The organism is Stygiolobus sp. RP850M, assembly GCF_037389295.1.
Lineage (GTDB): Archaea > Thermoproteota > Thermoprotei_A > Sulfolobales > Sulfolobaceae > Stygiolobus.
Window position 1 is genome coordinate 1 of the sequence record NZ_JBBHKU010000058.1, and the last position, 57,671, is coordinate 57,671.

Sequence of the window (57,671 nt, forward strand, 5' to 3'; positions counted from 1 at the left end):
TCATTATAACGTTCTCGTCGTACTTGTGCCAATCCCTCTTGTACTTACTCTTTCCCATGAGTAATACTCGTAATTATTTTTTATAAATTTTTGTATAATTCTGAAGTAGCCCACAAAGCATATTCATAAGGTCTAAGGTAATGATTGCATACTGAGATGGTAATTTTCAGGCAAAAGGATTTTGATAGCTAGTTTAATTCGTGGAGGTCAAGGGACCTACGGAGTGGACCGGCCGGGATTTGAACCCGGGACCTCTCGGTTGCAAGCCGAGCACTCTTCCAGGCTGAGCTACCGGCCCACTTTAACTTGTAACATTTAGTTAGCGGATTTAAGTTTTTCCTCAGGAAATTGTGATAAAGGTAAACGTAAAGGTGCCTGGCATACCATGTTTATTTAACATATACTTATTTTACCATAATTTGTTCACAGTAATTGTGAAATGGGTTCCTTGAGATATCAGTATGATGTGGACCGGCCGGGATTTGAACCCGGGACCTCTCGGTTGCGAGCCGAGCACTCTTCCAGGCTGAGCTACCGGCCCACTTCTACTTTAAAATTACGCTTTAAGTAATTAAAAAGTCAGCACTCCTAAAATCACAATATATAAGGTTCTGGGCCCGCCGGGACTTGAACCCGGGACCACGGCGACCCGAACGCCGCATCCTAGTCCAAGCTAGACCACGGGCCCAATAAGAATATTTCCTCTTCACTTATAGCTTTTACTATGGATTATCTAATTGAAACACTTGCAAAAAGAATCGCCGGGGATATAAGCTGGAGTGAATCCCCTGGAACGTCCATGAGAAAGTGGAGGGAGGCTTTTAACATCTCTCAAGGGGAACTAGCCAGGTATATGGGGATATCCCAATCAGTTATAGCCGATTATGAAAGAGGAAGAAGGAAGCCAGGTATAGACTTTTTAAGGAAATTTGTTAAGGGACTCATAGATATAGATGCCGAAAGGGGGTACAGAGTAATTAACGAATTGATCAAAGGTTACGCACTTATGTTACCCTTTATAGACGACACGGGCGATTTCCAATCCCCGGTTGGTGTAGATGATATAGCCACAGCCTTAGATGGTATAATACCAAATTCATTTATTCCGGAAACAAAGGTTTACGGCTGGGTTATCACGGACAGTATAAGGGCTATAATGAGCCTTAAAGGTCTCGAGTTTTATCAACTCCTTAATTTCATGCTGGGTAGAGTGGTAGTGTTCACTAACGTGAGTTCAGGGAGGTCCCCCCTTATAGCCTTAAAGATCGCCCCTATAAAACCCTCAATTATTGTATTACATAGACCGGTGAAATTAGATCCCTTAGCTCTTCTCTTAGCTGAGAAAGACGGTATAACTCTAATAATATCTATATTAAAAGATCCTAAAGAAATAAGAGAGAGGTTAAGAAGTATATAACTACTACATATACTAAACTAAAATAGTAATTTTTTGTTGTTGTTATTGTCTTTAATTAAAACGAATAAAAGAAAAAGAAAGAAGGAAGAAAAATAGTTATATAATAATAGTTTTATAATATTTAATTTAAGGAAAAAATCTTTTTATTTTCTTAGAATTACTATTGCAACTACTGCTGCTATCACTATTATTACTACGATTATCAAGATAGGTATAAAGTTGGACGAGGGCGACGTAGTTGAAGGAGATGGGACTGTAACAGATGGACTCGTTGATGTCTTAGTCGAGGTGGTATTAGATTGTGTAGTAGTGCTAGTAGTCGAGGTGGTTGTTGTAGTAGAATGTGAGGTGGTTGTTGTAGTTGAAGACGTAGCAGTCGTTGTAGTTGAAGACGTAGAAGTCGATGGAGTAGGTGAAGACGTAACAATAGGTATAACCTTAATCTCTATTTCCGTAGTGTTTGATGCTCCGTTACTGCTAGCCTCTAACTTTAAGGTATAGGTATTAGTACTTGTGAAGTTGTAAGTTATTGTATACAAACCGTTTTTCATAATAACCGGGATCGTAACATTGTTTAGGGTCGCATTTACAGAAACGTTATACGGACTGTTGGTCGTAATTTTAAAACTTAAGTTTAAAGTAGCCCCCTCGTAGATACTTAGTATAGATGAAGGAGTTATAGGTACGGTAGTTCCGTTATTGAGTTTCTCAGAGAGTTGAGTTATGCTAAAGCTCAAATATATCGGAGTTAGGTATATCTTTACAGTCTCGTTTTGGCTGAAGGTTATTACGGTAGAATTACTGATATAGCGGGGAGCACTTACTGTTGCGTTAATTTTAGTCCCTAGCGGTAAAGTAATAGACACTAAACCTTGCGGACTAGTAGTGTAACTACTAATAGGCTGTTTATTACTAATGTTATACAAGGTCACTTTTGCACCAGGTATAGGAACACCACTTGTCGATAGGACTTCAAGGTTCACGGTAGCTACAGATATAGGAGTGGATGGATATGTTGTTGTCACCGTACCTTGAGGGGACTTTATCTGAATAATTGCTTTATAGAATTGCGGTAACTTCAGAGTTATCGATCCGTTAGAGAAAGCCCAAGGAAGGCTGACACCATACACCTCAGCACTATAACTACCAAAGGGTGCTCCAGGTAAGGAATAACTTCCACCGCTGGTGTTAGTTATTGTATAAGTTTGAGTACCACTCATAGTATATACAGTGATCGTATACATATTCTCTTCGTCGAAGGGATAGTTGATTTGTAAATAAGTATATCCGCTGACATTCTGAACCTCTAATGTTACTCCGTTCTCTGAAAACAAAGAAGGTGTAGATAGTGTTGTGGGAATCCCGTAAGATACGTTGACTATTATGAGCCCGTACACATACGCAGCAGGATAAGAAACGTTATTGGAAAAACCCTCATAACCACGGTACAAATAGATGTAGTAAAGACCTTGGGCTATATCCTGCGGTACTGCGAAGATAACACTACCTGTAGTTCCAGATGGAGAAGCTTGGCAGATAACGTCACCGTACCAGTTATTAGCTAGGTTTGACACAAAGTAGGCATATACTTGAGATAAGGAAGACAAGGAGGAAGTCATACTATAGTATACTTTATAGACATGTCCCGGTTGAGCGTTGAACACATAAACGTTGGCACTTCCGTTTAATGTCATCTCTCCATTAATAGCACTACTTACTTGAGTGACATTTACGTAGAAAGTTTCGCCGTTAGCTTGAATTTCATGAAGGCCAGTATTCAAGTTTAGATTGAGCACCTTGTACGAATAAGGTTGTAATGTTGCAGTGGTATATAGTGAGGAGTCTAAGTATACCGGAACTTGTGCGGGGGAGTCCCTACTGTTTACCAGTATTAGTGAGTAAGTCGCACTTCCGGTCGAAGTAGGCAAAACTATTTGCGGTGGGTTCATCCCTTGTGGGTTAACCTGAGTGCCTGGTAATACAGTTATACCGGCAGTTGAATAGCTAGACGTCGTCTGTGCAATTGAGAGTGATATCTGTGAAAAAAGCATTAAAAGTGTTGGTATTAGTAATATGACGCTCAATAATAATCTTCTATTCATGTCAAATTAGATTAGACTAAAAAAGGTAAATAAGTTCTTTGGCAAAAGGTATTATCATCGATTTATTGTAACAAGGTAATATCATTTAAGTACTTAAATTAAAAACTCACAGCACTATATTTAGTCTAAATTTTAATCTAATTTGGGATTATACTTTATAATATCTAGATTAATAATCTAGGAATAAAGATATATCTAAGTGTATGTGGTGTTTTCCTATGTATTATAACTATTTTAGACTGTAACATGTTTACGTAACTACTCGTTATTTTTAATTACTTCTAAATATCGTTTTGACAAGTTACGTTTATTACGTTTATATAATATTACAAATAGTTTTACTAGTGATCTCCCTGACTGATGACGGTCAAAACTCACAAGGATGGGAGTGGTAAAAGTGGATGGGAGAATAGTGGCGTTTCCCTCGACTAGCCCCAATGAATTAAGGGTGACGGTGTGTTATCCCTTGAGAGGAACGCCCATGGCGGAATTAAAAGTAATTAAAAGTAAGGAAAGTTACACCACAGGTAAATACTTCATATATCAGAAACAAATATCGGATAATATTTAATATATTAGAACTAAAATTAAATTTTTGATAGCATAATACTGGTTTTAAGATAGAATTAAAAGCTGTATTTTACCATCTAATCTATACTGTTAAAACTATAAAATTAGGTCTGAAATACCAAACTGTTAGGTGTATACAATCGTATAAAAGAATTTATAAATAGAGAGAACTTCATTCCCTTAGAAGTGATATGAATAGACTGTTAGGTCTAATCCTATCTACGTTATTTATAGCTTCAATTGTAATTGAGGCAAGTCCATTATTAACAACTATAATACCGCAAGCAGCAACACCTTTACCATCTGCTGGACAATTAGGTGCTGTATTCATATCTAGCCTCCAGAACCAGTCGATACAAGCAATTGCATTCGTAGTAAATGTTTCAAACGTTAACTTGACTAACATAAACTCTAATAAATACGATGCGATAACTAATTTGATATTAGCAATATCTAATAACATACAGATATATTTTGAAGAAACTAATGCTCAGAATGGTCAAGCATATATTTCTCCTCAAGAAGTAACGTTACCTCAGAATCTACAGAGTCCAGCTGGCATTAAATACAGCTACTACGTTTATTACGATGCAGCATCCAAGATAGTGTTCTTCCTAGTGGGTGTAGGGTACGCTGGATTAAATAAAACTATCTCTGTAAAAACTCCTGAGTACATACCCATAAACTACTTACAAGGTGTATTACCAAATGTTAGTCAAGGGTATGAATCCGATATATACTATTACAACGCTAGTACAAACAACGTAACTACGTTATCTTCAGCTAAACTGAAGAATTATATAATCGCCATCCCATACAGTATTCTATATTATCCGTCATCCGGTAAGACCGTAGGTCAATCTGTAGGTACCCCCGCTAATGAAATCTGCCAATACTTATCAAACCAGACTACTCTCCAAATTCTTGCAAAGACACAGTCGGCAGAGTTTATTGCCTATGCCACTTTACCAGCCACTACAATAGGTGGAGTTACATTAGGTCCCTCCACTACTAGCCAAATAATAATATTCGGTCCACTCGTATTCGCTACCTCACCATCACAAGCTGGATTCATTAATCCAACTCAAGCTGACGGTTATCTAGGTTCCGCACTAGCTAGTGAATCAACCGTGAAGCCCGTGATATGGGGTAGAGCATTAATCAACTTCACTTTAGTCGACGGTTTACTAGGAGGTAAAGCTGGTCGGTTTACATTCCAGTTAAACTACTCAGTACCAGGCCCAGTGACATTAAGTTTTGCCAGCATGGCATTTATAGCGTCGATCGATAACTACCCCAGTACTTTCATGTTTAATGCGTATAACTTCTCTAACGGATATAGAGAGTTCTTCGGTGTAATAACGTCCAATAACGATACTACAATAGATGGTAATACAATTAATGCTTCTGGTGTATTCTGGGTAAATAAAACATTGTACTACTTATACTTACTAACATTGACACCAGTTAATACGAATAAGAGTGTAGTAGAATATGTATCTAACTTATACTTCCAAACTGCAGAACCTGGAAGTACAACTCCAAATACCACTTATGTAGAAGCATATGTTAAAGGTAAACCTATTCCCGATAATCACACAATACCGGTATATGCTTGGTACATCCCCTATCCGAATAAGCTAACTCTTAGCGGTACATTTAATGGTAAAACCTATACTGTAAATCTAGTAGAACCTACACAGCCAACTTTAAGCTATTACAGTGCTACAATCCAGTTAAAGGCTACAGCTTATGAAGGACTTTGGGTAAGTAATGTCAGTAGTCCCTACTATCAAAGTGCAATATTATCTACTCCACCATCTAGTATAGCCATAGAAGGAACATCTCAGATATCTGCAGTAGGTCACTTCACATCAACTGCGGCATCCGTAAAGGCAACACTGTTTAGTAACGCCACCTTGACCTTCAATAACGTACCAACTAGAGACTACAGTTTTAATGGCTTAATATTAACTCCTGCATATCCCATTATAAACGGAACCACTGCAATGGGATACATGGTATCTGTATACTATCAAGGACCCGCTCTTGGTGAGTATCCATTATATATAGTAGGAACTCAAGAGCCCTTCACAGTTAATACACTACATCGTTATTTGTACTTAGCTGGAATAACTCAGTTACCATATTTCTACTTATTGTTACAAGCTCCTAACGTTCCCGCTGTAGAAAGTTATCAGGTTCCATTAACTCTCGAGTTTGAAGAACAACCTCAGTATGCATATGTCGCATTTGTAGATTTTGGATTATGGACTAATGAGACCAGCGTAACAGTAACAGCATATGACACTCAGGAAGGAGTACTATCGGCTAACCACGGATATTTCTACGGCATGGTAATACCTCCTAGTATAAGTGTTACTCAACCACCGCCATATACTGACTTTATCTGCAATAACTACGTCACAATGACTATATACGATCCTGATGCAATATTAGATCCAGGCTATGTAGGAGGAAGCTTCACTTATGCTATACCGACTAACGGTCTGAACTTTAGCAATAGAAGTGTCCCTGGCCCAGTGATATTCAATTCTAGCTATATATACAGCGTAACTGGAGAATTCGGAAAGAATAGCACATCAACCCGATTGAACATAAGTTATGTGTCAATCTCACAAGTAGCTCCATTTGATCCAACAACAGTAAATGCTACTGTTAATGGTACTACTACTCCGTTATACAGTATTCCGAATTCAAGGACTGATGCTGAGGCATTGCTCTATCTACAATACTATGGTGATAACAATCCGTTAGTAAACTACTACTTCCTACAGTCCAAGAATGCTACCAGTGGATATGGTGTCTATGCAGTTCCTATATATGGCATAGCCGGTCTCAACGTAACATCCATAATTGGTGGAAAGACAAAGATGTACAACGTACTACCTGGTAATATGGCTACTGTAGGTTACATGGAACTGCTACCACAAGCTGCTCCTCTGGGAACACCATTCCCAGGTGCTGCTGAACCCTATTACACAATTAATTTATATGTAAGGTATCAAATAGACGGGTCTGTATTTGAAGGTGTGACAGTTAATGGAACTTATGCTGGACAAGGCCCAGGTATATACTTAGTAGTGCCTAACGGATCCTTCATAGGTAGTGGCTTTAAGTTTGTGTACGAAACTACAGACTATGCAGTATACCACGCCTTCCAGTACACTGGAACATATAAGGTAATAGCTACAATGCAAGTACCTTCAGTTAACTTAACATTCTATTTCAAGGGTAACGTTATACCACTATATGCGACCTCCGCAACTTTAGTATTGTACGAACCATACTATGGCTCTACATTGCCAACATATTTAGCTCTAGGATCAATTAATACCACTACTGGTACTGTAGTAAGTGCGGAGTGGACATCACAGTTATATGACCTAGTAAACGTATTCGCTACAGAGCAACTACTAGGTGAGATGCTATCAATTAACGTAACATATCATAATGGAAGTGTAGTAAGGATAATTCCATCCTACGGCAACTTAACAACACTGTTCGTATCCTTAGATGGACAAGAGCAGACGTATTGTAACGGTACCTTCTACTTCGAGATAAGTATCCCAGGTTTATTGAAGGTATTGAATACAACGATCACTGCATTAAACGGTAGCAACTTGTCTATATCCTATCACGACTACATAACTGGTCAAACTAAGATAGCTACTGCAAAGATCCTAGCTCTAGTAGGTATTATGCCAGTAGCTCAGGAGCCTGGACTAGTAGAGTTCTTCATGACAGCATATCCATTCTACCCGACTCCAACATTTGCTCCACCATGGTTCATAGCTGAGATGGTATATAAGGAGCCGTTCTTGTCACTCTCTGATAAACAATATGCAAGTAGCGCTGTGTCTTCAGAATTGTCTTTAGGAGTTACTAACTTAACAATTGTCACTAACAATACTGTAGGACCTAAGTACAAGGCCATGATATACTACAACGCCACTAGTGGACAGACTGTAGTAGTTAGCGTATACGGACAGAAGACTATGATATCTGGTGACGTAATGCCGACGATACCTGAGACAGCTCCAGGTACTGGAATATTCAACGGTACATTACCGTTCACGATAGTACCTAATAGTACTGTTCCTGCACCAACAGTGAAGACTACTAGCAACACTACCGTATACACTAACGGAAGCCTTGCAATAGTATTAGGTGGTAAACAATATGTACTAGGACCTGCCGGATACTTCCTATTACCTAGCGTACCATATAAGAACATATCAGTAGGATATAATGCAGTAATATACTACACAGTATCTGACCCAGTAGAGAGCCTTAGCGGAATGACCTATATGACTGCCTTGAACTTCACTCCGATAAGACTTGCACCATTCAACTATCCAAATGGTATTATACCCAGTGCTAACAAGTTCACCTACTACTACAACGGATCACTAACCATAACGCCGACTGACCAAGTGATAAAGATATATGTAACTAGCGTATTACCATATCCGTTAGAGTTCTACATAGAAGCACTAGTGTATCCAGCTGGCGACTTTAATGCCACCACTGGAAAGATAATAAACCCAACAGAGATAGCCTATTACTCCTACTCACAAGTAGTAGCTAAGCCGTATCTATACTATACTGCCACTCCACCAGCTGTAAAGAGCTTACTAGTATATGTGCAATTAAACGGTATATCTTCATTACCTGCAGGTAAGTACGTGATAATATTATTCGCAGTACCTTATGCTGGTGGACCTACCATCTCTGAATATCCAGTATCATTGTACTTTACTAACGTAAACATAACTACATAAAGTGGCGGGATTTTGAGTAAAAGTTAAAGTCCTTTTTTATTTATTTATCGAAAATTTCCGAATTATATATGGGTGGTGTAAAAGATGAAAAATCCTATATTAATAACTGGTATAATGTTGGTTTTAGTAGCAGTATCGATGGGGACAGTTTTTAATGCAGCCTACACTAGTAATGGTATAACTTTCTATTCCCCATCTACTAACGGACAAGTCTATCATTATGGTCAGACGTTGTACATTAATGCATCTGCAGGTTCTCAATATGCTAATCAACCGGTAACAATAACTATAACAACTCCATCTGGTGTTAATGTTGACTTGCCTCCAGCTCAAACTAATGCTCAAGGATTTGTAATCGAAACCTTGGGAACGTTTGGACAAGGGCAACTGTCAACACCCGGCACGTATACAATAGCTGTCTCGGTAGAGGCTCCAAGTCCTTTAGGCACTAAAACTGGAGTAATACAAGTTGTGTACACGCCGGCTCAAGCCACTGTTACAATAGAGGTACTAAATGGAGAAACTGGTGTTCCATTAAGTGGAGCTATGGTATATTTATATAACACAACAAATGGTATTCATAAGCTGATTACCGAAGGAACTACTGGAGCTGCTGGTACTGTAACTTTCTCAGTAATATCGTCCAATTACACTCAGACATTTCAAGCAGTAGCGGTATATAGCGGGTTCGTAAATAACTCAGTAACTTTCTCTATCGTGGGTAACCAGAGTGTCACAGAAGTTATAAAACTCTATCCTGCTGTGGTTTCAATAATACCAATTGTGGTAATGCAGAACGGAACAGTTGTTGACGCAGGTAATATTAATGCTCCTTTAACTAGTGTGGTTGTAACCCAAGGTGTACCTGCGTCTATCATTGTTAAAGTGGAATTCGCTGGAATGCCAATTAGCAATGCTACTGTTCAGGCCTCTTCAGCATATCCTTCATTAGTAAAGGTGTTATCGGTATCTCCAATTACAAGTGGTCCATATGCTGGTGACTATAACATAACTATAGAAGCCATGGTAGTTAACACTACTTCAGCACCTTATGAGGTTGTTTTAAGTATTAACGCAAGCTATATGTCCTCAGCCCAATCCGTTTCAGTGTCGGTGCAAGCCTACTACAACTCATTAGCTATCTTACAACACTCCATTGAGCTAATTCAAACAGATATCAATTCACTGTACACGGATATCAAAACATTGAACACAAGTATAACCTCTCTGACTATCTCGTTATCCTCCTTAAACCAGAGTATAACTACAGTGACAAAAGAGGTTAATACATTGAACCAAGAGTTAACCACTGTTAATCAGACAGCAAGTGGATTAAGCGGGACTGTGAATAGCCTAAAGACATCAGTTGATACATTAGGCACTGAGTTATCAAGCCTAAATACTACCGTATCCCAGTTGAAATCTCAGGTAAACGGAATTCTACCTTTAGTATACGGAGGAATAATTGCAGGTATACTTGGTTTAATAGTAGCTATAATAGCTATAGTTCTCGTCTATAGGAAGATAAGTTAAACTTTTTTTAAAAAACTTATTTTACGTTTTTTGATTTTTCTAAACTCTTCTTTTTTAGGCTTTTATGTTATAACGTTGTTTTTCATTCTATCGGAGTAAAATTTATTACGACGTTATTCCAATTATCTAATTGCGGCCGTCGTCTAGTCTGGATTAGGACGCCGGCCTCCCAAGCCGGTAATCCCGGGTTCAAATCCCGGCGGCCGCATAGTGTGGGGATATCCCCCACCCCCATTGCTATTTTTCAATTTCTCGTAAGTTTCGACTACGTCAATTAAAAAACTGACGTAATGCTCCTTTACCTCACCGTTTACCGTTTCCAACTTATAGACATGATACCGACCTTTTCTTTTGCGTAAAATATAATCGCCGAATTTATAACGACGTTGTTTTTCCGTCATTTTCACGCCCCGTATTATAGTTGCCAATTCACGTTTAAAAGCATTGGCAACTCGTCAATATTTGCCGTGATTTGCGTGGAGTTGATAAAAGACGGCAAAGATTCCTCAATAACACAGAACAGCAGTTATGGGACTTTAACGTAACTTAAAGATTTTCATCAGCCCAGGCGGTCCGCCTAAATAACGTTTAACGAACCTGAGGAACGCCTCCACGCTCTTCAGGTTAAGCTCCCCCACCAGCTCCCTGACGACGTTGATCATGATGGTGAAGATCGTGAGGTACCCCTGAAGCCTCTCCCTCCTCCAGAACGAAGAGTCCTCCAGTCCCAAGGCCTTGACATCCCTGTGGAGCTCCTCAATCTCCCACCTCATCCTCCAAGCCTCCTCGATCTCCCCCTCGCTGAGCGAGAGGTCGGTCGTGTAGAGGTACCTAACGTGTGTCCCGGAGTCACTTTTATATTCTTGGACTAGCAATTTTACTGTAGTCACTCGGTCTCCAAGGGTCAGGTCGGCGTAGTAGACTCCGGGGGGTAGGTCCCTCACTCGGAGGTGTCCCTCCACCTCCTCGAGGGTCCCCCGGGCCGACTCGACCCTGAGGAGCCTCCGGTTGGACTTGAGCTCAGACACTACGTTGTCCTTCACGAGCTTCTCCGACCAGTACCACGACTCGAAGACTACTCTGGACACGCGGAAGTACCCCTTGAGCACGTCCAACATCTCCTTGGCCAAGTCGATCTTGGTCTTGAACTCAGTAACCATCCCCAAATCCAACATCTTCCTCACGGCGTAGGGGAAGGCTCCCACCATGAACGCCCTGCCCGTGGATAGGTCCACTATGGCGACCGTGAGGAGTTGTATACCCCTCTCGAATCTCCGGTGGGCGTGGCAGTAGATCCAGTAGTTCCCGTGGGGGCTCACGTCCTTTCCTCTGGAGTACTCCTTGTGGTCTACGGTGTCGTCTATGATGACGGCAACCTCACCCTTCACCAGCCCCGACAGGACCTCTAAGTAGTCTCTCCACGCGTCGTGGAGCTCACCCAACGCCTCCAGCAGGTTTGCGTAGTCTAACCCGAACGTCTCAGCAGCATTCTTCACGCTGGCCCTACCACCTAGCAGGGTCATGAGGACTAGTGCTAACTCGACCTTCCTGCTCCTCCCGTTCCTCCTGATCACGCCCAGGACTTGGTTGACTGCCTTGACCAACCTCTCCTTAGCGTACTCTACTTGTCCCTTCAACATCTTTCAGTAGAACAACGTTGAAAAATAAAAACTTCTCGCTAATACCGACTTCTTGGTATTACCTCCCTAAGATTCCCATAACTGCTGACAGAAATTGAATGCTCATTCTATATCCTCATATAGAACGTTAACTCCATTCTCAAACTCTTCTAACGCTTCTTTCAGCATACACTTCGCTCTTCTTCCTAGTATGCGTACTAATTCCTCACAACTATCGTCGCTTATTACGCCTTTTTCCTTAGCTTTGTAATCCGTCCTCTTAGTATAGCCGACCTTTTGCAGTTCCTCTATCGTCGCTATTTGCAGTAATCGCCTCTTATACTCTACCGGCAAGAACTCACAAACCATTCCATATCCCCAACGTCGATTCAGAAACTAACATCTCACGATCACGCCTACGTATCAGATAATAAACGCCCGGCGGGAATTTCTTATTATTATACACGAAATACCGCCCGTCGCCCTCAACAACGTTGACGCCGTACGATTTTAGTTCGTCATAACTCGTAAGCCAAACCCAACTGACTATTTCATTATCGTCTGTGGGGGATACCCCTAAGACCCCCCAATTCCATTACTTTCTTTCATTTTTTGATACGATTCGACTATGTCGGATAAGGGAACAACGTAACGCTCTTTTATCTCACAGTTCACGTTCTCTAGCTCAAAAACATAATAGAGTTCTTATAATCTTATTTATAGATTTATTCTATCTATAGTTCCTAGCTTATATTGTATTTCTAGAGAAATAACGGATTTACCCTTTCGTTTCCTTCATTTTGACTAAAATTAAAAAATTTTTAATAAAAGGACGATATCAACATCTTATCTAGGTAGTTTAAACTTTAAATAACTAAATACTTTTAATATTTTTTTAGCTCTTATCTATAATTTTTAAAACTTGAGTTTGAATTTCATAATATGGGACATAAATTTACGAGGATCAATACCTATTATGAGGAAATATGAAACCATAAAGTATGATTCTATTCTTATAAACAAATATATAGTGATATTGAGCAAATTAATATCAGCGACCTCTGTTGTTGATCATAAAGGATTATCTTCCGTTGCCTAAACAGCTTGACGGAGAATTTTGGAACATAGAAAGGATAGAGCATATTAGAAAACTTTCCCTAACAGGGAAACCATATAAAATTTTTCCTGACTGGGGTAATTCACTCCGCATTTTAGATAGGGTTAGGTTTAAAAATGAGAAATCTACGCTTCGAGAGAATCCGAGTTCTGACACCTCTACGGAAATAGCAGGAATATACATGTCAGCCCCCTTGTATTTGGGAGATATGTCTTATGGAGCGTTAAGCGGTAATCCTAATATAATAATAGCTAGGGCAGCTGATTATACTCAAACTTTAGCAGGTACTGGTGAGGGTGGGCTTCATCCTGAAGTCGCTAAGTATAAGAGGATATTTGTACAATGGGCTTCGGCAAGATTCGGAGTAGATTACGACGTTCTATCCCATGGGGCTGCTGTTGTAATAAAAATAGGCCAAGGAGCGAAGCCTGGGATAGGTGGGCACTTGCCCGGTAGTAAAGTTACCGAACCTATATCCATGACCAGAAGGATACCGGTGGGTATTGATGCAATTTCTCCAGCTCCGCATCACGATATATATTCAATAGAAGATTTAGGACAGAGGATTGAAGCCCTTAAGGAAGCCACGGGTAAGCCGGTTTTAGTTAAAGTAGCGGCGACTAACTACATTCCCTATATAGTTTCAGGTGTTGCGAGGATGGGTGCTGACGGAGTAATAATAGATGGTCACGGTGCAGGTACAGGTGCTACACCCGTGGTAATAAGGGATAACGTAGGGATTCCAATAGAGTTAGCAGTGTCAATAAGCGACCGCGTACTTAGGGAGCAGGGTATGAGGGATAAGTTTACAATAATTGCTGCAGGTAGGGTAGCTGATGCCACTGATGCGGCAAAATTGATCGCTTTGGGAGCAGATGTTGTTAGTATAGGTACTGGTGCCTTAGTAGCGATGGGCTGTGTAATGGTCCATAAGTGTCATATTGGTTCGTGCCCTTCAGCCTTGACTAATAAGATAGACGGGACTAGGGAACTCGATATGGAGTTCGGCTTTAAGACTCTAAATAATTATATTAGAGGCTTTACATTAGAGTTAGCTAACATACTCGAAAACCTAGGCCTTAACAGTCTGAAGGAATTAAAGAATAGGAGGGATTTATTAGTAGGTAAAGGGTTATCCAGGGAGACGCTTGAAGTTTTAGGAATAGAAGGTGAAGAGGAGGAGTTACCGCCTAAATTAGGTGAGCTTTGGAGCAAGAGGAGGAAAGTGTATCTTCACGAGTTGATAAACAAGGGTGAGCCCGTGATAACAAGCATGGGGAGTACTGCACCGCCTGATGTAGAGAAACCCGCTAGGATCGTTGACTGGCTGAGGTCAGATGGTGCTCAGGTGACCAGACCCTCAATAGATCCCTATAGAGAAGATATTGACACTAGCTTCTATCTGGCCCAAGGGAGGTTCTACATGTCTTTACCTATGATATTTGACGTTACTGATGCTCAGTCTGAAGTGAGGGAAGCTTTGAGTTGGGCGGCTCTAGCTCTAAGCTCTGGAGTTTTCTCATCGGAGACGGACATCAGATACTCAGAAGTTTCTATAACCTCTGATGGTAAAGGAGCTATAACGTGGAGTCAGGATTATAAACCTTTCACTTACGTGTATTTGCCTTCCTCTTCGGAGGCTATAGAAGAGGTAATGGAGTTGAAGGGTGTTCTAGGATTTATATTCGACGAGGATATAGGTAATGAAGATCTAGAAATAGTAATATCACAAGTTGATACTAAGCTCAAAGAGATGGGGGTAAGGAAGAAGTTTGACTTGATAGCGAAGTCCAGTAGGATAAGGGACTCTGGAGACGTATTTAAGTTTGTGGCGTTGGGAGCTGATAGTGTTATAATGACTCATAAGGTATTGGACGTAGCGGTAGGTGAAGGTTCTAGGTCGGGATTAAAGGATAAGGCCTTTAATTTGATAGCAGGGTTTAAGAAGGAGATAGCACTGTTAGCTGGTGCTGCTGGCATATATAGTGTACAGTCCTCCCTAACTGGAAATAGGGAATTGTTGAGGGCTGTTAATCTGAACTCTTACGTGTTGAAAAAACTGAGAGTTAAGGTGGCTGGTTCGTTATGATCCATCCATCGGGTTGTGGTGTTTTAGGCGTATTAAGGAAGAAAAACGCACCGAAGATTAAGGGCGAAGCGGTGGTAAGAGGAATAGAAAGAGTAAGATATAGGGGGAGTGATAGGGGCGCAGGATTTGCAGTATTTGATAAGAGTTCTAATAATAAATATGTGGTTAAGGTGTTCTTTGAGAGGGATCCTTCCCAACTCGAATCCATATTCACGTCTCACGGAATTGAGGTAAAGTCCCGTGAGATCGAGTATATGGATGGGGACGTTTGTGATTGTAAATATGAGATAACGATTTCAGATTTGACTCAGTTAAGGAAGGCCTTTAGAAACATAAACGAGATAATGTGGAAACAAGGTAGGATGGGGAGGATATATAGTATAGGTTCGTCTTTAAAGGTTTATAAGGGGGTAGGATATCCCAGAGATGTAGCAATTACTTACAAGGTAGAAGAGTTAGAAGGAGACTTATGGTTAGCTCATACTAGACAACCTACGAACTCACCCGGCCATTATCCTTATTGGTCTCATCCCTTCTCGTCCTTCAACATAGCAATAGTTCACAATGGTGATGTAAGCTCGTTTGGTGCCAATTTAGAGTTCTTAATGGAGAGAGGATGGGAGGGAATGGTCGGTACTGATAGCGAGGTAATTGCTTTTCTCTTCGAGGAGCTGTTGAGCGAGGGGTTTTCTATTGAAGAGGCTACGAGAATTTTAGTAAATCCCTCAAGGAGGTTTTCGGTGATAAACAAGGAGTTAGACTATTATTACCGTAACGCTAGGCTTGACGGTCCATTCACTGCCGTAATAGGTTACGATTCCGGTGACGACCTTTATTTAATAGCCTTAGCGGATAGGTCTAAGTTCAGGCCTGCTATAATAGGTGAGGACGAGAGTTATTATTATGTTGCAAGTGAAGAAAACGAGATAAGGGAGATAAGTCCTAAGGCTAAGGTCTGGACTTTGAAGCCCGGCTCGTATTTCATTGCTTCTCTTAATAAAGGTGTAATAGAGTACGGGAGGGATGAAGAAGAGAGGAGTTCGTTCTCTCCTCCTCCTATATTTATACCTGAGAAGTACGATATTGACGCTAAGAATGTTAACTATAATGAACTAAACAGATTGATCGCATCGGTGGTAAAGAATGATGGCAAAAAAGAGGTAACTGTGGCTAATGTAATGGGTCACAGGTTTATAGGAATTAGCTTTAAGCGTTTGGGAATTAATGGAGTCAGGGTAAATTTATACGGAGTTGTAGGTAACTCTATGGCTAACTTAAACGAGGATAATGAGTTTTATGTTTATGGGAATGTAGCTGACGACTGTTGCGATACAATGCACGGAGGAAAGGTAGTTATATATGGTGATGCGAGGGACGTTTTGGCTCAAACTTTGCAGAACGGTAAAGTGTTTGTAAAGGGTAATGCTGGGAACAGAGTTGGAATCCAGATGCGTGAGTATAAGGACAGGAGACCTTACCTAGTGATCGGGGGTATGGTGGACGATTATCTCGGGGAGTATATGGCTGGCGGTGTAATAGTAGTTCTGGGGACTAACGTGAGGCGTGAGCCGGTAGGGAATTTCGTAGGAACTGGAATGGTTGGCGGTAGAATATACATTAGGGGTAAGGTTTCCCCGTCTAAAATAGGGTTACAACCACCTAAGGTCGAAGTAGTTAGGTTATTAAAAGCGCTATTACTAGAAAACCTAATCAGTGAGGAAGAGTTCGAGTCTTTACGAGAACGTGAATATATAGAGGTAATGGACTTGCTTAAGGGAAAAGCTAAAGAGTACGCTAAGAGGTTGTTCGAAGAGAAAGTAGGAATACCTGTGTTTGAGCATAGAGAGCTTAGTGAGGCGGAGTATAAAGAGTTGTTACCCGTTTTGCAAGAGTTCTCAAAGGATATGGGTTCTGATTATACTGAAATATTAAAGGAGAAGTTTACGGTAGTAAAAGCTAGGGGTAGTAAATGATTTTTAATTTAAATAGGGTAATTTATTAAAAAAATCCTCTAAATGTTTTTATTCTACATGTTAATGTTTATATAACATCTTTACGTATTAGTATTACGAGTTGTATTTTACTAGAGTGAAAGTTGTAGGTAATTCGGAAACTGCAGAGAAAATTAAGGAGGGGTTAGATGCTTTGGGATATTACGTGTTAAACAGAGGGGAGAATCTGAAAGTAGTGGTAGGACCTATTTCAAGGGCTGTAAAGTATGTTGATTCAAAACCTGTTATTTCAGTATCTGAAAACGGCGAATACGTAGTTCCTTTAACCAATATTGAAAGTGGTGTATCTTTTATCGCTTCAATTATATCAGATATTACAAACGGTACTTTAGTTCTGACATCTAAGACGTCTGAGATGGGTGTTTATAGTGTTCAGGAGTTTTCATGGATAAACGGGTTGTATTGGACTAGGAGAGGAACGTTAAGGGATGTGAATAGGAAGCTGATAGAGAGGGGTAGGGTTTATGTATACTCTTCCGGAATAGATGGGTTGATACTTCCCGAGGGATATGAGAAGGCTGACTTTCCTTGTGACGCCGATATATTGGTAGGGGAGAACAGTTGTAAGGGGCTCACCCTAAAACCATATAAAGTTATAGTAGGTTTGAAGTTTATTCAACCTATCCCAATTGAGGTGATCCTTTACAGTATCAAGTTAACGTTAAAGTCAATTTATCTGAACGAAAAGAGAATTGATGTAATAGTGACGGGAGTAAGAAACAGAATGGTAGAGTCTCTAGCTAAGTTAATAGGTGCTGAAGTAGCTGTGATTGAAGGCGATACGTGTGAATCGTTGTTGTTAAATTACGGGGGTAAGGTTGTTTTAAAAGGTGTTAAGAGAGCTTTAGGTCTCGAAACTTGCTTAGGTGTATTGAAGTTATGAGAAAAGTGTATAATGAGATCCTTGATGAGTTTGTTTCCGTACCCGATAGGATTGAAAGAATTGTAAGCCTCGATCCCGCAACTACAGAAGCACTGTTTATGATGGGGTTAGGAGATAAAATAATAGCTACTGATGCTTTCAGTTACAGACCTGAGGAAGCTAGAAAAAAGCCTAAGATCGGTAGCTATACTCATGTTAATGAGAATTTTCTTGAGGAGAATAAGCCAGATATTATTTTTACGACTACTGGTGCCCAAAAGGAGCTTACTAAGAGATTAATCAATAAGGGATATACTGTTTATCCGTTAGGTGTGACTAACTCGGTGTTCAGGATAATCACTAACGTAGAAATAATCTCGTTAGCAACTGGGGCTAAAGAAAGAGGTAGAGAACTCGCAGGATATTTACTTGATACTCTTGTTAGATACAAAAAGAGGAATGTTCAGAATAGAGTGAATGTTTATGTAGAGTTTGATCTAGGCGGTGTTATAACTCCAGGCTATCCTACTCATGTAAGTGACGCGATTAGTTTAGTAGGCGGCAAGAACATATTCGATGATAAGGACGAGGCTTATTTTACCCCTTGTGATGACGAGGTCTTGTCGAGAGATCCAGATTTGATAATATATGAACCGAAAAGGCTTACGGATTATGAAAAGGAGAGATTTCAAAGAAGGATGAGAGAAAGAGGTTTAGAAGAGTTAGTTAAGAAGAAGAAAGTGGTCTTCACTGTTGGTGACTTTTTAGCTCATCAGGGGCCTAGTTTCATTATTGATGGTATTAAATTCCTTTACGAATCGGTTAATGGATTTAAATGACCGGAAATTAAAGTGGAACTCTTTCCTCTATTTTCTTTTCTTCCCTCTTTCTGGAGTCTGTAATATTTTATCGAGCTTAGTTCCTAATCTCCCACTAAACATTATCTTTATTAAACCTATCCCAGCAATTACTACTCCTATAGCCATTATAAATTCGGTTGCCGTACCCGCTATTGAAGAATAGCTATCGAAGTTTGTCAACTCATATGCAGGTATGACAGCGTAATGAAAAGACACGTATTGAGATACCTGCGTGGGGTTGTTTACTGCAATTATATAACTACCTGGAGAAACCCTAGCGGCTATAAAACCGTTACTGTTGTTTAAGGCTAGAGTTAGGTTACTATAATATACAAAAATATTCACGTTCGTGTTATTAGTTACTACGTATATGGTATTATTTTCAGAGTTACTTGTTATGTTGATAACTTTTTCGGTGGTTACAGGATTAATTTTCAGGTTTACAGTGTGGTTAACAAGTTCGGTATCTAACTTGTGGTAATAGGGTATATAAAAAGGCATCAACAAGTTACCCGCCAGACCTATAACAAAGATCAAAATACCTATTAATACAAATGATAAGTTTTTGTTCATAGGATATCTTGTCCTATACTCAAAATTTAAATTCTTATTTAATTAATGTAAACCTATGACCGGTGTTTACGAAATCTGTTGAGGTATTAGATACTACACTAAGAGATGGAGCACAAACTGCAAATATCTCCTTTACTTTAAACGATAAAATAAGAATAGCCCTCTTGTTAGACGAATTAGGCATAGATTACATAGAAGGGGGTTGGCCGGGTTCAAACCCTAAGGATGAGGAGTTCTTCAAGGAGATAAAGAAGTACAGTTTAACTAAAGCTAAGGTAGCGGCTTTCGGAAGCACGAGAAGAAAGGAATTCCCTGCGAAGGAAGATCCTAGCCTGAATGCCATAATCAAGTCTGATGTTGAAGTTGCTGTCCTTTTCGGAAAGTCCTGGACTCTCCACGTTACAGATGTACTAAAGATAGGTTTAAAGGAAAACCTGGACTTGGTGTACGACAGTATCAGTTACTTAAAATCTCACGGACTAAAGGTAATTTTCGACGCCGAGCACTTCTATCAAGGATATAAGGAAGATAAAGAGTACGCGTTGAGTGTGTTAAAGACCGCCGAAGATGCAGGAGCCGATGTACTTGTGTTAGCAGATACGAACGGAGGGAGTCTGCCTCACGAAGTTTATGCGATAACTGCCGACGTAGTTAAAAACGTGAAGACTAAAGTCGGCTTACACATGCATAATGACTCTGGTTGCGCAGTGGCTAACACCCTAATGGGTGTTCTTGCCGGGGCGAGACACGTTCAAGGTACTATAAACGGTATTGGGGAAAGGACTGGAAACGCCGATCTGATCCAAATAATTCCTAATCTGGCCTTAAAGATGGGTTTAGAGGTCTTGAGAGGAAAAGAAAGTTTGAAGAGGTTAAAAGAGGTATCACGTATAGTCTATGAGATTGCCGGATTGCATCCAAACCCGTATCAGCCTTACGTTGGTGATTTCGCCTTTACTCATAAGGCAGGAGTGCATGCGGACGCAGTGATGAAAGTGAGCAGAGCTTATGAGCATATAGACCCCTCGTTAATAGGAAACACCAGAAGGTTTGTAATATCTGAAGTCTCAGGCTCATCTAACTTGATAACTTATTTAGAGAACGTCGGAATAAAAGTGAATAAGAAAGATCCCAGATTGAGGTCTGCTTTAGCAAAGATAAAAGAACTTGAAAACAAGGGATATAGTTTTGATCTAGCTCCAGCATCGGCGATCCTAATAGCGCTAAAAGAGTTAGGATTATACCAACCACTTATAAAAGTAGACTACTGGAAAGTCATTAACGAGAGGGAATTAGCAATAGCAGTTGTAAAAGTAAACGGACAACTAGAAGTAGCAGAGGGAGTAGGTCCCGTACATGCAGTAGATATAGCCATGAGAAAAGCATTGCAGAAAGTTTATCCTGAAATTGGTAAAGTTAAGCTGACGGATTATAGGGTTATACTCCCCGGAGAGATTAAAAATACAGAGAGTGTGGTAAGGGTCACCATCGAATTTACGGACAACGAGAAGACGTGGAGGACCGAGGGAGTATCTACCAGTGTGATCGAGGCTAGTGTAATGGCGTTAATTGAGGGGTTAGATTATTATTTGCAACTTAATAACAAGAAATTAAAAGTCCCTGAAGTTAATAATTAACAAATGGTTCACAGCTGGGATCCAGGTGGAGCTACTGAAAGTAGAAGTAAGCTACACATTTATTTCCGTTTCTTAAGAATAGAACAGACCTTTTTCAGTTTACCTATGGCATATTTAGGTGCTTTTGTAGCAATAAAGAAAATTCCCCCATTTTCAATACTACTCCTGATCTTTCTGTCGTTATTTTTCCTCAGGACCGCTGGAATGACTAATGATAACTTAGCTGATCGTGATATAGATGCTAGAAATCCGAGAACTAGGACAAGGCCTCTAGTTACGGGGAAGATAACGGTCAAGGAAGCTAAAATATTAATTGTGTTCTCGCTCTTGGGGTTTTTCGTGTCTGCTTACTTTGTAAACATTTACGCCTTCCTGCTCTCCCCCCTTGTAGCCGTAGTGGTAATGACATACCCCTATATGAAGAGATATACGGCGTTCGCAAACTATCACTTAGCTACTATTCAAGGGTTAGCTATATTCAGCGGTGCAGTAGCTTCTCTAGGGCTATACGTTCACTCCATTGTCTCACTCTTAGATGGGGTACCGTGGTTTTTTGTTCTATCTGCAATATTCTGGGCTGTAGGATTTGATTTATATAATCATATACCCGATGCGGAATTCGACAGAAGTATGGGTCTTCACAGTTTTGCTGTACTTTTAGGAAACAAGGCTCTGCCTTTTGCTGGTTTTAACCAGATATTGTCAGTAGTTTTGGCGTTTATTGGGGATGTTTTTTACGGCCTAGGATATATAGCCTATGTAGCTACTGTTTTACATGGACTAATAATGGCATATGCCTACTATCTCGCTGCTAGAGGGAATTTCGGGAAAGCTTTCTATTATAACATATACTCTTCGGTGGTTCTGGGATTGGGTATAATATTTGATGTAATGCTAATTTAATATCAGAATCGGTCAGGTTCATCATTATTCAGACAGGGGTTTGTTCATCACTGAAAAATAGAATGAAGTTTTACTAAAATAAATAATGATCAGTCTCGGGTTCCCTTATCATTCAATCACTTGAGGGCGGGCGTCATCACGTGTATTTTTCCAATCCGCTACTGATACAATTCTTCCATCCGCTTTTTATTCCTTGCAGTATATAATTAACGTACTCGTGTGATGGCTCGAATTCTCCTTCTTCAGACGGAGACAAGTATGTATAAGCAAAGTAAACGTTGTTGTTTTCATCTTCAACTTTTACCACGTCTCGCATATACCTTATGAGGTGCTTTTCAGCTTTATCTAATGAGTTAAGCTCACTCTCTAACATGAGGTATATATAACCACATACTTTTCCTTTTTCTTCAGTCTTCAAATTTGCACAATAGCCCCATCTACAAGGTGTGTTAAATACTATCTTATAACCTCGGAGTATTGCTGGTATCTTTTTGAAAATCTTTGTGACACCTCTTTGTTTAAGTATCTCTTCGTTGGTGTTTTCAGCATATGCAAAATAATTTAATATTACTGGCATTCCTGCATATTTGGAATAGTCGCCATCCTCTATAACTTCTCTTCCTTCTATAGTTTGATTGTAAATATAAATGTTCACGTTGTCTAGACTGTATCTTCTTTTATAATCAAAGTATACCTTTATTTTCTCCCTTACATACAAGTCATCAGGACTTCCGTTAAAATCCTCAACTTGGTCGAGTATTCTGAGAGTTTCATCGGAGACCTCATAAACTTCTCCGTGGATTATTCCATCTCCTTTAACTACACCTGGGTAATTTCCAAGATCGTACATCTTAAAGCCTTCAGCAAACCCTAACCCCACAAACCTAGAGTTTCTTAAAAAATGATTTAGCTCAAAGCCGAATCTTAATGAACCATAGACGAACAAATACGGAATTCTACTCACCTCCAATGACATATTCCGCCCAAAGTTGTAGTTCAGTCTCGTCCAGTTTTCTCCTCCTACTTCCCTCAATTATCTCAGCTTTTACTATTTTTACTTTTCTAGTAACTTCATTCACTTCTCCCCTAATTTCGATGTATTTAGGCTCTGTATCCACGTTATCGAGACCACTCGCGTCTGAAATACTAGGAGGGACGAAGGTAATTATCATTATCTTCTTTTCTATACCTTTATCGTCAGTTTCTATCAGTTCCTCTATCTGGTAATTAGGGTAAGAACGTAATTTCAGAATTTTATTAAGTTCAAGCTCTAACACGAGTATATTTCTTAACCCTTAGTTTTAAGTTCTCCATTCCTACTACTATCACTTCATCCCCCTCTGATATTGGTTCATCCGATATTGCTAGCCACCTTTCACCCTCAATTAAAATATAGCCTTCTTTCCCTGGTGAGATATCGTCTAATGCTTTACCTATTTTACCAGTATATGTATACAAGTTCCTTCCTCTTGTCTTCCAAACTACGTAAAAAATTCTATAAGATATGAAACCTACAATTACTAGTGAGGGTATTGCGACGATTGGATCAGCGTATTGTCCCGTTAACACTAGGAGCAAGATCACAACGAGAATGAGAATTATGGGTATTGCAATATGGCTTACCATAATACTTAAATTAATAAGGGAAGTAATAAGTTTGTGAAACTTTTATCAATATTTTTGATAATTATTCTAATAGCACCTATAGCCTTAGCTTTAGAATTTCACTCTCAGTCTCAAATAGCTTACCCAGTCGGTATGTCATTTTTTCCTTTAACGTCGATATACTATACTGATGAAGTTGTAGGGGTTGTTAATATCACCTCGATGTATATAGGTAGTAGTTATTTCCCTAACGGACAATACTTCACAAACGGAAACGCGTCTTTGCAGCTCAACGCTATGGTAGATGGGTTGTATTGGGCACAAGACGTTGCTCTCTTTCATCAAGTTAATAATGGTACCTTTGACGTAATATTTGTCGTTAATGTATGGGACTTAAGCGGCCCCTTCACTACCAATATTAGTAGTGGGGTTGTATCTACTTATCAAGGACTAGGTGTTATCTGTTATCTAGGCCCTACTTTCAAGGTTAATACTCCCTTTTCCCTCACACTCTTTATGATGGTTAACTCAACTTATTTAGACTTCGGGTACGCTTTAGGGAATAACGTGTCGATATATTATCGTGTACCTATAGGGGGTATGTTTCAGATAGGGGGTTTGTCGATCAGGGGAGTTCCGAACGATCTGGAGCTAGTGTTTGGAGGTCCTGGTGAGGGGAGTGTAGTGCAGATGTACGTCCATGGCACGGAGGAACTATATTATAAGACAGATAATAAACTTGAAATAGTTCCTCAAGCGTTCTCCGTAGGTCTCGATACGGCAGAAAGTGTAATTGGTATAAACTCCTCATCAAATTTAACAGACATATGTGCTCCTTACACAGAACTAAGTTACGGTAAGGGTAATGTAAAAGTATTATGGCCCGTTAAACCGCAACTGGAAGTTGAAAGTAATGGATCCAAAATTTTCGTAAAACTAAGTTATAATGGGAAACCTCTGGAGTGGCAAAAAATAGAGTTAGAAAAGTTCTCGTTCCCTTCAATTCTCACGACAGTTGGGACAAATATTACGAACTCAAGCGGGGTTGTAGAGTTTAACTATAACTCAAGTACTTATGTAATATATTTTGCAGGTAACTTTAGTTTAGCATCGACTTATTATGTTTCAGTTCCTTATATCTCTTCGCTTTCTTCAGTCTTAAAATCCACTTATGACGAGTTGACTAACTTCATAACTCATTATAATTTTAAGAAGACAATATCTTCATTTTTCGGTAATAAATCTGATACAGTTAAATATTCCGCACAAGTATCAATAAATTACATATTGTTGCTCTATATTCTAGCTTTTAGTATAGGAGTTGTTATATCAGCTATCCTACTAAAATTTAAGCACTGAATACATAATTTAGAGTATGAGTGCGTCATTAATAGGAGATATTATAGGGGTCATCTTCCTGCTAGTAATTGCTATTATACTTTTAACATTATCTCTTCGTGTTATTGCCGAATGGCAAAAAGCAGTGGTATTAAGGCTCGGCAGAGTATTAGGAGTTAAGGGACCAGGAGTAATATTTCTAATACCATTTGTTGATAAGCCCATAGTAGTAGACTTAAGAATAGTTAACGTTGACGTACCTCCTCAGACAATAGTTACAAAAGATAACGTTACGGTTACAATAGACGCTGTAGTGTATTACAAGGTAATAGATCCCTTAAAAGCCGTAACTTCTGTAAGTAACTATCAAACCGCTGTCTTGAATATATCTCAGACCTCTTTAAGGGATATAATAGGACAGATGGAACTAGACGAGATTTTAAGTAAGAGGGAAGAAATAAACAAGAAGCTTCAAGCTATTCTCGATGAGGTAACAGAAGGATGGGGTATAAAAGTAACGAATGTGACTGTTAGGGACATAAGGTTATCTCAAGAACTATTATCGGCTATGGCTGAACAAGCTAAGGCTGAGAGGCTTAGAAGGGCTAAGATAATTTTGAGTGAAGGAGAGAGACAAGCGGCATCTATATTATCTGAAGCCTCAACATTTTATCAGAATAATTCCGTAGCTTTACAATTAAGGTTCTTAGAGATGCTTTCAGATATTTCCCAAAGAGGTAATATGGTAATTGTAGTTCCAGCAGGTCAAGAACTCTATTCAACTCTATCGGTGTTAAAGACAAAGCCAAATACTTAGTCAGGTGGACTAGAAGATTTCACGGTTCAAAGGTGGTCTTCTCATCATCCTTGTGATGATTTTTAATTTTTACAAATGAAAATTTAAGTATGGATGAAAAAGCGGAGGTCTTAAAAAGGTTAAAAGAAGCTGTAGATATTTTTACCAATAACGAAAGGTCTTATCTATTAATCCCCGAAATACGTACAAATTTTGGTTATGCTTTGAGAGGGGCTAAAACTACTGAAGATGTAGCTGCGATCCCTGGTAGGCTCACTGTAGCTTTTAATAGGGTTATATACTGTTTACCTCCAACATTTGGTGCTTCTGATCACATTGCTAGGGTTATAATAACGGCTATGAAATATGAGGAAGAAAAAAGGAGTGCAATAAACTTGAAGTATTACGAGGAAATAGTGAGGAATTTACCACAAGATGATACCTATATTTTTGATAGAAAACAAGAGCCCGAAGAAAGTAGAAAAATGGAGCATCACACTATGAACTTCATGGTAGAAATGGCTTATAAGAAGTTCGGAAAAATCCCTCAGTATATCGTTGACTTAGGGGACTTAGGAAAGGAGCCCACAATATATGTTGTTGATAAAGACCCAGTGATAGTGGCTGAGAAAAGTCTGAAGCTTTTGAACTTTCTCAGTCCTTAAAAAGATCGTTCACGTTTTGTTTACATTTCTCCAAGATCTCGATAACTTGTTTCATTTTTTTCTCGTCTAGTTTTTTTCTGTGTTTGTATAGGATAAAACCTATTTCAAATAGTGAGTCCAAGATTTTCCTCTTCATAGGATTATCGTCTGCTAGTAATCCTTTTTCAGCTTTCATCTCCTCGAACTTTTTCCTTCCTTCTTCTGTTAAGATATATATCTTTTTTCCTTCTCTCTCTTCTACTTTAACTAAATTTTGTTTGATCAAAGTTCTCAGGACTGGATAAATAGAGCCAGGGCTTGGCTTATATATACCGTTTGTCTTCCCTTCTATGCTTTTTATAATTTCATAAACATACATGGGTTTTTCAGTGAGGGATGAAAGAACCATAAATCGTAATGCCCCTCTTTTCATACGCTCTATCGTTACTCTTTTCATACGCTATTACTTATTCCCTGATAAATTAAAAATAATTTTAGGCATACCCTAATTCTTAGTTTTCGTAAAAAAACTTTATATCAAATTATTATGATTTATAAAATATGCAAAAAAGAGTCGTAATTGTAGGAGCCGGAAATGCTGGTTCTATAGTTGCAAACGAGTTGGCAAAAAAACTAGGGGATAAAGTTGAAATTACGGTAATAGAACCTTCAGATTATAGTCTTTATCAGCCAGGTATTGTGGACTTTATAGTCGGTCACGAAAGGATTGAAAGCATAAAGAGAGAGGTTAGTAGTCTTCTAGATAAGAGAGTTAAAATAGTTAAAGACAAAGCTGCAAAAGTCTCCCCTGAAACTGGAAAGGTCGTTACTGAGAAGGGTAAGGAAATAGAGTTCGATTATTTAGTTCTTTCCCCTGGGGTTAAAAATAAGAAAGGTGCATTACCTAGTTGGCACAGCGAAGAGGATGCCTTAAAATTAAGGCAAATGATAGACTCCTTCTCGGGTAAAAAGATTGTTATCGGATACTACGGTATTATCAAATGTCCAGCCGCACCCTTTGAGTTGGCATTCTTACTCAAACAGAAGTTCCCCGAAGCAAAAATTACTTTTATTAATCCAATAGCACAACCTCCAGAACTGCAAAAACCAATGGCTTCGAAGTTAGCCGAGAGGAGTAAAGAACTGGGAATAGAGATTATAAGAGGAGCAAAGATATCGACAGTGAATGTTTCAGATAAAGTAATTCAAACTGATGACGGACAAAAGATAAGCTACGATTTAGCCTTAATTGATACTCCTATATACGTAGCGGAAGAATTTAGTAACTTAGTAGACTCTACGGGCTTTATCCCCGTAGATAAGGAGACTCTTAAGGTGAATGGCTTTGATAATATTTATGCTGTAGGAGATGTGACGAACATTATGTTACCTCCTAAGACGGGAGCAATAGCCCATTATGGTGCAATCCACGTCGCTCAAAGCCTATATAATGATATTATGGGTTTTGGTAAGATTAAGTTTGACGGTAGTGCGTTGTGTGCAGTGTATGGAGGTTACGGTAATGGTTACTTTGTCTATATGAACTATAATAAAAGCAGGGCTCTAGGTCCTTCTAGTATATTCCACTCAGCTAAGAGATCCTTTACAAGCTTGTACTGGTTATCGTTAAAGGGAACAATTGATCCTTTTCTTGAAATAGCAAGAAAATACTTCAGTGGTGGTCCTGAACTCATCAAGACTCGTTAGTGCCCGGTGTCATCACGCTAATAGTTTATAACATAAGAGGTAATAAATTAAGCTAAAATCAGACAAGGAGCGTTCTTCACTTCTCAGGTTCTTCCCACTTCATCATCAGTCTTTGCGGGTTTAGCTCATCGATCGCAAGGGGTGGAACATCCTCATCTGTGAAGTAATCATTTCATTTTTTACTTTTCAAGATCATTAAGTAAGTAATGATTTTAGATGAGATAATAAATGAGTTACGGTTCGCATTAAAAGGCAAAAAAATAACAAATTCGTGTATAGGTGTTGCCTTTACAGCAAGCCTACTTAGTGACGGAAGTCTTGGGATTTCTCACACAATACTAGACGGAGAAAATAGTATGAGTGGAGAAATAATGGGTAAAGAAGCTGAAGAAGTAGTAGAAAAACTGACTTCAAACCCGCTAGAGAGGTCGGTAGCATTATCAGTGTTAAACGCGATAAGCGTTTTACCGACCTTTGAAAGGGGCGATCCATTGGATGTTATGGAAGGAAATAAACTTTGCCTATTTGGCTACTCCCCTATGGTAGAAACCAATAAATTCTCCTCGATCATTATTTATGATTTTAGAAACCCCGAGACTCAGAACCTCGGCAAAGTAATAGTAAAACCGTATTCCTCACTGACTTCCGAGACATGTAATACTGCTGTTATATTTGCTTCTGCATTGGTAGCAGGTTATACGGAGAGTATACTTAAGAGGATATCAGCTGACCACCTGATTTTGAGCGGGATATCTTCAGTTTACGCGCCGTCTACCCTTAGAAACTACGGATTTGAGTACGTGAGCAAAGTAGAGACTGTTGATAAATTCAGAGCTTTTAGGACTGTGTGTGAAGGGGGTTCAGGAAGGCAATTAGCTAAATATATATATAAAATCTATACAAAGCTCTGAAAATTAGATTGTACTCTTTATTTCGTCAATACTTTTATAACACTTGTCCTTAAACTTAAACTCTAAATCCAGGCATCCGTTATCTTTAACGATTTCCACCCTTATGTCATCAGGCACTTTTTCTTTACTCTTTATTAGCTCGTTTGTCTTGAGATAGGCTATAGCTACTCTTGATAAAGTCCTTATATTAGTACCTAAAGTGTAGCTTATATTCATAGCTTTCTTAGCATTTTCTAAGTACTTTTGGTCATCAGTTACAGCCCATAGTCTTGCAAAAAATATTGCAGCTTCAGAGTTAGCAATAGGTTCGTAAACCGGTAGTTTCACAAGGTCATTTTCTGCTTTACAATCTCTGAAACCCAAATTATCAGCTAAGTTATTCAATATCCATTCAGCTACTTTAATAGCTAGGCTAAGGTAACTATCGTTAAAGGAGTTTTGATACAACGTTAGTAATGCATTGCCTACCATAGCCTGGTCTATTAAAAGACCGGAGACCTCTTTTCTACTACTCCTTACAACGCTTCCGTCTTCCTTAATTCTTTCCATTAGCTTTTTAGAATACTCATCAGTCTCAATTCCCAAGATCACATTTAACGCTAGATTAGAGGTGTATTTTTCATCCAAATTCGGCTTCTTTCCAGATAATAAAAAATCTGCAACTGGGTCTGCAGGTGTGACTAGTTTTAAGATTTTCTCGTATTCTTTATGTAGTCTAGAATAAAACTTAAGAAACTCAACTCCTCTGAAGTCTATTGGATTACCATCAATAGCGTAATTGAGGATATCATAAAATTCTACCGGGTTAACATCCTCTACTCTTTGCGGTACTGTGGGTAATATTCCCACAATCTTGTCCCTATTTGAATAAATATCTCTTAGTCTATCCTCTACATAATCTACGTTTTCTGATTCTATTATTCCTAATAGTCTACCGTCAGGGCTTATTATTCCTATAGATGGTATTATGCCTCTACTATACCTTACCGTGTATTGTAAGTACTCTATGGAGTTTAATCTTATCAAATAAAACTTCTGTGCTATCTGTAATTTACTTATCTTTTCAAACAATTCGTCACATACATTACATTTGTCAGAAGTAAAGAATATAGCTAATAATTTTCCATAGAATTTTGCGTCAGCCAGTGTCTTTTCGGATATCATACATACCGTAATGCTTATTTCAGTTTAATAACTTACTCTCTCTAATGAGTAGACCACAAACTAAATGGAGCTGCGGGCTATGCGGGAATCCAATATATTGGGACGAATTATTCACCTTTTTATCAAATAAAGCAGTAGTACACTTCACGTGCCTAAAAGAGAAAGCGCTCAAAACAGCAAGAGTTAGCCAAGACACGATAAACATAGTTCTTGATTCGCTTCAAGATGAGTTAAACAAAATAGTAGTATATAAACAGAGGATGTCAAAAGCTGGTGACAATGAAGAAGTTAAAAAGGCATTAGAACAAACTGAGAAAGATGCTGAGAAGAACTCTGCAATTCTCACCAGGCTCGTAGAGAAACTAAGCTCTATAACAAGTTAAATTTTTATTCTATGTTTCTTTTAAAAGTTCCTATAAGGTAATATTGACAGAAAAACGATATATTTAGATAATGAGTAAGTTTGTATATAAATGAAAGTCACGTTAGTTTCTTATACAGTTGATGGAGAGAGAACTATTGCAATTGCAGCTAAAATGAGTAGGTCAAGAAAAGGGTGGGAGTATCATGCACAAACGATGAGTGATGAAGAAATAGAGGAATGGATAAGGGACGCAATAGTTCACGGATATTGGTCTGTGCTTGAACACAGTGTATACACTTTCTCGCTTGAAGGCATTTCAAGAGTAGCATCTCATCAACTTGTAAGGCACCGTATCGCTTCGTATACTCAAATGAGTCATCGCTTTGCAAAACCAGTCGACGAATATTATCAGCCTGTTATACCGCCTTCTACTAAGAATCGGGCTAGGCAAACTATAGAGGAAGCGTATAGAGAAGCATATAACTACTATTATGAACTCATAGAAGCTGGTGTGCCTGAAGAAGACGCCCGTTACGTTTTACCGAACGGTGTCAACACGAACGTTGTTGTGACCATGAACGCACGAGAACTTTACAACTTCTTTGCCCTACGTTTGTGTTCAAGGGCACAGTGGGAGATACGTCAGGTAGCATGGAAGATGCTCGAAGAAGTGAAGAAAGTACACCCAAGACTATTCCGTTATGCTGGGCCGAATTGTATAATTCATGAGAACTTTATACGTGACATGCCGATAACTCTTGACGAACTTAACGAGAGAACGGAGTTTATATCGAGGCGTTGTATAGAAGGAGTCCCGAAAGAAGGGATTTATAAATGTATACAAAATTCAAAACTATCACATTAATTAGTCTTATCTTCAAGTAGTAATGAACAGAAATAGAGAGCTTTAGTTTAAATCTCTTTTTTAGTTTATGTTATCTTTTCCTAACAATTGATAGAAAGGTATTTTAGGTGATAAAATTAGAATATTCCTGATGGCTTTTACGCAGGCAATTTTAGCCTTTGGTCTCCCTCTCGTGTTATTCTTAGCTGCAGGTTATGGCGGATATAAGGTTCTATCTCTAGCTGTAGAGGGGAAATTTAACCCTTTAAAGGTCAGTAGATTTGAAGCCGGCAACATTCCATTCGGAGAAGGTAGGCTTTGGTTTCCCCTTCAATATTATGGGTACTTACTAGTATACACCTCAATTGAACCGATCATTGTCCTTTTGTTCTCGATATCTGAGGCATCCTACTTTACCTCGTTTATGCTGTTTAGGAATCTCCTAATAATAGTATTTACAACTATAGCTGTCCTTTATCCGGTTCTGTACTATGCAGTAAAGCAAGTTAATATAATACAGTATTGGTTAATTAGGAGGTGATATAATGTCGTCTTCACAGCAAGTTCCTCAGTCTCTTCTCTCAAAAGTTATTCAAGACCTAATTGGAAAGTTTAAGGTTACTGGAAAAGCCGAATCAGATACGAGAGGGTATGTAGAGGTAGACAAATCTAAAATCATTCAAGTAGCCGGTTATCTAAAAGAAATAGGATTTGATCACGTTAAGAGTGTAACAGGCATTGATTATCCCGAGCAGAACCAATTTGAGGTAGTTTATCACGTATCTTCTTATTCTGTTCCTGAGCTCACTAAAGTTATATTAGCCGTTAAGTCTAAAACTAGCTACAAAGATCCTAAATTTCCTTCCCTTTATTCCATCTGGGAAAGTGTGTGGACTGGTGAGAGGGAAACTTACGAAATGCTAGGGATTATATTTGAAGGCCATCCTGAGTTGAAAAGGTTATTTTTAGATGAAGACTTTGAAGGAGTATATCCACTGAGGAAGAGCTTTAAATTAAAACAGGAGGGGTTGTTTATTGACAAGTCAGCCTGAACCTTCAGGTCTACAAGTTGATATTATTCCAGTACAAGGAGAGCTTAACGTAGGTCCTCAGCACCCTGGTTCAGGGCACATGAGAATCTATGTAAAACTTAGCGGTGATATTATTGAGGACATAGATTTAGACGTAGGATATGTGCATAGAGCGGTCGAAAAAATAAGCGAAATAAGAAACTATATGCACTTGATTCCTTTGGTCGAAAGGCCTGCTATACTGGATGCAATCCACATGAACTTGGGGTACATACTTGCCTTAGAGAAAATATTAGGGGTAGATGTCCCTGAAAGGGCACAGTACCTAAGGTCTCTTGCTGCAGAGATAAACAGAATAGCCAGTCACCTCTACGGTACGGGTATTCTTGGGATTTTCTTAGGTCACTCAACGGCATTCATGTGGGGGTTTGGAGATAGAGAAGTGTGGGTAGAGATACTTCAAGCTTTAACCGGGGCAAGAGTTACCAATTCCTATGTTATCCCAGGCGGGGTCAGGAGAGATTTGACTCAAGCAATAAAGGAGATGATCGAAAAAGCCCTAGCTTATCAAAGAAGGAAGATTAAGGATTGGTATAAGATATTCGTTAATAATCCTAATATAAGGAGTAGATTAGAAAACGTCGGAGTAATGACTAATGAGAATGCGATAAAATGGGGAGCTGTAGGTCCTAACCTTAGGGCTTCTGGTGTATATTATGACGTGCGGAAGATAGAGCCTTATGCAGCATATAGTAAGTTAGACTTTGAGATACCCGTTTATAAAGAAGGTGATGCTTATGCTAGGCTATTGGTCAGGTTCGAAGAAGTTGAGCAGAGTATGAGGATGATTGAACAAATTATAAAGGAAATTCCGGAGGGTAACATTCTAAGTGATAGATTCTTTAAACAAATTCCCCCAACTAGGTTAAAGAAATGGTGGGAAGGTCAGAAAAAAATAGTATTCCCTGGATATTATGCATCATTTAGACCTCCTAAGGGGGAAGCTGTAAGTAGGGTAGAGGCAGCTAGGGGTGAACTATTATATTATATAGTAAGTGACGGCTCACCTAAACCTTACAGGCTAAGGATAATAACACCTTCGTATCGTATGATTTACGTGTTTAAGCAGTTAGCTAAAGGCGCTAGATATGCAGATTTAGTTGCAATTTACGGTAGTTTGGATTACTTCCCACCGGAGGCGGATAGGTAATGTTGTCCCTTTCCCATATAATTAGTTTGATAAAGTTCTATCTCTTTTACCCTTCATTTTTTGCAGTAATAATATTCCCGGGGCTAATATTTACTACAGTAATACTATTGGTAACCATATGGTTTGAGAGAAAAGCAGCTGCGAGAGTGCAGATGAGGATAGGTCCATTATACGTCTCCAAGAGGACAGGAGGATTATTACAACTAGTAGCAGACGCAATTAGAATAGTGTTCTCAGAAATAATAATACCCAACGGAGTAAATCCCACTCTGTACGTATTAGCCCCTATATTACCATTAGCATTCAGTTTTATACCAATGGTGTTAATTCCGTTTTCATCGATTCCACAAAGCGGTTCAGTTTTATCGCCCTATTATTATGATTTTTACGACCCCGAAATAGGACAAGGGGTTTTAGTAGGTTACTTTGTCGAGTATAATATGGTTCTAGTGCTTGGCATATTGGCTATAATTCCAATATTTATACTTCTACAAGCTTGGGCTACGAATAACAGATTTGCTATTTTAGGTGCTGTTAGGGAATCGTTATTGTCTGTATCTTACGACGTTCTAATACTCATGGCAGTTGTAGCGATAGCCCTAGAGTACCACACTTTAGATATAGCAAGAGTGGTAGCTACTGGAATTCCAGGTATCATAGCTGATCCATTAGCGGCTTTAGTGTTCTTTGTAGGGATGATAATGGGCACTGGTAGGTTTCCATTTGACATTGTAGAGGCTGATACTGAGTTAGTGCTAGGGCCTGCAACAGAGTATAGCGGTTTCTTGTTTGTTCTAGCTATGGGTGGAGGTTACATAGCCACATTTGCTTATTCTTTCATATTTGCTGATCTGTTTTTGAGTGGTTGGACACCTCTTTCAGGGCTACCTGGAGCATTAATCACGTCAATAAAGGCAATATTAGTTTTATGGTTTTCAGTTTTTTTAAGGGGTGTTTATGGTAGATACAGGTTAGACCAAGCCCTACGTGGGTCTTGGAAGTATTTATTACCCGTAGCTTTTGCCTCAATTATTTTAGGTTTGGTGGTGGGATGGATATGGATAAGGTAAAGGAACAAAACCCGAAAATTAAAGAATATAAAAAGGAGAATCCCTTTAGGCTCTTCACAGATCATCTTCAAGCAGTAGGTGCAGGGCTTAAATATATGATATCTCCGCAGAGGATAACAATAAAGTACCCAGAAGAGTCATTGAGTCTGCCTACTGGTTATAGAGGAATGATAAGGCTTTACAAGGACATATGTATAGGTTGTACTTTATGTGCATTAATTTGTCCAGCAGACGCTATGAAAATGGTCACCGAAGAGGGTAAAAAGTTACCAAGTATCAACTATGGGAGGTGTGTGTTTTGTGGTTTCTGCGTAGATGTATGTCCAGTAGATGCTCTTAAGGAGACTAGAGTTCACGATGCTACATTTACAAATAGAAGAGATCTAGTGTTTAGACCAGATAGGTTTAGTCAAGATTTCGATGAGCCAGCCCCAGTAGAAGGCGTCGTAAAGAAAGTGAAAGCAATAATAGATGAAAAGAAGGGGATAAGATATGTTCCAGACGAATGATCTTCAATTAGTATTATTTCTTCTATTTTCAATATTAAGCATAGCTTCAGCAATATTTATAACTAGACAAAGAAACGTATTCTATGCTTCTATAGGGCTTGCCTTTCTAGGAATAGCTATAGCTATACTTATAGCACTGCTCAGCCCGTCGGCCTATGCTTTTTACTCAGCATTTCACTTGCTCCTATACGTAGGTTCTGCAGTAGTATTTCTTTCCATATCACTTGTAGTATTCAGAGGGTTAGAAGTAAAGGAAGTACAGATACCTTGGGCTGGCGTAGCCGCTGTTACAGTGGGGGCTTTAGTTTACATAGGGCTATTTGTGACGTTCTCGTCTATATCTTCAGCCTCAGCGGAGTCCACTGTGTTCAGTTTAGTAAAATTTGCAAATATTTTTTTGCAACAGTATTGGTTCCCAACAGTCATTCTAATTGTAGCCTTATTAACTACTATGATTGAAGCCCTATCCCTTGCTAGAGGTGAGAAGACATGATACTAGGTGATTTGGGTTTAACTGTAGCCTCAATATTACTTGCTATAGGAGCTTACGGTTTAGTTAATAGCAAGAATATAATCAGGATCTTACTGTCCTCGGAGATTATTGTTAACGCGTCAATCCTTATGGTTTTTTCAGCTTCATCCCTCCTGAATAAAGTTTATTTACCGATATTTTTCTCTATTTTTGCAATTGGCATGGCTCTTATCGAGGTCGTTGTAGCTTTCGCAGCTATATTTCTATATTATAGGTCTAAAGGTAGTTTAGAGGTGGAATGAAGAATGTTGAGCTTAATTGTTTTCATCATATCTTTTACTCTCGCTTTAATTACCTTTTTTGTTAGAGGTAAGCAAAGCGGGGTTATCGCAGTATTATCTATCCTAGTTAACGTCTATTTTGTATTTAGATACGGTCTTTATTATACGTTTTATGTAGCCAGCAATATAGGGAGCTTTGGGTTTACTGTAAACGATTTCAACTATGCCTTTGTGATTACAATCTTGTTAGTGACCCTCGTAACAACTTATTACTCCTTGCGATATATGGAGAAAAAGTTCCACGAGTTAGGTAAGGAGTCATGGAGCCTGTATTACGGTCTATACACGTTATTTGCAATTTCTATGCTTTACGTAGTCATCTCCACTAATTTATTGGAGCTTTATGTATTCCTAGAGGTAGCTCTAGTCACCTCTTTCCTACTTATCCTTCTTTATGGCTATGGTGACAGAAGGAGAATTAGTTTAATGTATTTCATATGGACTCATGTAGGGACAATCTTGACTTTGACCTCTATAGTTATTCTGGGCTTGACCACTGGTAAAATGGACATTTATTCATCTTACGGAGTTCCTTATGATTACTCAACTATCTCTTACGCCGAGTTAATTTTCTTTATAGGTATAATTGGAATGCTAATAAAGGGTGCAATTGCCGGTTTCAACATTTGGTTACCTTATGCGCACGGTGAGGCTCCTACTCCCATATCGATACTGCTAAGCCCTAATATGGTAGGTTTAGGTATTTACGTTGTAATATTATATTACTACCTATTTCCTTCGTTTTACTACCTAGCTCCCATCTTCATTGGATGGGCTATTATAACGATGATTTACGGAGGTCTTAATGCTTTAGCTCAAAGGGACTTTAAGAGGTTCTTAGCTTACTCTAGTGTTTCACAGATGGGTTATATGCTATTGGGTGCTTCAGTCTCCTTCTTTTTAGGGATTAACTCAACTTTACAAGTCCTCCCGCTAGGAATATTAGCGTCAGTGTTAATTTACGTATCTCATGGTTTCGGTAAGGCTTTACTTTTCATGAGCGCAGGTGCATCAATAACAGAACTAGAAGAAAGAGATATAGAAAAACTGGGAGGATTATATCTCGTATCACCTCTCCATTCAACTTTAGCTTTTATAGGTCTTTTGAATATTCTAGGTCTACCTCCTTCTATTGGACTGATAAGCGAAGTTTTGCTATTACTTGCTGTAGGTCAGTTATCAGGGATCATAGGCTTAGGTTGGCTAATATTACTTGTCGCATTGCTGATGATAGCAATAGGAGTGTCTTCAGCCTACGGTACTTATTTATTCAAAAAAGTATATGGGGGCGTTAAGGAGGTTAAGAAAGACTTAGATAAAGCATACGAATACACGGTTCCGATGACGTTAATAGCTGTAGTCAGTATATTGTTCTTTTTCTTCCCTCAGTTATTAGTTCACTCTTTCATGAACTTCGTACAAACGCTACAAGGTTCCGATATTTCTCTATTCCTGATTACAATTCTACCTGCTTTAGGCTCCCTTATAGCTCTTTTACTACCTAGGGGTGTTAATCAGGATGTAAGAGGTGTTGTGGTAACTCTTCTCATAGGTATTTCCCTAGTTTTGTCAGTCGAGAATCTGATGTCCTCCCTTGGTAATCCGTTGTTCAGTCAGACACAAGCGTTCACTCTATTCGGTTACTTAGTCTATAGTTCCTCCTTAATTCAGAGTATTATAGGAGTCTTTGTATCGGGTTTAGCTTTCTTCATATCTTTGTACAGTATAGGGTACATGAAGGAAGATAACGTGCTAAGAAGATATTGGGGGTTCTTCGGGTTCTTCGTATCTTCTATGCTGACCGTTGTATTCGCAGATAACGTGTTACTATTTTTAGCAGGTTGGGAAGGAACAAGTTTAGCATCCTACGGACTAATAAGTTACTGGCTCGACGATAATGATAGGAACGTAGTGGGTGACTTCGGAAGGAAAGTACTCGGAATAGAATACTTGTCGAGACCAACCACAAGTGGTATAAGGGCTATGATATTTACGAGATTAGCAGACGTAGGTTTAATTGTTGGGCTTGGGTACTTACTATTACTCACAAGCGGTACTCAATACTCAGGAGTTACCTTATTATATCAAGGGCTGTTTACAGCTATACATACGGTCTATTTCTTACCATACGGGTGGGTTATACTATTCTTGATACTACTAGGCGGACTGGGGAAGAGTGCTCAGTTCCCGTTAACACAGTGGCTTTTAACAGCAATGACAGGTCCTACGCCCGTCAGTGCTTTAATACACGCTGCCACTATGGTAAACTTAGGAGCTATCCTTACGTTCTTGATGTATCCTTATCTTCTATACCCTGATCCGCAAACCACTATACTGATGAGCGTTATGGTAGGAATAACCATGTTTACTGCAATTTATACCAGTACTGGTGCTTTGGCAGCAAACGAACAAAAAATAATTCTTGCCTATTCAACAGCAGACCAAATATCACTTATGATACTTTCTTCATCGGTTGGTGCATTACTTGCCTCAGCAACTGGCAATTTAGTATTCCTAAGCTCGGGAATTATGGTTGGTTTAATACAAATGATAGCCCACGGCTTATACAAGGCATCGCTATTCATGAATGCTGGAAGTGTGATTCATTACACTGAAAACAGATACGTAGGGGTCTTCAGAACACTTTACAAGAAAATACCTTCGGTCTTCATACTTCAGTTGATAGCCGCTCTAAACCTCGCTAGCGTTCCGCCTTTGATAGGTTTCTGGGCTCATAACCTTATAGGAAACTTGGTATCAGACGCCGGTTTACTAACTCTTTATGCGATCGTGGAATTACTAGGCGGAGTTTACATAATTAGATATATAGTGAAAACATTCATTTGGAAAAATGGCGAGGAAGTCCACGAAGAAGGTCATATTCACCCTCTAATGGTTGTTGCCCCGGGTTTCACAGTTATAGCTTCAATTATTTTGGGCTTATTGTTTATCGTATCTATCCAACCTTACTTAGTATCACTGGGTCTTTCCGCTAGTTACACCTCTTTGGACTTGATATCATTAATAGGGGCTTTAGTCGGTTTGTTGTTATCCTTAGGTCTGTATCTTAACGGAATAGATATGGGTAAGACTCCTCTTCAACCTTTGACAAACTTCCTTTACTATGGCTGGTATGTAAATCCGATCCTCGATTTATTGGGGATTGCTAGCTTCAAGTTCGCCCAAGGTCTTTACAATGACTTTGAACACGGTGTAATTGATATGGGTCTAAACGTCAAATTACCTCAAGGGATAATAAATGTGGGAACGAGTTTGGTCAAGGTTACAGACACTGGAGTCTTGAGGGATTATATTTTACTTTACTTAGGTGGGTTTGTAGTCCTAATCTTTATCTTAATAATCATAATGGGGGTGTAAATAGATGCAATTCTCTCTCTACCTACCTTTAGTTATTCCTTCATTAATTATGGTATCATCATCTATTGTAGTCTTATTCCTTGATAACGGAGAGGAAAAGGGGTTCTTACGGTCAGTCTACCTTACTTTTGTTACCTTACTAGTCTCTCTTTTCGTATTCTTAGCATTTTTCTTGTTAAAGTACTATGATTATTCTCTGTTCTCTGACTCAGTATACTTGACTCCTTTTGGCTACTTCATAGTTATAACTTCTATACTTGCATCATTAATAGTGATAGCTGGAGGAGTTACAGAACTAAAGGATTGGGATAATAGAAGCTCATTCCTATCTCTGGTTACATTAACAAACCTTGGAGTAGTTTATTTAGCCTTTGCGTACAACGTATTGACGATATTTGCTTCTTGGGGTATAGCATCGGCAGCGACTTACGTGATAGCTATGCTTAAGAAGGACTACAACTCTACTGAAGCTGGAGTTAAATATCTTGTAATGGGCTTGCTCTCAAGCTCGCTCATGATAGTGGGTCTAGCGTTTTATGTGCTAGGGATAAATAACTTGTCTTTAGATGCGTCAATATCTTATTCGACACTGGTGATCTTAGGTATATTGTTCTTCTCAGTAGCTTTTCTATTCAAGATAGGGGCATTCCCGTTCCAAGGATGGTTACCTGACGTTTACTCAATGGCTGATAGAGTTTCAGTTGCTTTCGTCTCTAGTGTGGGTAAGATCGTTGGTATAGCTCCTCTAGTGGTCATTCTATATTACATACAGCCCATGAATTACCCAGTATCTTTAACCGTTTTTGCGATGTTTACTATTATTGCGGTAGCAAGCTTGGTTTTTGGAAACATTGCAGCCTTTTCGAGAAGGGATTTTGCGGCTATGTTATCTTACAGCAGTATAACCCAAGTAGGCTTTATGCTAATCCCGATAGCCATGTTCCCGTACGATGAGAGTGTGGGATTAGCGGGATTGATGATATATTTATTAGCGTATTCTATAGCTCAAGCAGGTCTATTCCTAGCTCTTTCACATGTGGAAAAAATTAGTGGAACTAGTAGCTATGATGGGTTCAGAGGAATTGCAGCTGTAGATAAGGCATTAGCCTTTGCAGTGTCAGTATTGCTACTGAGCTTACTAGGTTTACCACCTATTATAGGTTTTTGGGCTAAGCTTTTCGTGTTGGAATCTTCTTTCTCTCAGCCTTGGCTCACTCTAATTGGTTTCTTGAACAGTGCGATAGCTGCAGGTTACTATATACCGCCAATAAGGGAGATGTTTAGAGAGGGTAATTTCCAACGAGTCAGTTCTCCTGAGAGAAGTTCGGCATTAGTGGCGTCAATCTTAAGTATTATACTGGGAATAATAGCCCCATTGATTTTTGGGGTGTTAATTTGATAAGAGTAGCCCTTGTAGGTATAGGCAATGTAGCGAGTGCTTTACTACAGTCGCTCGAATGGGTTAAACAAGGCAAACCTATATACGGTGTTCTTACCTCACTTCCTTATAAACCAGAAGATATCGAAGTTGTTAAGGCTTTTGATATAGACAAGAGAAAAGTAGGGAAAAGACTATCGCAAGCTATTTTCGAAAAGCCGAATGTAGTGCCTAAACAAGTAGAGGTAACGAGCGACGTAATTGTTGTAAGGGGAGAGACGTTAGACGGTAAGGAAGGAGTACTTGAGAGGATAATAGAAGAGTCAGAGCTTCCCCCAGTAAACGTCTCAGAAGAGTTAAAGAAGGAGAAAGTAGATGTAGTAGTGAACTTGTTGCCAACCGGAGCACAGAAGGCTAGCGAATATTATGCACAACAGTCGTTAATGGCTTCCTCAGCGTTTATGAACGCTACTCCGTCTTCGATAGTTGAGAGCTTAGATAGAAAGTTTAAGGATTTACATATTCCTTTGCTGGGAGACGACCTATTAAGCCAAATAGGTGGGACAGCTTTACACACTGGAATTATTGAATTCCTTAAAAGCAGAGGTGTAAGGGTCACAAGAACTTATCAGATAGATATTTCAGGAACTACCGAGACGCTAGTCACACTTGAGGAATGGAGAAAGGATCTGAAGAAGGGAATAAAAAGTGAATATATATCTAAGCACTCGAACGGTGCTACCGTTATTGCAGGGACGTCAGACTACGTTGAGTTTCTAGGAGATAGAAGAGTGAGTTATATGGTTATAGAGGGGGAGTACTCCATAGGTATACCCGTAAGGGTTGACATATCTTTTAAGTCTTATGATTCTTTTAACGCTGTAACCCCTCTGATAGACTTGATAAGGATAGCGAAAGTATTAAAAGATAAAGGGATAGGAGGGGCTATCCCAGAAATATGTGGATATTACTTTAAAAAACCTCCAGTTATATATGATAGTACGGAAGAGTCAAGGAGATTAATGTTGGATTATTTGAGTAAAGTGATGACAGAACCCCGGCTTGATAGGTGATATAATCGTATGAGTACTGATAGTATTTTCCTAACCGTCTAGATCTCAACTACTTCTGCTTGGTTCAGTACTGCTCTTATATCTACGTTTAATTTATTCTCGCCTTCTAGTACTTCTCCCAGTCTAGCTCTTACTGTGTTCTTAGATGATATTATACAATATTCAGGCATTTTTGAGGAAAGTTCAAAAGTACCGATTTTCCTAGCTATCTCTACGATCTCCTCTTTATCCATACCTATTAAAGGTCTAAATATAGGCCTATTAATGCCAAACTCACTTACAAAGAGGTTTTTCATAGTCTGAGATGAGACTTGCGATAGAGATTCTCCGGTTGTAATGGAGTAAGCTCCCGATTTCTTTCCAAGTTCATCAGCCAGTTTATACATTAGTCTCTTTAGCATGATAACTCTTATGAACTTGTTTACGTTTGCTAAATAAATAGACAGTTTTATTCCGTCAACAAAATACACTTTTATTTTTTCTCCACCGCTCCATTCTCTCAAAACTTTCACTTCCTCTATTATAATCTTCTTTTGTATATCTCCTCCTAATATCACGTTTAATAACAAAGGCTTAGCACCCCTCTTCATCATCATCCATGTTGCTACTGGCGAGTCAATTCCTCCACTGAATAACACTATAGTTTTTCCTGTACTACCCACTGGAAAACCTCTAGGACCTTCTCGCTCATCTGAATAAAGATAAGCATTATTTTGTAGGATATCTATTCTAACAACTACATCTGGATTGTTAAGATCAACGCCAGAACTAAAGGGTAATAACTCCTTTCCAACTTCCTTGGCTACATCTAAACTAGTAAAGTTATGTTTACCGTTTCTTCTCACCCTTACCGCGAACTTTTTACCTTTAACTATTTCTTTAAACTTCTCACGCGTCACTACAGCTAATTCTTGTATATTAGAAAAGTTAACCTCATCGGCAGTATAGTAATAGGATATGCCAAAAACATGAGATAGTTTGTTTATATCTCCTTCCCCTTCTACAATAACGTAACCCTGATCAGCCTTCCAGTTTTTTACAGTGATGACAGAAGAAACATTAGCAATTAATTTTCTAAGGAAATATTTCCTCACATAGCTTGACTTAATCATGAGTTCTCCTGAAGGTCTTATGACTACGAATGTCATGATATATACTACATTTATTCCTCGATTTTTATTCCCATAAAGTCATCTTTAATTAATGATAAAATCTGTAAACGGGAAAATCTTGGTACTATCTGACGTTCATTACCCTTATTGTGATGAGAAGGAGGTCAAGAAAATAGTGGAAAAAGAAAAGCCTCAACTGCTAGTCTTATTAGGTGATATAGTAGTCAAGGAAGGAGTAGAATACAGAAATTTTCTGAGGGAGCTTAAAGCCGAAGAAGTAGTGTACATTAAAGGAGATGAAGACGTAATAGAAGGTGATACAGAATACTTAGATGTCGTTAATGGTAATAGGAAATTTGTGTTTTTTCACGGTCATCAAATTTTAAGTGAATCAACACAGTATTCGTTGGCTAAAATAATGAAAAAAGTCAATCACTATTTACCACCTTTAGGTTTCTGTACTTTAGCCCGCATGTTTAGGAGTAATTTTTCCGATTATTTTATATTAGGACATTCTCATGCCCTAGTGAACTTTAGAAAACTCAAGTGTGTAAACAGTGGGACTTTAAGTCTTGTAAGGAATCTTTATAACGACAGAGGATACGTTAAGGTCGTTAACGGCAGAGTTGAAATCGTTAGGTTATAACTTTTGTTCTAACAATGTTATACATTTAAACGTGGAAAGTAAATTATTTGTCCGTGGGCAAAAGAATTCAATACGAATTTGCTAAAGACGTAGAACTCCTAGCTACTAGAGTTAACGAAGTTGGTAAATTGGGTCTAGACTTAAGCAAAGTAGTATTAATCAGAAGTTGGAACTCTAAAAGTAATGCGATCGCCAGAGTACTTATGTTGCCTTCTCAATGGAGATTTGTGTTAAACTCCAACATCCTTTACGTAGTCGAAGTAATAGCCGAGAGATATGAAATGCTATCTTGTCAACAAAAAGTAGGTGTGATTCTTCATGAATTAACTCACTTACCTAAAAATATGAGTGGTGGTCTCAGAGGTCATAACTATAAGGAGTTCAAAGTCATAAAGCGAAAAAGTGAGAAAATTTCAAAGGAAATTTGTAAATAAAATTAAAGAGAGAGAAAAAAACTTATCAAATTTAATTTACCCTCAATATCCTACGGTAGACGAGTAGGTGCTAGAACTTATTGAACTCATACTACTTGTAGATGATGAAGATGATGAAACTGGCAATGTTAATATCCATGGCACGGGTCTGAAGAAAGTCAAGTTTACTACCACTCCATTACCATATAATATCGGATCTTGGAACACATATCCACTAGCTAACCATGTGTACATCTTAGCACCATTAGACGGTGTCATTATTATCGTTATCCATTGCTGTGTTGAGTAATCCTTTGTACCTACGTAGCCATTAATTGCATAGGCGAATGCCAAAACAGGAGTTCCACCATTGTAGTTTGGTACGTTGTTCAGCTGGTAGAATATTACTGAGAAGTTGTAAGTTGTTAGGTTCATAGGAGTTCCAGTGGAATTAGCAATTACATAAGATCCAGGCTTTATAACTGTAATTATGTTACCAGCTTGTATTACGCCGCCGTATTTTGCGTTAACTTCGTAAGTGTAGCTTGCTACTGGATTAAGACCGAATACTGGAGACGGTGTTATTGAGACTGGAGTTGGGGCTACCCCTACTGGTGTAGGTGAGGATTCGAATATCCAAATTACTGGTTTGAAGAACTGTATGTTAGCCATTATGTCTTGTCCATATATCCAATGGTCAGCGAACTTGTAACTACCTCCTACATAAGTGGTACCGTTAAATGTACCTCCGAACCATGTCCATGATGTCCAGTATGTATTACCTCCCATCACTATTGTGTAAGCTGGACTTGGCTTCATTGCGTTAGTAACTAAGCTCCAAACAGGTGATATTTGACCGTTAATAGCAAACGCAAATGCATATAAAGGCGTTAGATCTGTGCCATTGGGGGGATATACTCCAGTCATACTGAATATTATTAGTGAGAAGTTGTAAACACTAAAAGTCTTGTTCAGCTTCATATTATATGCATAAGTTCCAGGCTGGATTACAGCCATTATGTTTCCTGCTTGTAATACAGCACCTTGAGTTGCATTAACTGTTACGGTGTTTTCAGCTACTACGTTAAATGTTGCTGGACCTAATGGATAGTATACAGTATCAGATGGGATTGGAACCTCTTGTACGTTCCAAACCTGCCTCTCTATTTGCCATTCCGTAGCAGTAGAATTATAGACGTAGTAAGTGGTAACACTTATATGCATATCATAAATTGCTGGGAATCCCGGAACGCCTTCATTTAAGAATCCGAATATTACAGTATCATTGACTGTTAACGTTGCATTATTACCATTAGGTGATAAGTTAACTTGAACTGTAGGTGGGATTGCAACACCACTAGGTGTTAAGTCTTGTAGGTACTCAAGGGCGAAAATAAAGTTGTTATCCCATTGGTTAAAGAAGTTTACAATATTTGATAAGCCTGAATAAGTGCCGTTCTTAAGAGCTGGCGGTAGAACGCCATTAATCTGTAATATTGCATTAGGAGCAAAATACTTAGCTGTCACATTGCCAGGGAACTCAGCGCCTAAGGAGTTTACCTCCCATAGGTATTCCTCTAGAATCTGGTTTGCTTGCATTTCATGCTGGGATGGATATCCAGCTATTACAGTTGAAGGTGGAACTTCATTTCCATTCCAAATTAACTTTGTTATTAATAATTTTCCTCCTATGTTCTGTACAATTATAGTATTAGAAGCATTGAATACTTGCAGGTAAATAGGATCGCTAGTAGGTGCCACGAAATATTGTACTACATCAGTTACTTCATAAGTTCCGTTCGATAACATAGTTATTGTAGGTAAAGCTGTAGTGTAGAAGTAAACTGTTTCATAAGTACCGAAGAAGTCAGCTAACCATGTTGAGTTAAAGCTCATATAGTTGTAAGTTCCAGGGAATGGTTCTCCAATTATCGTAGCTGTAAAGTTAGGAGCTAAGAAAGGTAATACATCAGCAGGGTTCTCAATAGCTATTCCATCGTAGAATTGCATTACAGCAGCTAACGCGCCTCCCTCGGAAGGTGAAATAGTTATTGGTGCTGATGTAGCTGAAGTCTGTGTTACAGTTTGTGTTGAAGTTGCTGTAACAGTCTGAGTCGTTGTAACAGTGGATGTAACAGTTGAAGTAGCGGTTTTCTGCATAAGTGATGAGTACATTTGCTCTAACACAGAATAGTTGTGCGCTAACTGACTATAACTGCTTTGGAGAGCTGCTGAACTAGAACTAAGTGCTGATAGAGAAGATTCAGCATTTGAAAAATTGCTATTAGCTATTGAGTATTCATAAAAACCGAACGCAGCTGCTATTAATAATATTACGACTACTACACCGAAGACAATAGCTGAGCCTTTCGCCATTTTAATTCAAAAACACGTAACGAGAATAGGTTTATAAAGTTTTTACCAAATCATGTTAACCTTTAAATAAGTATAAAAGATAGTAATTTATCTACAATTACTATAGTTTCAATTCTGCTGTTTATTAACGTAAAGATTGGGCTGAATCCTTTCTCACGTTAACAGAGATCTTTTTATATCTGTTTATAACATTTTTTCGTTGCTATATGATGATCTCTCACACCGATGTGGGCTATGCCCAAAAGGGTGGGAGTGATTGCAGAGATGTGAGTCCCGTGCCGTTGGGCTCGAAGGAGTCCCATGACCCACCTACCGTTAAGTTTGGTAGGTGGCTGAGAGCTAAGTCCCTACACTCGATCATGAATGAACATAAAATAATTGAAATGAGAGTGTAGGGACAAACGGATATTTTAAGGCTAGTTAATCGTAGTGTATGAAAAAGTATAGAATGCTACACATTATTAGAATAACAAACTTAGATGAAAGTAAACTACTTTAATTACTCTCAGCTTCATCATTTATTCGTCTAGTTCTACTAGGAGGTCTATAAGTGAATGAATTTATGTTATTTTAATTTTCTCCAGACCAAAAATCTTTTTAACAGTTTCTCGTACGTTTTAAGACTCACATCAAGTATATAATCAAGAAATTTCTTTGCATAGTTCTTAGTATCTTCTTTTAACATAAACCGTCTCTCGTAAAAAACGTCATCTGCATTTAGGGAATTCTTATCAGTTATCTTCTTCGTAATACTGTTATGAGATTCCTTAACTTCCTCGGTTAATTGAGTTGTCTGGTTATCACCCTTTTCATAATCTATTTCTAATCAATCGATATTGGGGGTTAGATTTTATAGCTATAAAATCTGGAAATGAGAATAGGAGAGGATAAGGTCCTTTAAATTCTATTTGTTCCTCTTTTAGAACACTTACAGGGTCATTTATTCCGTACTCCTTAGACTGGGCTTCAATAGCTGAGAAAGTACGAGAAAAGAACGAGGATAGCTTAGATGAGGAAAACACTTGTTCAGATATTGTATAATATTCTATACTAACACTATAGTATTTTATCTTGAATTTTATGAGTTTAATCTTACTAAGGAAAACAGATAAGGAGTAGCCTACTGGATGAAGAAATGATTTATAGAATAGTAATTACTCTATTAATTCTAAATAGTCTTTCTCTTCATTATATCTTTATGACTCACTCGTCACTTATTTTGTACCAACGTATATGTAATTGCAAAGATTTCAAAATGTTAATCGGTATTATTATTCCCTCCTTAGACTTCATAACGGTTTCACAGCTGGAAAACTTATCGAAAAACATTAAAGTTTAAATTGATGTATTAAATAACGCGGTGCCGCGGTAGCTCAGTTGGCAGAGCGCCGGGCTGTTAAACCGGGTTCGGCATAGAAACCCGGTGGTCGGTGGTTCGAGTCCACCCCGCGGCGCCTTGTAGAAAATTCTATTTGTTGTTTCTATCTTTTTTAAAAAGTTAGTGTTTCCCTTCTTTCAAAATTCGAAGATTCTTGTGAACTTTTTGTGATATTTATAAAGTATAACAAGTACCACTATTCTACGGATTAAATTTATCTATATAATCTCTATCTGCATACAATCTTTATTAATCCTAGAATTAGTCTTAAAAATTAGGGTATAAGGTTTTTCACTAAGTATTAGTCATATATTAGGACTAGTTTATGTCCTCTTGCTAAATAGATTTTTACAAAAAATTCACAATAATCTTAATATATGGTCTATAGAAAAATAACCTGTGGTTTCCCAGTCAGAATGTTATTACCTCATATCCGTTGTTAATATAATATGCTACTCTGTCTCCCATTGGCTCGAGCCTTATTCCTATTTCGGTTAGTTTCTCTACTAACCCCTCATTCTTTGCAACACCAATACAAGCGGAATCTATCACTTTTTCCTCGAGCATTTTCTGAAACATTTCTTTAGTTTCTCCTTCGAGTTTCGTTAATCTTTTTTGGCTAGGCCCGAAGAAGGCTACTTTCACATCTTCATATCTCTTTTTAAAGTGACTGTTATATGCCATTCTCATTCCCATATCGAACTTTTGATCATCTGACATTATTAGGAAGAGTACTTTTGCCATATGGAATCTTTATAATTCGTCATTAAAATGTGTTAAGCAATAAAATCGTAAAATTGTATAGACCATACACTGGTGTAATTGCTCGCTAGAACTTATCTAACCATCTCCTCTTAGCCACCTTTATTGCCATTTTCCTACTCATCATCAGGTGGTACCTTGCCCTTAAATAGTATCTCCACTTACCTATATGATAGAGTCTTGATTTATAACCCACTTTGAAAACCTATCAACAACCGTATATAAAACTTTGTCACAAAATAGAAGTAAGGGAGTAAATGGTTAGGAGTAGAACATTTATAATAGTAATAGGGTTTGTGGTAATGTCATTTAACTCTCTTTATCAGTATGCCTGGAATGCACTCCTACCGTTATTTAAGTCTGGGCTTAATGCTTCCTTGGTAGAGATCGAGGTAGCTTTCACTCTATTTACAGTATTTTCTACGACCTTCCAGATTGTAGGGGGAGGTATTGCTGATTATAGGGGACCTAAAGGAATAGGTATTATCTCGGCTTTACTTTCGGCATTTGGTTTTTTGGGGACATCTTTTAGCTCTTCCATTTACGAATTTTACATGTTCTGGTCTCTCGGGAGTATCGGCGAAGGGATCCTTTACGGGATAGCAGCTAACCTAGCTGTCAAGTGGTTTCCTACGAGGAGAGGATTTGCAACGGGCTTTGTATCCTTGGGTTTCGGCTTAGGTTCAGCTATAGCAAATCCCTTTATTACTTCAGCCACAAACTTCAGGTTACCGACCCTTGAGATTGGACTCGTAGAGTTAATGATACTGCCCGTTTTATTATTCATAGTAGATTATCCCAAGAGAGTGAAGGGTGAAAAGCCAACTAAAGTGGTCAGAACACTCACATGGTGGTTGATATATGTCTCCTTTGCAACGTCAGCCGTGCCCCTAACTGTTCTCTCTTCCTCTCTTTCCGTACTTTCTCCTAAAGATCTCCTCGTTCTATTAGTTACAATCTTTCCCTTGCTCAGCGGTATTAGTAGACCTATTATCGGTTATATTTCGGACAAACTGGGCAGGGAGAGGACTACTTCTGCGGTACTTTTTGTAATGATTCTAGGTAGTGTTTTTTTCTTGTTTAATCTGGTAGTTCCTTCTGTATTATTAATAGGCTTTTTTGGAGGGTCTATGATAACTCTCTTCTTTGCTTTATCTGGTGATTTATTCGGGGAAAAATATTCTACTTCTAATAATGCTATTCTCTACACTGGAAAGGCTGTAGCTGGTTTATTAGGTAGTACTGTTTTCAGTTTGTTATTACTTTACGATCCTTTTTACGCCAGACTTTTTGTCCTTATTAATGCCGTAATCGGTTTCTTACTCGTTTTCTTAGTAACAAAGGGTAGTTCTTCTAAGGTTGTCAGCTAAGAAATGAAAGTGCTGTCTTTACCGCAATGTCTTCTTGTTCACTTATTATTTTATAGTAAAGAGACAGCCCCTTTATTACGTTTTCAATACCCCTTTTGAGGTCATGAGTTTCGCTCTCGACTGTCAAACATCCATTTTCATTCTCCTTGTATTGAAAGTCTTTAGTGAGATCGTTCACCAGATCAACACCTGGGAATGGTGTTAGACATAGTTCACTCGTGGTAGATACGGTGGAGTTTTTTAGTTCTAGCGGTAGCACGTACTTAACATTTCCGGGTTTTTCAAGAATTTCAGCTAACCTTTCGAGTTTTACATTTTCTAGATCTTTAAGTTTCTCTTTAGGAAAGTCATTACTCACAAGTATCACGTAGTTTCCTACTTGTTTGTAAATATATTTCCCTTCTATGCCGATGACGTAATACCATCCCTCTTCATTAACGTCCCCCATTATGTAATTTGAGATGGAGTTACGAAATTCAAGTAAGTTAGTGTAAATTTCAATTCGCGGCATTAAGATATTGTTTATTACTTTCAGATGTAAAGTCTTGTGTTGTATTTTATAATCTCTTTTTCCTCAGGTATAAAAAGATAAGTCTAGAAGTATATTCTAATTATCTTTAAACATTGTAAAAATGTTGAGTAGGTAGATAGTACAACTGATCACTTTAAAGTTTTATATAATGTATTTTTTTAGAAATTAATTTCGATTCACTTTTGAAGAGTTTATCTTTACAGAATTTAATTAAGGCTTTTTTGAAGGCTCTCCACATAGTTAAGTTTAATAGAGCTGTTGTAACGCGTGAAAAATGGAGAAATGACTCAAGAGAATAAGTCCTTATTTCTCAGGGAAAGCTCCGGGTTAGTTAGGGAAGTGAGCCCGTGGGCATCAATGTCAGCGACATTCGGTCTCGTAACCGGTGGAGTTCCAATCCTTATACTGTCGTGGCTCTTCACAGCCCCCGGGGCTAACTGGATACTTTCTTTTTTATTCATGTTACCCGCGACTCTGGGTACGGCTTTCCTATTCTATGTAGCTGGGGTTTCCATGCCTAGAGCCGGAGGAGATTACGTGTTTAACAGTAGGGCTGTTCATCCTGCTGTAGGCTTTGTCAATTATTGGGGTCTTTTCATAGGGTTCGCACTATCTTTAGGCTATTATAGCTATTTGGCAGCCCAGTGGTTTTCCTACTTGTTCTCTGGGATAGGTTTGGCTTATAACAATTCTTATTTTTTATCAATAGGAAATTTCTTAGGTACTACTCAAGCTGAGATCGCGCTGGGAACTACAGTAGTAATTATGTCCTCCTTATTGGGGGCATTTACGCGCTATCAGTGGAAGTTCGTACTTTATGGTGGAATAATATCGCTAATAACGTCAGTCATCATGTTTAGTGCTTTAGCTACTATTCACCCTTCAGACTTTGCTAATGCACTAGCACAGAATACCGGTATAGCGGACGCATATAATGAAGTGATAAATGACGCTATTTCTAACGGTTTATCATTTTATCCTACACTTTATGCTACTATGCTGGCAGGACCCGTGGTGTGGTACTATTATACATGGTATAACTTACCTGCGTCGTGGAGTGGTGAAATGAAAAAGCCTAAACAAAACGTGTTGTATGCAACTATAGTTTCGATCTTGATTATAGCAATTTACTATATTGTCTTTACTTATCTTAACTTAAATGCTTTCGGTTACAAGTTTCTAACCGCATGGAGCTATATAAGTAATAACGGGGTAAACGATACAGTATATAATACCTTACAGGGTATAGGTAACTTCACTCCTTATTTCGCGTTCATAACGACACATAGTTTACCCCTCTTCATTATTATGTTCATAGCCCTATGGTTACCTAATTTCTACAGCAACCCACCACTAGTTGTAGCGTTAGTCAGGTATTTGTTTGCGTGGTCTTTTGACCGCATAATGCCTGCATGGCTAGCAGACGTCAACGAAAATCTAAAGGCTCCAGTAAAGGCTACAATACTAGTGGGAATACTAGGTGAAATAGGAGTTTTACTATACGCATTTAATACTCCAATAGCGATTGTAGATACAACCGTCGTGTTCGAGATAGGATATGCTGTTTTCGCTCTCTCAATAGCTCTTATGCCCTTCTTAAGGGCTAATTTGTTCAGGAATACAGTAGTTTATAGAAAGACCATAGGTAAAGTGCCGATAGTTAGCATAGTAGGGTTCAGTGTGTTTGCGTTCCTAATATATATTCTTGCTATTACATGGGGTAATCCAGTTCTATTGTCGATAAACCCACCTACTCTAGCTTCGTTAGCGGTAATTTATGCTTCTGGTATTGCAATTTACACGATAGCCTACATTTATAATGAGAGAAAAGGAATAGATCTAAGTATATTGTTCAAAGAAATTCCTCCAGAGTAGTTTCCATCATTTAAGTGTTTTTTAAGTAAAACGTCTTGATTTTATACCAAAAAGTTTTATTGGATTACTTTTCTTAGTAGTTCTCTTTCATATATTGCACCTAATAGTTTACCCTCTCTATCTACTACGGCTATTACTGATGTCTACGTTTCTCTGAACCTTCGAAGCACATCTATCACCTTAGTTTGCTCGCTTACAATTTCCACATCTTCTAATCCTACATCGCAAACGTTTAATCTCTCGTAGTAAGCTGGATCAATTTCTAATAAAGTAGCCGTAGTGATTGCTGATATAGGTCTCATTCCCTCATTAACTACTACTAATGCTCTAACTCTCTTATCGTTCATTAAGTTTACTACTTGTCTCAAATTATCACCACATGTTATAAACACTTTTTCTTCTACTACCTCTTTTACTGGTATACCTAGATTCAATTTTTTCTTAGTCTCAGTTTTAGGTCTTCCGTACTTCAACCTAAATATGAGAGGGAAGAAGAGTGCAACGTAAGTTATAGTTAATGTTGTGAAAGAGTATTGAAATTGAGATATAAGTGTTGAAGACAATGCAGTGATCAGCAAGGAGACGTCAACTCCTCCTTTGACCGATGTTCCTATTCCGTTAAGTATTAAGTCTATGTTATGAACTTTCGCCATTAGAAAACCCGAGACGAACTTACTTGTGATGACGGCTAAGAACAAGGCTACCGATAAGAAGAGGAGTTGCGGAGTTATCCTGACAAAATATAGTCCTATACTCACGAAGAAAAGAGGCTCGAAAAAGCCGTAGGTAAAGGCATGTAATCTCTCTCTTAGATGAGGTCTGTCTGCAAAGTAGTCTCTGAGTAAAAAGCCCAAGAAAAGGGCGGCTATAGCCGAGTTGAATCCGTAAATGTCCGCAAAGAAACCTACGATAAGTATAATTGATATTATTGTTGCGAATTCTACTTCCCTAACTTTAAAATACCCCTCTACAGCTTCTAGTGTTTTCGCTATATACTTACCTGAGACGGTTATTAAGATTACAAGTAATACCGTGCCTATAAGCTGTAAGAGAGAAAGGTGGGTAATTATCGAGAACGTGAAGATCGATATGATCTCGTTTAGTACTGATTGGTTAAAGATCTTTATACCTAACTTTTCCTTCGCTATACCTATGTCTGTAAGTAGTCTTGTTAAAGGTCCTACACTAGTCATTACCAAAGGTATTACAATAACTAAATCAAACATCCCTAAATAATACAAGGTTAACGAGATCACTATTAATGGTATTATTATCTCTATTAGTGATGTTAGTAAGTCTTTTTTATCTACGTTAAATCTTTCACCTATTTCCTCAGCTCCTGCGAGGAAAAGTAAAAATACTATTCCTAACGATGCAATAAACGATACAATGTCGTTAAGTTTCACTAGGTTCAAAAGACCAGGGCCTAAGATAATTCCCATGAGTATTGGCCCTACAAATCTTACGAGGTTAAGTCTTCCAAATAGCTCTTCCATCAACTTAGCTGCTAGTAGCAATACGCCCAGATATAATAGACTGGTTACAGCGGTGTCCATAGCAAAGAACTTTTTATGCTTTACCGGTAAAAAGACTACCGATGTATGTATTTAAAGGAATTTCTGGTTACATCACGATCTTAGCCTTAATGATTCTTGAAGGGATAGGTTTTCCAATACCCAGTGAGGTTATAATGCCTTTGGTTGGCTATTTCTCGAAACATGGTTATCTCGATATAGTTGTAGGAGTATTAATAGGGACAATCGGAAGCCTAATGGGGTCTATTGTAGATTATTATTTGGCATTAAAGCTAGGGCCAAAATTCGTAAGGAAGTTTGGAAGATACGTTATGTTTGACGAGGAGAAGGAAAGACTACTTAACATATGGTTTCAAAAGTATGGTGTAGCGGCTGTGTTTGGTTTCAGGTTTATTCCTGAGTTTAGGGCGTTAATATCATTCCCGGCTGGATTGGCTGGGATGAATTTAGCAAAGTTTTTAATTTTCACATTTTTGGGTCATTTAATCTGGGATTCCTCGTTAGCTTATGCAGGTTTTGAGCTTTACCAACAAGTTGATTACGTAATCACGTTGGCCGAGAAGTTCTCAGAAGTGATACTTATAGTATTCATTATAGTAGTTGCAACCTATATTTTGTATAGACTTAAGTTCACTTCCCGTTCTTAATTCGCCAATAGGCTTGATCAAAAGCCTTATTTACTGTGTTAATCAAATCGTTAAGATTGTTTACGTTATTTAAGTTTATAATTACCGTAAAAACGTTTGTTCCTCCGTTTTTACTGGAAAAACTATCTTAGGAATTTGGTTCTCGTCTTTAAGGTAGTCCTTCAGGATATCCTTAGCTCTCTCCATAACTTTCTCTCCTTCCACATCAGCATTCACATTGACTTGTAATGGATAAACTAATCCCCCTTCAGTTCTCTCCAGCTTATAGAATACTGTGTTACCCAAAAAGGCTGAGTTAGGTATCTTTACTAGGTTCCCGTTAATAGTAAGAACCTCTGTAAAGAGTAGAGAGACTTTCTTTACCTCTCCTATAATGGGAGATCCCCAAATCCAAGAAATTAACGATACTGCATCACATGGGCTTAGAGTCCTGCTTGATGTAACTAAAACACCCGAAAGGAGATTTTGGGCTACTGTCTGAACCGCAAGGCCTATTACTATACCGCCTACAGCACCTCCCACCACGACACCTGTGAGGTTTACGTGAAGTGTCGTAAGTATAGGTAGAACTAATATAGTGTAGAACATTACATCTAAAGAGAATTTTATAATATTTGCTACCCCTCTTTCAAGTTTAGCAAGGAGTGTCATTGAAAGCAGTTGTTGAATCAACCTTATTACCAGATAACCTCCTATAGCAACAATAACAACGCTGATTCCAGTCTTTATGTCTGGCTCTATCTGAGATACGGTTGAAATAATTGACTTCGGTAGGTTTGGTATTAGTAAAGTTAAGATAACTCCCGTTAGATAGTAAAGTATTGCTAAAGCTACTAATATAACTAAAATTTTAATGAGCTGATTCCTCCATTGCATAAAAGTGGTTAGAGTCTACTACTAAAAAGATTAACTAGACTTAAGTCTTCTATATAATCTATAAAAAAATACTACAAGTGTTATTTGACCGAAGTCAAGAACCAATTCTGGTGGCGCTGCACCGTATTTTATATAAAAAAAGAAGGGAAGGATTATCATTTCTGGTTTCCAAATGGTATAGATTAAATAAAAATTCAGGTAATTTATTATGCTAAACGAAAGAGCAGAGGCATCGATTAATGAGTTAATCATCATGTTTTTAGATCCCCAGAACAGGACAGTGAAAACAATGAAGAACATAAGAAGGATAAAGCCGGAGAAAGACAAACCTACTGGAATTTGTAGGTCGTAATTAGGGAAATGCGTAGGTTCATCTATTGGTGCTAAAGGTCCAAAAGCTAGAGCTATGATTATAAATAATATTGTTAGTGCAATGACGTATGAATAATAATCGATAATTTTGCTAAAACTCATTCAATTTCCTCTTCTTTGAGTTTTAATAAAACTTTTCCTACCTCCTCCACTAGTTCCTTGAGGGTAACGTAAGCTTCTATAACCTTTTCTCTGTTATGCCCGTAGATCGCTAAATTGTTCATGGAAATACAATAGTGAGGGAAAAGTAAGCCGTAATCACCACAGAACCTTGTAAATTTTACTTCTATATTCTGGCTGAGTTTTAGTTCCCTGAACGGTATATCAACGTGGATTTTCACTTTTTTATCATAAGTTAACACTTCATGTTTCGCCTTTCCAGTTACGATATAAAGAGCCTTTAAGAGGTTTAGTTCTTCACTAGAGAATGGTAACTTAATTTCTATTTTGCGAAAAGTTAGAAGATCAGTGTTTATTGAGAAATCCGTAACTATACATTCTTTTATACTGTTAGTCCTTTTGATTGAGTTGTTTTCGACGTAGAGAACTTCTTCCTCTTTTTCGCCCTTAATTCCTGCTTTGTTACCTTTCGTAATACATATTTCTACTTTTTTCAATTATCTCTTTCAACCTCTCCCTAAATTTCTTGGGGGGTAATTTATTTTCAATTCCTTCAATTGCCATGCTTATTCCAATCTTTTCTTCCTCCATTTCAACTTGGTCAAGTAACCTCCTTAATAACCCCAAATCTACAGGTAAAAGAAAGTTAAACATATAAGGAGAAGTAAATTTTTCGATTCTTAATTCCCAATCGTTATTCAATGGTCTAGATAAGGAGTCATTGTCTAAGTGTACTACTTTAGCTTTTTTCATCACAACTGAATGGAATCCTAATTTTATTGCATTTACAGCAATATAAGACTCATTATAACTTCCTCTTAAGCTATAAGTTAGAACTCTTGTTTTCGAGTACACTTCTCTTTTAATGCTCATATTTACCCCCGCTATTGCAATACTTTTGCCGTAACCTTTCTCTCTGTCAACACTGAAACCTGTCTTTGTTAAATACGCTTTATATTCGGAGAAGGCAGGCGAATATTCATGCATGAAGTCTGTCTTTTTGAATCTCATGTATAAACTATTAGGATAATTGATCCATTTCTTTCCTATGATTTCACCTGAAATAACTCCTACGTCTCTATTACTCTCGTGGAATTCCACGTGCTCCATAACCCAGTTTTTGTCCGGAATTGCATCATCATCGGTAGTTAATAGTATTTTTCCTTCTGCATTTTCTAAAACTAAATTCAATCCTTCCTCAAAAAGTCCTTCTTTTTGTTTTAGAAACCTTATGTTAAGAACTTTTTCGTATTCTTCAAATTCACGTGTTAAGTTACCTTTATAGGTGATTAGAATATCGAAATCGTCTTCTGACTGCTGCATCAATGCCCTTAATGTTTTATGTAAAGATTTTCTTAACAAACTAGGAATTCCTACTGTTGCTTTAGCCATATCTTTTAAACTTAGTTTTCACAGTATTTATTTGTGAATACTAAATTACTGGCGATTCTTTTGATAATCTCCGTGCTGGCTAATGTTTACTTAGCTTATTTATTGTCTCACGTAATGCAGACTCAATACATAGGTTATGCTAGGAATATTTCTACTAATTCTTTTGCAAGTTCTTACTCTTCAATCAATTCTCATACATCATCTTTTACGCGTTCCGTAAAATTGGTCTTAACACATGATTCTAAAGTCACTTTCTCTCTAGTTAATAACGGTAACAATATAACTTATGCACTAGTAATAATAACATTAATACACGAAGGACATCATGAAG

General features: G+C 38.3%; 53 protein-coding genes, 5 tRNA genes and 2 pseudogenes (1 of these 60 running past the window's edge). 36 read left to right on the forward strand and 24 right to left on the reverse strand.

Features of this window, described 5'->3' with window-relative positions; translation table 11 throughout:
* Window positions 1-224: 224 nt before the first annotated feature.
* The 3 genes from WIW52_RS07375 to WIW52_RS07385 all read right to left on the reverse strand — a co-directional run bounded on the left by WIW52_RS07375 (window position 225) and on the right by WIW52_RS07385 (window position 688).
* Window positions 225-298: transfer RNA gene (locus WIW52_RS07375), tRNA-Ala, on the reverse strand.
* A gap of 169 nt (window positions 299-467) precedes the next feature.
* Window positions 468-541 (reverse strand) — tRNA-Ala (locus WIW52_RS07380).
* 71 nt (window positions 542-612) lie between these two features.
* Window positions 613-688, reverse strand: a tRNA-Pro gene (locus WIW52_RS07385).
* A 36-nt stretch (window positions 689-724) separates the two neighbouring features.
* On the opposite strand from WIW52_RS07385, the gene WIW52_RS07390 reads away from it, so the two are divergent.
* A complete protein-coding gene (locus WIW52_RS07390) occupies window positions 725-1,417 on the forward strand; it encodes a helix-turn-helix domain-containing protein (protein WP_337709599.1) in 693 nt (230 codons plus the stop codon).
* Between the two features lie 143 nt (window positions 1,418-1,560).
* Here WIW52_RS07390 and WIW52_RS07395 read toward each other — a convergent pair whose 3' ends face one another.
* A complete protein-coding gene (locus WIW52_RS07395; RefSeq protein WP_337709601.1) occupies window positions 1,561-3,519 on the reverse strand; it encodes a hypothetical protein in 1,959 nt (652 codons plus the stop codon).
* A 397-nt stretch (window positions 3,520-3,916) separates the two neighbouring features.
* Between WIW52_RS07395 and WIW52_RS07400 the strand changes: the two genes are divergently transcribed.
* The 4 genes from WIW52_RS07400 to WIW52_RS07415 all read left to right on the forward strand — a co-directional run bounded on the left by WIW52_RS07400 (window position 3,917) and on the right by WIW52_RS07415 (window position 10,635).
* Window positions 3,917-4,090, forward strand: a complete 174-nt coding sequence (locus WIW52_RS07400; RefSeq protein ID WP_337709683.1) for a hypothetical protein — start codon at window positions 3,917-3,919, stop codon at window positions 4,088-4,090.
* 190 nt (window positions 4,091-4,280) lie between these two features.
* Window positions 4,281-8,894 carry a hypothetical protein gene (locus WIW52_RS07405; RefSeq protein WP_337709602.1) on the forward strand — a complete coding sequence of 1,538 codons (4,614 nt, stop codon included), beginning with the start codon at window positions 4,281-4,283 and terminating at the stop codon, window positions 8,892-8,894.
* 84 nt (window positions 8,895-8,978) lie between these two features.
* Window positions 8,979-10,427 carry a hypothetical protein gene (locus WIW52_RS07410; protein WP_337709603.1) on the forward strand — a complete coding sequence of 483 codons (1,449 nt, stop codon included), beginning with the start codon at window positions 8,979-8,981 and terminating at the stop codon, window positions 10,425-10,427.
* Window positions 10,428-10,559: 132 nt separating this feature from the next.
* Window positions 10,560-10,635 (forward strand) — tRNA-Gly (locus WIW52_RS07415).
* 31 nt (window positions 10,636-10,666) lie between these two features.
* Here WIW52_RS07415 and WIW52_RS07420 read toward each other — a convergent pair.
* From WIW52_RS07420 to WIW52_RS07435, 4 genes and pseudogenes are all read right to left on the reverse strand, one after another.
* Window positions 10,667-10,828 (reverse strand): annotated as a pseudogene (locus WIW52_RS07420) (putative integrase); the annotation flags it as partial.
* Between the two features lie 135 nt (window positions 10,829-10,963).
* Complete coding sequence (locus WIW52_RS07425; RefSeq protein WP_337709604.1) at window positions 10,964-12,067, reverse strand: transposase; 1,104 nt, start codon at window positions 12,065-12,067, stop codon at window positions 10,964-10,966.
* A gap of 102 nt (window positions 12,068-12,169) precedes the next feature.
* Entirely contained in the window at window positions 12,170-12,415 is a 246-nt protein-coding gene (locus WIW52_RS07430) for a hypothetical protein (RefSeq protein ID WP_337709605.1), read from the reverse strand.
* Between the two features lie 207 nt (window positions 12,416-12,622).
* Window positions 12,623-12,733: pseudogene (locus WIW52_RS07435) on the reverse strand (putative integrase); the annotation flags it as partial.
* Between the two features lie 377 nt (window positions 12,734-13,110).
* On the opposite strand from WIW52_RS07435, the gene WIW52_RS07440 reads away from it, so the two are divergent.
* The 4 genes from WIW52_RS07440 to WIW52_RS07455 all read left to right on the forward strand — a co-directional run bounded on the left by WIW52_RS07440 (window position 13,111) and on the right by WIW52_RS07455 (window position 18,965).
* Entirely contained in the window at window positions 13,111-15,252 is a 2,142-nt protein-coding gene (locus WIW52_RS07440) for a glutamate synthase-related protein (protein WP_337709606.1), read from the forward strand.
* Window positions 15,249-17,225: a class II glutamine amidotransferase gene (locus WIW52_RS07445; protein WP_337709608.1), complete on the forward strand. Its 1,977-nt coding sequence runs from the start codon at window positions 15,249-15,251 to the stop codon at window positions 17,223-17,225. Before WIW52_RS07440 ends, WIW52_RS07445 begins: the two co-directional genes overlap by 4 nt.
* 115 nt (window positions 17,226-17,340) lie before the next feature.
* Window positions 17,341-18,147: a hypothetical protein gene (locus tag WIW52_RS07450; protein ID WP_337709610.1), complete on the forward strand. Its 807-nt coding sequence runs from the start codon at window positions 17,341-17,343 to the stop codon at window positions 18,145-18,147.
* Entirely contained in the window at window positions 18,144-18,965 is an 822-nt protein-coding gene (locus WIW52_RS07455; protein WP_337703469.1) for an ABC transporter substrate-binding protein, read from the forward strand. The genes WIW52_RS07450 and WIW52_RS07455 overlap by 4 nt, the downstream gene beginning before the upstream one ends.
* Window positions 18,966-18,992: 27 nt before the next feature.
* On the opposite strand, the gene WIW52_RS07460 is transcribed toward WIW52_RS07455, so the two are convergent.
* A complete protein-coding gene (locus tag WIW52_RS07460) occupies window positions 18,993-19,559 on the reverse strand; it encodes a hypothetical protein (RefSeq protein ID WP_337703468.1) in 567 nt (188 codons plus the stop codon).
* A 62-nt stretch (window positions 19,560-19,621) separates the two neighbouring features.
* Here WIW52_RS07460 and cimA point away from each other — a divergent pair, with 62 nt between their 5' ends.
* Both cimA and WIW52_RS07470 read left to right on the forward strand, forming a co-directional pair.
* Entirely contained in the window at window positions 19,622-21,196 is a 1,575-nt protein-coding gene (gene cimA, locus WIW52_RS07465; protein WP_337709612.1) for a citramalate synthase, read from the forward strand.
* Between the two features lie 3 nt (window positions 21,197-21,199).
* Window positions 21,200-22,099 (forward strand): 4-hydroxybenzoate octaprenyltransferase, encoded by a 900-nt coding sequence (locus WIW52_RS07470; protein ID WP_337709614.1) that lies wholly within the window; start codon window positions 21,200-21,202, stop codon window positions 22,097-22,099.
* Between the two features lie 136 nt (window positions 22,100-22,235).
* Here the strand turns inward: WIW52_RS07470 and WIW52_RS07475 are convergent, their stop codons facing one another.
* The 3 genes from WIW52_RS07475 to WIW52_RS07485 are packed head-to-tail and all read right to left on the reverse strand — an operon-like array spanning window position 22,236 to window position 23,725.
* Window positions 22,236-23,075 (reverse strand): gamma-glutamylcyclotransferase, encoded by an 840-nt coding sequence (locus WIW52_RS07475; protein ID WP_337709616.1) that lies wholly within the window; start codon window positions 23,073-23,075, stop codon window positions 22,236-22,238.
* On the reverse strand, window positions 23,056-23,376 hold the full coding sequence (locus tag WIW52_RS07480; protein ID WP_337703462.1) for a hypothetical protein: 321 nt from the start codon (window positions 23,374-23,376) through the stop codon (window positions 23,056-23,058). The genes WIW52_RS07475 and WIW52_RS07480 overlap by 20 nt, the downstream gene beginning before the upstream one ends.
* Window positions 23,363-23,725 carry an NfeD family protein gene (locus WIW52_RS07485; protein WP_337709618.1) on the reverse strand — a complete coding sequence of 121 codons (363 nt, stop codon included), beginning with the start codon at window positions 23,723-23,725 and terminating at the stop codon, window positions 23,363-23,365. Before WIW52_RS07485 ends, WIW52_RS07480 begins: the two co-directional genes overlap by 14 nt.
* Before the next feature lie 54 nt (window positions 23,726-23,779).
* On the opposite strand from WIW52_RS07485, the gene WIW52_RS07490 reads away from it, so the two are divergent.
* The 3 genes from WIW52_RS07490 to WIW52_RS07500 all read left to right on the forward strand — a co-directional run bounded on the left by WIW52_RS07490 (window position 23,780) and on the right by WIW52_RS07500 (window position 26,503).
* Entirely contained in the window at window positions 23,780-25,063 is a 1,284-nt protein-coding gene (locus WIW52_RS07490; RefSeq protein ID WP_337709619.1) for a thermopsin family protease, read from the forward strand.
* 16 nt (window positions 25,064-25,079) lie between these two features.
* Complete coding sequence (locus WIW52_RS07495) at window positions 25,080-25,859, forward strand: slipin family protein (RefSeq protein ID WP_337709621.1); 780 nt, start codon at window positions 25,080-25,082, stop codon at window positions 25,857-25,859.
* An 89-nt stretch (window positions 25,860-25,948) separates the two neighbouring features.
* Window positions 25,949-26,503, forward strand: a complete 555-nt coding sequence (locus WIW52_RS07500; RefSeq protein WP_337709622.1) for a thiamine-phosphate synthase family protein — start codon at window positions 25,949-25,951, stop codon at window positions 26,501-26,503.
* Here WIW52_RS07500 and WIW52_RS07505 read toward each other — a convergent pair.
* Window positions 26,493-26,939, reverse strand: coding sequence for a PadR family transcriptional regulator (locus WIW52_RS07505; protein WP_337709624.1), 447 nt, complete (start codon window positions 26,937-26,939; stop codon window positions 26,493-26,495). The genes WIW52_RS07500 and WIW52_RS07505 overlap by 11 nt on opposite strands.
* A gap of 104 nt (window positions 26,940-27,043) precedes the next feature.
* Between WIW52_RS07505 and WIW52_RS07510 the strand changes: the two genes are divergently transcribed.
* A complete protein-coding gene (locus tag WIW52_RS07510) occupies window positions 27,044-28,189 on the forward strand; it encodes an NAD(P)/FAD-dependent oxidoreductase (RefSeq protein ID WP_337709627.1) in 1,146 nt (381 codons plus the stop codon).
* A gap of 206 nt (window positions 28,190-28,395) precedes the next feature.
* Window positions 28,396-29,100: a Rossmann-like domain-containing protein gene (locus WIW52_RS07515; protein WP_337703448.1), complete on the forward strand. Its 705-nt coding sequence runs from the start codon at window positions 28,396-28,398 to the stop codon at window positions 29,098-29,100.
* Between the two features lie 3 nt (window positions 29,101-29,103).
* On the opposite strand, the gene WIW52_RS07520 is transcribed toward WIW52_RS07515, so the two are convergent.
* Window positions 29,104-30,264 (reverse strand): hypothetical protein, encoded by a 1,161-nt coding sequence (locus tag WIW52_RS07520; RefSeq protein ID WP_337709628.1) that lies wholly within the window; start codon window positions 30,262-30,264, stop codon window positions 29,104-29,106.
* A 44-nt stretch (window positions 30,265-30,308) separates the two neighbouring features.
* On the opposite strand from WIW52_RS07520, the gene WIW52_RS07525 reads away from it, so the two are divergent.
* From WIW52_RS07525 to WIW52_RS07580, 12 genes are all read left to right on the forward strand, one after another.
* Window positions 30,309-30,647, forward strand: a complete 339-nt coding sequence (locus tag WIW52_RS07525; protein ID WP_337709630.1) for a DUF2175 domain-containing protein — start codon at window positions 30,309-30,311, stop codon at window positions 30,645-30,647.
* 90 nt (window positions 30,648-30,737) lie between these two features.
* On the forward strand, window positions 30,738-31,493 hold the full coding sequence (thyX, locus tag WIW52_RS07530; RefSeq protein WP_337709633.1) for an FAD-dependent thymidylate synthase: 756 nt from the start codon (window positions 30,738-30,740) through the stop codon (window positions 31,491-31,493).
* A 130-nt stretch (window positions 31,494-31,623) separates the two neighbouring features.
* Window positions 31,624-32,013 (forward strand): NADH-quinone oxidoreductase subunit A, encoded by a 390-nt coding sequence (ndhC, locus tag WIW52_RS07535; protein ID WP_337709635.1) that lies wholly within the window; start codon window positions 31,624-31,626, stop codon window positions 32,011-32,013.
* A gap of 4 nt (window positions 32,014-32,017) precedes the next feature.
* The gene (locus WIW52_RS07540) at window positions 32,018-32,524 is read left to right on the forward strand and encodes an NADH-quinone oxidoreductase subunit C (protein ID WP_337709637.1); all 507 of its coding nucleotides are present in this window, start codon (window positions 32,018-32,020) and stop codon (window positions 32,522-32,524) included.
* A complete protein-coding gene (locus WIW52_RS07545) occupies window positions 32,508-33,713 on the forward strand; it encodes an NADH-quinone oxidoreductase subunit D (RefSeq protein WP_337709639.1) in 1,206 nt (401 codons plus the stop codon). Before WIW52_RS07540 ends, WIW52_RS07545 begins: the two co-directional genes overlap by 17 nt.
* Window positions 33,713-34,783 (forward strand): NADH-quinone oxidoreductase subunit NuoH, encoded by a 1,071-nt coding sequence (nuoH, locus tag WIW52_RS07550; RefSeq protein WP_337709641.1) that lies wholly within the window; start codon window positions 33,713-33,715, stop codon window positions 34,781-34,783. The genes WIW52_RS07545 and nuoH overlap by 1 nt, the downstream gene beginning before the upstream one ends.
* Complete coding sequence (gene nuoI / locus WIW52_RS07555; protein ID WP_443294889.1) at window positions 34,765-35,292, forward strand: NADH-quinone oxidoreductase subunit NuoI; 528 nt, start codon at window positions 34,765-34,767, stop codon at window positions 35,290-35,292. The genes nuoH and nuoI overlap by 19 nt, the downstream gene beginning before the upstream one ends.
* A complete protein-coding gene (locus WIW52_RS07560) occupies window positions 35,276-35,785 on the forward strand; it encodes an NADH-quinone oxidoreductase subunit J family protein (protein WP_337709643.1) in 510 nt (169 codons plus the stop codon). Before nuoI ends, WIW52_RS07560 begins: the two co-directional genes overlap by 17 nt.
* Entirely contained in the window at window positions 35,782-36,066 is a 285-nt protein-coding gene (locus WIW52_RS07565; RefSeq protein ID WP_156007525.1) for an NADH-quinone oxidoreductase subunit K, read from the forward strand. Before WIW52_RS07560 ends, WIW52_RS07565 begins: the two co-directional genes overlap by 4 nt.
* Before the next feature lie 3 nt (window positions 36,067-36,069).
* Entirely contained in the window at window positions 36,070-39,483 is a 3,414-nt protein-coding gene (locus WIW52_RS07570) for a proton-conducting transporter transmembrane domain-containing protein (protein WP_337709645.1), read from the forward strand.
* A 4-nt stretch (window positions 39,484-39,487) separates the two neighbouring features.
* Window positions 39,488-40,882: an NADH-quinone oxidoreductase subunit NuoN gene (gene nuoN, locus WIW52_RS07575; protein ID WP_337709646.1), complete on the forward strand. Its 1,395-nt coding sequence runs from the start codon at window positions 39,488-39,490 to the stop codon at window positions 40,880-40,882.
* Window positions 40,879-41,934, forward strand: coding sequence for an inositol-3-phosphate synthase (locus WIW52_RS07580; protein ID WP_337709647.1), 1,056 nt, complete (start codon window positions 40,879-40,881; stop codon window positions 41,932-41,934). Before nuoN ends, WIW52_RS07580 begins: the two co-directional genes overlap by 4 nt.
* 38 nt (window positions 41,935-41,972) lie before the next feature.
* Here WIW52_RS07580 and thiI read toward each other — a convergent pair whose 3' ends face one another.
* Window positions 41,973-43,082, reverse strand: coding sequence for a tRNA uracil 4-sulfurtransferase ThiI (gene thiI / locus WIW52_RS07585; RefSeq protein WP_337709648.1), 1,110 nt, complete (start codon window positions 43,080-43,082; stop codon window positions 41,973-41,975).
* Between the two features lie 55 nt (window positions 43,083-43,137).
* Here thiI and WIW52_RS07590 point away from each other — a divergent pair, with 55 nt between their 5' ends.
* Window positions 43,138-43,692: a metallophosphoesterase family protein gene (locus WIW52_RS07590; RefSeq protein ID WP_337709649.1), complete on the forward strand. Its 555-nt coding sequence runs from the start codon at window positions 43,138-43,140 to the stop codon at window positions 43,690-43,692.
* Between the two features lie 53 nt (window positions 43,693-43,745).
* A complete protein-coding gene (locus WIW52_RS07595) occupies window positions 43,746-44,126 on the forward strand; it encodes a putative metallopeptidase (protein ID WP_337709650.1) in 381 nt (126 codons plus the stop codon).
* 42 nt (window positions 44,127-44,168) lie between these two features.
* On the opposite strand, the gene WIW52_RS07600 is transcribed toward WIW52_RS07595, so the two are convergent.
* Entirely contained in the window at window positions 44,169-46,481 is a 2,313-nt protein-coding gene (locus WIW52_RS07600; protein ID WP_337709652.1) for a hypothetical protein, read from the reverse strand.
* 209 nt (window positions 46,482-46,690) lie between these two features.
* Here WIW52_RS07600 and WIW52_RS07605 point away from each other — a divergent pair, with 209 nt between their 5' ends.
* Both WIW52_RS07605 and WIW52_RS07610 read left to right on the forward strand, forming a co-directional pair.
* Window positions 46,691-46,876: a hypothetical protein gene (locus WIW52_RS07605; protein WP_337700518.1), complete on the forward strand. Its 186-nt coding sequence runs from the start codon at window positions 46,691-46,693 to the stop codon at window positions 46,874-46,876.
* A 967-nt stretch (window positions 46,877-47,843) separates the two neighbouring features.
* Window positions 47,844-47,935, forward strand: a tRNA-Asn gene (locus WIW52_RS07610).
* Window positions 47,936-48,270: 335 nt separating this feature from the next.
* Here the strand turns inward: WIW52_RS07610 and WIW52_RS07615 are convergent.
* Window positions 48,271-48,603 (reverse strand): hypothetical protein, encoded by a 333-nt coding sequence (locus tag WIW52_RS07615; protein WP_337709654.1) that lies wholly within the window; start codon window positions 48,601-48,603, stop codon window positions 48,271-48,273.
* A gap of 85 nt (window positions 48,604-48,688) precedes the next feature.
* Window positions 48,689-48,817 carry a hypothetical protein gene (locus tag WIW52_RS07620; RefSeq protein WP_337700083.1) on the reverse strand — a complete coding sequence of 43 codons (129 nt, stop codon included), beginning with the start codon at window positions 48,815-48,817 and terminating at the stop codon, window positions 48,689-48,691.
* A gap of 61 nt (window positions 48,818-48,878) precedes the next feature.
* Here WIW52_RS07620 and WIW52_RS07625 point away from each other — a divergent pair, with 61 nt between their 5' ends.
* A complete protein-coding gene (locus WIW52_RS07625) occupies window positions 48,879-49,991 on the forward strand; it encodes an MFS transporter (protein ID WP_337709656.1) in 1,113 nt (370 codons plus the stop codon).
* On the opposite strand, the gene WIW52_RS07630 is transcribed toward WIW52_RS07625, so the two are convergent.
* Complete coding sequence (locus tag WIW52_RS07630; protein WP_337700086.1) at window positions 49,984-50,502, reverse strand: hypothetical protein; 519 nt, start codon at window positions 50,500-50,502, stop codon at window positions 49,984-49,986. The genes WIW52_RS07625 and WIW52_RS07630 overlap by 8 nt on opposite strands.
* A gap of 303 nt (window positions 50,503-50,805) precedes the next feature.
* Here WIW52_RS07630 and WIW52_RS07635 point away from each other — a divergent pair, with 303 nt between their 5' ends.
* The gene (locus WIW52_RS07635) at window positions 50,806-52,398 is read left to right on the forward strand and encodes an APC family permease (protein ID WP_337709681.1); all 1,593 of its coding nucleotides are present in this window, start codon (window positions 50,806-50,808) and stop codon (window positions 52,396-52,398) included.
* Window positions 52,399-52,541: 143 nt separating this feature from the next.
* On the opposite strand, the gene WIW52_RS07640 is transcribed toward WIW52_RS07635, so the two are convergent.
* A complete protein-coding gene (locus tag WIW52_RS07640; protein ID WP_337709658.1) occupies window positions 52,542-53,954 on the reverse strand; it encodes a cation:proton antiporter domain-containing protein in 1,413 nt (470 codons plus the stop codon).
* Window positions 53,955-53,995: 41 nt separating this feature from the next.
* Here WIW52_RS07640 and WIW52_RS07645 point away from each other — a divergent pair, with 41 nt between their 5' ends.
* Window positions 53,996-54,580 (forward strand): DedA family protein, encoded by a 585-nt coding sequence (locus tag WIW52_RS07645; RefSeq protein ID WP_337709660.1) that lies wholly within the window; start codon window positions 53,996-53,998, stop codon window positions 54,578-54,580.
* 81 nt (window positions 54,581-54,661) lie between these two features.
* Here WIW52_RS07645 and WIW52_RS07650 read toward each other — a convergent pair whose 3' ends face one another.
* Genes WIW52_RS07650 through WIW52_RS07665 form a run of 4 tightly spaced genes read right to left on the reverse strand, consistent with a single transcriptional unit; the run spans window position 54,662 to window position 57,340 of the window.
* On the reverse strand, window positions 54,662-55,456 hold the full coding sequence (locus WIW52_RS07650; RefSeq protein WP_337709662.1) for a mechanosensitive ion channel family protein: 795 nt from the start codon (window positions 55,454-55,456) through the stop codon (window positions 54,662-54,664).
* Between the two features lie 30 nt (window positions 55,457-55,486).
* Entirely contained in the window at window positions 55,487-55,930 is a 444-nt protein-coding gene (locus WIW52_RS07655; RefSeq protein WP_337700094.1) for a hypothetical protein, read from the reverse strand.
* Window positions 55,927-56,445, reverse strand: coding sequence for a hypothetical protein (locus WIW52_RS07660; protein WP_337709664.1), 519 nt, complete (start codon window positions 56,443-56,445; stop codon window positions 55,927-55,929). The genes WIW52_RS07655 and WIW52_RS07660 overlap by 4 nt, the downstream gene beginning before the upstream one ends.
* Complete coding sequence (locus tag WIW52_RS07665; RefSeq protein WP_337709666.1) at window positions 56,411-57,340, reverse strand: glycosyltransferase; 930 nt, start codon at window positions 57,338-57,340, stop codon at window positions 56,411-56,413. The genes WIW52_RS07660 and WIW52_RS07665 overlap by 35 nt, the downstream gene beginning before the upstream one ends.
* 33 nt (window positions 57,341-57,373) lie before the next feature.
* On the opposite strand from WIW52_RS07665, the gene WIW52_RS07670 reads away from it, so the two are divergent.
* Window positions 57,374-57,671: the 5' portion of a hypothetical protein gene (locus WIW52_RS07670; protein ID WP_337709668.1), read on the forward strand. The gene runs 161 nt beyond the window's last position; the window shows 298 of its 459 coding nt (coding positions 1-298); the start codon lies at window positions 57,374-57,376; its stop codon lies off the right edge, out of view.

Excerpts from the sequence above, each read along its gene's own strand:
- WIW52_RS07390 (WP_337709599.1), top strand. The coding sequence starts at position 725 with ATGGATTATCTAATTGAAACACTTGCAAAAAGAATCGCCGGGGATATA.
- WIW52_RS07395 (WP_337709601.1), bottom strand. The coding sequence starts at position 3,519 with ATGAATAGAAGATTATTATTGAGCGTCATATTACTAATACCAACACTT.
- WIW52_RS07405 (WP_337709602.1), top strand. The coding sequence starts at position 4,281 with ATGAATAGACTGTTAGGTCTAATCCTATCTACGTTATTTATAGCTTCA.
- WIW52_RS07410 (WP_337709603.1), top strand. The coding sequence starts at position 8,979 with ATGAAAAATCCTATATTAATAACTGGTATAATGTTGGTTTTAGTAGCA.
- WIW52_RS07425 (WP_337709604.1), bottom strand. The coding sequence starts at position 12,067 with ATGTTGAAGGGACAAGTAGAGTACGCTAAGGAGAGGTTGGTCAAGGCA.
- WIW52_RS07430 (WP_337709605.1), bottom strand. The coding sequence starts at position 12,415 with ATGGTTTGTGAGTTCTTGCCGGTAGAGTATAAGAGGCGATTACTGCAA.
- WIW52_RS07445 (WP_337709608.1), top strand. The coding sequence starts at position 15,249 with ATGATCCATCCATCGGGTTGTGGTGTTTTAGGCGTATTAAGGAAGAAA.
- WIW52_RS07455 (WP_337703469.1), top strand. The coding sequence starts at position 18,144 with ATGAGAAAAGTGTATAATGAGATCCTTGATGAGTTTGTTTCCGTACCC.
- WIW52_RS07460 (WP_337703468.1), bottom strand. The coding sequence starts at position 19,559 with ATGAACAAAAACTTATCATTTGTATTAATAGGTATTTTGATCTTTGTT.
- WIW52_RS07470 (WP_337709614.1), top strand. The coding sequence starts at position 21,200 with ATGGTTCACAGCTGGGATCCAGGTGGAGCTACTGAAAGTAGAAGTAAG.
- WIW52_RS07475 (WP_337709616.1), bottom strand. The coding sequence starts at position 23,075 with ATGTCATTGGAGGTGAGTAGAATTCCGTATTTGTTCGTCTATGGTTCA.
- WIW52_RS07485 (WP_337709618.1), bottom strand. The coding sequence starts at position 23,725 with ATGGTAAGCCATATTGCAATACCCATAATTCTCATTCTCGTTGTGATC.
- WIW52_RS07495 (WP_337709621.1), top strand. The coding sequence starts at position 25,080 with ATGAGTGCGTCATTAATAGGAGATATTATAGGGGTCATCTTCCTGCTA.
- WIW52_RS07500 (WP_337709622.1), top strand. The coding sequence starts at position 25,949 with ATGGATGAAAAAGCGGAGGTCTTAAAAAGGTTAAAAGAAGCTGTAGAT.
- WIW52_RS07505 (WP_337709624.1), bottom strand. The coding sequence starts at position 26,939 with ATGAAAAGAGTAACGATAGAGCGTATGAAAAGAGGGGCATTACGATTT.
- WIW52_RS07510 (WP_337709627.1), top strand. The coding sequence starts at position 27,044 with ATGCAAAAAAGAGTCGTAATTGTAGGAGCCGGAAATGCTGGTTCTATA.
- WIW52_RS07515 (WP_337703448.1), top strand. The coding sequence starts at position 28,396 with ATGATTTTAGATGAGATAATAAATGAGTTACGGTTCGCATTAAAAGGC.
- WIW52_RS07520 (WP_337709628.1), bottom strand. The coding sequence starts at position 30,264 with ATGATATCCGAAAAGACACTGGCTGACGCAAAATTCTATGGAAAATTA.
- WIW52_RS07525 (WP_337709630.1), top strand. The coding sequence starts at position 30,309 with ATGAGTAGACCACAAACTAAATGGAGCTGCGGGCTATGCGGGAATCCA.
- thyX (WP_337709633.1), top strand. The coding sequence starts at position 30,738 with ATGAAAGTCACGTTAGTTTCTTATACAGTTGATGGAGAGAGAACTATT.
- ndhC (WP_337709635.1), top strand. The coding sequence starts at position 31,624 with ATGGCTTTTACGCAGGCAATTTTAGCCTTTGGTCTCCCTCTCGTGTTA.
- WIW52_RS07540 (WP_337709637.1), top strand. The coding sequence starts at position 32,018 with ATGTCGTCTTCACAGCAAGTTCCTCAGTCTCTTCTCTCAAAAGTTATT.
- nuoH (WP_337709641.1), top strand. The coding sequence starts at position 33,713 with ATGTTGTCCCTTTCCCATATAATTAGTTTGATAAAGTTCTATCTCTTT.
- nuoI (WP_443294889.1), top strand. The coding sequence starts at position 34,765 with ATGGATATGGATAAGGTAAAGGAACAAAACCCGAAAATTAAAGAATAT.
- WIW52_RS07560 (WP_337709643.1), top strand. The coding sequence starts at position 35,276 with ATGTTCCAGACGAATGATCTTCAATTAGTATTATTTCTTCTATTTTCA.
- WIW52_RS07565 (WP_156007525.1), top strand. The coding sequence starts at position 35,782 with ATGATACTAGGTGATTTGGGTTTAACTGTAGCCTCAATATTACTTGCT.
- WIW52_RS07570 (WP_337709645.1), top strand. The coding sequence starts at position 36,070 with ATGTTGAGCTTAATTGTTTTCATCATATCTTTTACTCTCGCTTTAATT.
- nuoN (WP_337709646.1), top strand. The coding sequence starts at position 39,488 with ATGCAATTCTCTCTCTACCTACCTTTAGTTATTCCTTCATTAATTATG.
- thiI (WP_337709648.1), bottom strand. The coding sequence starts at position 43,082 with ATGACATTCGTAGTCATAAGACCTTCAGGAGAACTCATGATTAAGTCA.
- WIW52_RS07590 (WP_337709649.1), top strand. The coding sequence starts at position 43,138 with ATGATAAAATCTGTAAACGGGAAAATCTTGGTACTATCTGACGTTCAT.
- WIW52_RS07600 (WP_337709652.1), bottom strand. The coding sequence starts at position 46,481 with ATGGCGAAAGGCTCAGCTATTGTCTTCGGTGTAGTAGTCGTAATATTA.
- WIW52_RS07605 (WP_337700518.1), top strand. The coding sequence starts at position 46,691 with ATGATCTCTCACACCGATGTGGGCTATGCCCAAAAGGGTGGGAGTGAT.
- WIW52_RS07615 (WP_337709654.1), bottom strand. The coding sequence starts at position 48,603 with ATGGCAAAAGTACTCTTCCTAATAATGTCAGATGATCAAAAGTTCGAT.
- WIW52_RS07625 (WP_337709656.1), top strand. The coding sequence starts at position 48,879 with ATGGTTAGGAGTAGAACATTTATAATAGTAATAGGGTTTGTGGTAATG.
- WIW52_RS07630 (WP_337700086.1), bottom strand. The coding sequence starts at position 50,502 with ATGCCGCGAATTGAAATTTACACTAACTTACTTGAATTTCGTAACTCC.
- WIW52_RS07635 (WP_337709681.1), top strand. The coding sequence starts at position 50,806 with ATGACTCAAGAGAATAAGTCCTTATTTCTCAGGGAAAGCTCCGGGTTA.
- WIW52_RS07640 (WP_337709658.1), bottom strand. The coding sequence starts at position 53,954 with ATGGACACCGCTGTAACCAGTCTATTATATCTGGGCGTATTGCTACTA.
- WIW52_RS07645 (WP_337709660.1), top strand. The coding sequence starts at position 53,996 with ATGTATGTATTTAAAGGAATTTCTGGTTACATCACGATCTTAGCCTTA.
- WIW52_RS07650 (WP_337709662.1), bottom strand. The coding sequence starts at position 55,456 with ATGCAATGGAGGAATCAGCTCATTAAAATTTTAGTTATATTAGTAGCT.
- WIW52_RS07655 (WP_337700094.1), bottom strand. The coding sequence starts at position 55,930 with ATGAGTTTTAGCAAAATTATCGATTATTATTCATACGTCATTGCACTA.
- WIW52_RS07665 (WP_337709666.1), bottom strand. The coding sequence starts at position 57,340 with ATGGCTAAAGCAACAGTAGGAATTCCTAGTTTGTTAAGAAAATCTTTA.